Origin of the sequence: Vibrio sp. 10N.261.52.C2, assembly GCF_041471425.1 — a bacterium.
Lineage (GTDB): Bacteria > Pseudomonadota > Gammaproteobacteria > Enterobacterales > Vibrionaceae > Vibrio > Vibrio crassostreae_C.
The window spans coordinates 57,672-115,342 of sequence record NZ_JBFROH010000043.1 but is presented as its reverse complement, the minus strand read 5'-3'; the positions used below and the strand labels follow the sequence as shown (position 1 = coordinate 115,342).

Below are 57,671 nucleotides of genomic sequence, written 5' to 3'. Positions count from 1 at the left end.
GGGCGGTGGTTGCTTGGTAAATCTTTTGCTCTTGGTGCGGGTGTTGAAAATAGGTCTACGTCGACACCATGTGGTAGCAAGTGCGCTTTATGCTTTGGAAATTTATCCATCAATTTTTTGCTAGCCGCGAATATAAGCGTTGATTTTTCGATTAGCTCTGATTCGTGCTGTGCAACGGTGTCATGATCAACACCAGCCAGCGCGCTAAAATCATCACCGCAGTAATAGACCACAGATGACTCGCCTAAGTGTCCGCACAAATCAACAGCGGTCGGAAGAGAAGTCCATAGGATAGGCGCGTTAAGATTAAGCTCTGCAATAACCGGTTTTAGTTGGTGCAACATCATTTGCTGAGCCAACTTTCTAGAAAATTTAGAAGCAGGCGCAGGGATTGTCTTTAAGTTAACGATAGTAATGTTGTCGTGTCCCTCAGAGTCGAGCATGTTTTGAGTTACGGCCTTGGTTTTACCAAACAACTTGTTGAACGCTCGGCTAACATCTTTGGCGGACAGCTTCGGTTGTCTTAAGCCAATTGAGTTGACCCATAAGACTTTGTGCTGCTTAGCAAGGTGACGAACTAAATGTTGAGTCGATGAAGGTAGGCCACCAAAGTCTTCACCAAATACGATTAAATCACGCATGGTCACCTCCATGAGTCTCTAACGAATCGAACATATCGGATTCTGTCACTTCAACGGGTTTGATGTGACCGACAACTCGAGCTGGGTTGCCACCTGCGATTGCGAAGGCAGGAATATTCTTTGTTACTACGCTGCCTGCGGCTATTACGGCACCTTCGCCGATGGTTACGCCACCTTTGACCGTCACATTCGTGCCCAACCAAACATCGGGTTCAAGAATGATGTCACCGATTTGCTGAGGGTCGTCACCTTCACCTAGCGCTCGGCGTTTTGCATCAAGCGGGTGTCCAGAGTATCCAAATAGAAAAGCGCCGCCTGCGATTCGTACGTTGTCAGAGATAACGACTTTACCGCCAACAGCGATAGTCGACTGCCAACCAATGTCGACGTTGTTGCCAATCGACAATAGTGGGTGTTCCAAGCCTTCAAGTGACTGAGTACAACCAGAGAATGTCGTGTGGCCAGAGATACGGCAGTTATCGCCAATCGAAATTTGTACCGGACCGCTGACGAAAGGCAGTCCACCATACAAATACAGGCGTTTGCCACATTGAGCCACACGACCTTTGAAAGCCGGAGTCCAGTAGAAGAATCGCGTAAAGCCAGAAACCAGATTCACCACTAGCTTGTGCGCTTGATATAGACAGCGATTAAATAGTTTAGGGGTAGGTAGCTCTGCGCTTCTGATGTTTTTTAAAATGAAAAACACATTTCTAATTCGAGAATTAGGATGAAACTTAAGCCAATGTTTGAATTGATGTATAGATACTGACGTCATAATGAAAATCCTCTTTTTTGTTATATAGAAGTACTTTCATATATTGTGCCATCTAATAAATATAATATTTTCAATAAGTTAAAATGTGTCTTTTAGGTTTTCTCATTTTGACAGGCAGTTTGAGATACATTTGAGACGCAAACTGTGAGTGCTGCGAGGATATAAATCGGCCAGTTGAAGCCTTGAGTCAAAAATGTACCCGACACGATTGTTCCAATCAGACCTGCATAGATCGCATAGGCGACCGCATTGAGTTCGGGGGCGATTTCTGTGGCCGAGTTTTTTAACCTCGTTAGCGTAGAGCGAGAGGTTTTGATCAAAGCAACGATAAGGCAGACAAAAATGATCAGACCAATAAAGCCTGTTTCTGCCAACACACCAAACCAGGTACTGTGAACGGCGTGATTCAGTCCGTCCCAATGCGAACTGTAAAAGAAGTAGTTCGAGTAGAAGTTGTTCAACCCTACGCCGGTCAGTGGATTCTCAACTGCCATCTTTATTGCTGCTTCCCAAGCATAGATTCGACCCATTGCAGATTCATCGATACCTTGTTCAGCGGCACCACCAGAAGATCTGTCTGAGATACCAGCAACTAAATAGAGCACCACGGCCGCGACAGTTCCCACTGAGATTAAGAGAACTTTAGAGCGCACTAGCTTCCACGCAAAAATACCAATCACCGCAATACAACCCAGTAATCCGCCACGGCTTTGAGTGGCAATAATGGCGGCGAGCAGTAACAGACAAACTAAGGCACTGATTAAACGTTTGGATCGTGAGATGCCAGTCGTGGTGGCTTGGCTTATTGTAAAGGCGAGTGGGAACATCAGTACCAGTGCTAGGTCGTTCGGGTCACCTAACATAGAGCCAAAATCGCGGCCAATAGTCACGCGTGAGCCCTCGACAAGCCCAATACCATTTACTGAGTTGTACACGGCAATAGAGCTGACTAAAGCGCCAGCGTAGATAATCGTCATCGCGGTTTTTGCGAGATTTTCCGTGGTGTTTACTAGCCAAGTAATCGCAAGCGTCATCACTATAATTTTCCAATAAACGCCCTTGAATTCTGCTAGTGCTATTGGCCTGTTGGACGCGAAGATAATACCAATGAAAACCAATACCCAAAATATGGCGAGCCAATTTAAACAAGGGTGCCAGAAGATTTTAAGTTCTTTACTGATTAATGCATGCCATAGAAGAGCCGACAGAGCGCCTAATGAAAGCATCAGCGGTATTTTTAGCGAATAGAGCTGAGGTATAGCTTCGTGAATTCGGAAAAATGAAAAGACAACGAACAATAGAACTAACCAGAATGTTTTGTTTAACACGAATAACCCAGCCAATGGCACAAGAGCGAGCGCCACAATGACAGCAGGGTGAGGCACAAAGTACCAAACAACACCAAGCCCAACACACAAGGTGCTGATCGTGATGATGACTGGCAATCTATTGGCTTCAGGGTTGACCATTGTGACCTCTATTGGCAAATAAACTCTTTAGGACTCGGCTCGTAATCTTTTTAAGACGTAGTTACGCCTGATGTTAAAGATTGCAAAGTGAGTGCCAGTTATGCATTTTATTTAACTTACTGATTTAATGTTGGATTATTAAGTGAGGGCGTAGCCTTGAGGTGAGTTTTGTCATTTTGAGAATCAGTATAAAACTGACTAAAGTACTTAAATCATCAAGCCCAAATAACCAGTTATCGACTAAGGCTAGAATTAACGGTCGAGTTGATAGATTTCCAACAACTGCGGGACAACGGCTTGTGGAGAGTATTGGTTTTTCACGGTTTCTATCGCGTGACTCTTGAGAGAGTCACGCTGCTCGTTCGTCAATGACATCCACAAAGATAAAAACTGTTCTAGCTCAGCTTCTGAATTTGCAAGGTAGCCGTTAACTTGATGCTCGATGAGTTGAGGCAAGTTACCAACTGAGGTGGCGAGAACGGGAATGCCACGAATCATGGCTTCTAATGCCGCCATAGGTAAGCCTTCAAAGCGAGAAGGGATGATTAACAGATCGATTTGGCTCCAGACGTCGTCCATATTGGTCTGATACCCATGAAAGGTCACATTATCAGGCTGCGATTTAACTAAGATGTCCATTTCTGGCCCGTCACCAAAAAGCTCAAACCGAACATCAGGAAACTGTTTGGCTAATGCAACAAATCGATCAGGCGCTTTTTCATGGCTCAATCGCCCCACAAAACCAACATGGAATGGGCTTGATGAAGGGGAGCTTGTTAACCCGCTTGGCATTTTAACAAAGTTATTCAATTGATGGGTTTGACTCGGCACTTTCGCTTTAATCTTTTCACTGACCACGAGCGACTGATCAGAAAGAAAACTGCTGTAACGGTCGAGCCAATCATAAAGCCATACTTTGCCTGTTGGGGTTTCACCTGCGTGATAAGTGGTGATTTGCTTTGTGTTGTTGAAACGAGGCGGAAGCTTGATTAACTTGCTGACCAAACTGGCTTTGTAACCATGAGCATGGATAAGCCTTGGTTGATAATGTTGAACTGCACGTTTCAGCTGTGTCGCGCTATTGCCATTTGAATCTACAGAACATGAGGCTAAATCGGAGAGGTAACTAAAAGGGATGTTTAGCGCATTCAACTTTTCAACGATGATCGCTTCAGGATTAAACTTAGTCAAAAGAACGATACGAACAGCCTCTGAATACTGAGCGCTTTCCGATATCAGGCCTTGTGCTAATTCTAAAACATGCGTTTCTATACCTCCAAAAGTTTGGCTGTCGATCAACAGCCAAATCTCATGAAGGTTTATGTCGAGTACACCTTGGTTAGGCTTGATTGTACTCATCTTCCGATTCCCAAGCCTGTTTCTTACGATAAACAGTAGAAGGGCTAAGTTCTAACAGCACAGCAGCGTTTAACACATTCCCATCGCAATGATTGATGGCATGTTGAATGGCTTCACGTTCTATTTGCCACATTGGACGAATAGCACCTTCGCTTGTGGTAAATGCAGGCGTCATCGGCTCATTGTGAGCTTGAGCAACTGACGATTGTTCCAACTCTTCCGGAGTAATCGGTGGCAACTTAGCTTCTGGTGCTTCAACAACTGCAGGTTGAGGCGCAGTTACTCGAATTGGTGTCACTGATTTAGATGATGGAGCGGCATCTACTTTATTAATCGGAGGCGGTAACATGTCTTTAGTCACGCTCGTTTCATTGTTCAACACCACTATGTTACGGATGATGTTTTGCAATTGACGCACATTGCCTGGCCACGCATAACGTTTAAGTAGATTCTGCGTTTCTTTGTCTATTGATTTAAACTTCTTCTTATCTTGCTTCGCGTACAGCTTCAAGAAATGATTGCAAAGAGTGACAATGTCACTCCCTCGCTCGCGAAGCGGTGGCATCTCGATAGGCACAACGTGAACACGATAGTAAAGGTCTTCTCTAAAACGTCCTTCTTCTACTTCAACCAGTGGATCGCGGTTGGTCGCACAGATAATTCTGACATCCACTTTAATCTCGCGGTTGCCACCGAGTGGAGTAAACGTACCAGTTTGCAAAAATCTGAGGAGCTTCTTCTGCATCTCCAGTTCCATTTCACAAAGCTCATCGAGAAATAGGGTACCGCCATGCGCTTGCATTGCTGCACCTTTACGGTCGGTTGTCGCACCGGTAAACGCACCTTTAACGTGACCGAAGATTTCACTCTCCATTAGGTCTCGAGGGATAGCGCCGCAGTTAATTGCCACGAAGGGTTTACCATTACGCTGACTCTCTTGGTGAATCGCTTCCGCACACACTTCTTTACCTGTACCACTTTCGCCGTTAATAAACACGCTGGCAGTGGTTGGTGCTACCGAATCAATGATCTTGTAAACAGCCTGCATGGGTAGGCAAGAGCCAATGAAATTATGAAAACGATCACGATCGAATTTGCTTTGCATGTTATCGACGAGGTTTTCGAGTTTCGCTCTTTTTAGATGCAAGCTAACAGAGGTCTTGAGTCGATCGGCTTGAATGGGTTTCTCTAAGAAGTCTTCTGCACCGCGTTGGATAAGGTCTACCGCGATGTTTACTGAACCATGCGCTGTCGCGATGATGACAGCGGTCGGTATTTCGTTAGCAGTAATCCAATCTAAGACTTCTTCGCCTGGCATGTCAGGAAGCTTAAGGTCGAGAATCACAAGCTGTGGAGAGTGCCTTTCAATGAAGGTCTTAGCTTCCGCGCCGGTTTCGACGTGGAAAATATCATAGGGCTCGTCTTTTACGTACTGCTTGTAGAGTACGGCGAGTGAGGTGGAGTCTTCAACTAACAATACCTTAGGGCGCATTGTGTATTCCTTTTGAAACTTTATCCTAACCAATCAATAACATAGTGATATGCAACCATCAATACGAGTCTTGTGTATTTGTTATCTACCACATGCAATCTTTTAAGAAGCGGCCTGTATAACTTCTCGCATTGCTGTTCATGATGGAGCCCATCTTATGGCGACTATATTAATAACGACTGTTTTGAGTTTTTAATCTGATACCGATAATGAACATGCAAAGCTAGCTGAAGCCTGCCTCTTTCCTTTCAAGCAAGGCTTTTATTGAACGCTCTGCGAGCTCTAGTAATTCATCAACTTGTCGAAATGCCGCATCATGACTCTGTTCTAAACATAGCTTTTCTAAAGCTCGAGCTAATTCACCCAAAGGGCGATTACCTAACGAAAGCGCTGTGCTGCCGAGACTGTGGACCTCGAACTCAAGTGTTTGAGCGTCTTTCTGCGTGACTGCCTCTTTTATAGCGACCAAGCGTGTTTGTGATTCTTCGACATAATGGTCGATCAAGATAGGGATAATGTCCGCACTTGTATCGCGAATCATTTGCTCCAGAACGCTTTCATCGACAAGCTTGCTCACTTGTTGTGAGTTTAGATTTGTAGCTGCGTCTGACGCTAAAGTAGAATTCATCAAACTAAGTCCTTTTATTGAGCTTAATATCTGTTAATACTATTAAGTTTTAGTCATTTTCTAGAATAATTTCAACTGGTTGCCGTACAAATAGAGCATTTAATTGGCATCTCACTCATCTTGCTATTGGGTTTGTGACAAACCTAACGGACTGATTTTATTTTGTTTTCTCTTATGAAATATAAACTTAGGTGCCTATAAAGCCTAAGGTGCGGGTAGATCTCAGAAGAAAACGAGCCCGATACAAATAAAAAAGACCACTGCAGTGAAATAACAACAGTGGTCTTAGAGCGGTTTATGTAGTTTAGGCTAATCTAAATAGCAATAACTCAAATAACGATAACCCAAACAATGATAATTTAAACAGCCGTGCTTTAAATCACGAAAAGTAGGACTACGAAGCTTTATCAATTTTTGGCTTTGGGTCGGCTTCTACTTCTTCCTCGCTACTTTCTGAGAAGATATCAGCAACAGCGCTTCTCTCGAGTTCACCTTTTAGATTACCGTCTTCATCAACAACTGGAAGAGAGTAGTCACAAGACATAGTGTCCGGTAGCACTTCTTCAATCACCGCATCTGGTAAGATGGCAGGGACTTCTTCGTATATCTCATCACTAAAATCATGTACCGATGAATCTTCAACTGCGTCTTGTAGGCTCTCTTGTGTGACTAGGCCTTGATAGCCGTCATCCGTTACGTGATAAGCGTAATCGTTTTTCAGCATCTTCATCTGTGCCAGAGCACCTTCAATCGTTTCTGATGTGATTCGATACAGAGGAGGCTGCATAACGGTTTCAACGGTCAGTGCACGAGCACGGTTTACGTCTTTCACGAACGCTTCCACGTAATCATCGGCTGGATTTAGCAGAATCTCATGTGGTGTGCCTTGTTGTACTAACTCGCCGTCTTTCAAAATTGCGATTCTATCGCCTAGGCGGAGTGCTTCGTCCAGATCATGAGTGATGAAAACAATCGTCTTATGAAGCTTCTCTTGAAGTTCGATAAGCTGATCTTGCATTTCACTTCGAATCAAAGGGTCGAGTGCCGAAAAGGCTTCATCCATTAACAAGATTTCAGCGTTAGTACACAGAGCGCGAGAAAGGCCAACACGTTGTTGCTGACCACCTGAAAGTTGCGCAGGGTATTGCTTGCCGTAACCTTTCAAGCCCACGGTTTCTAACCATTCGTTGGCTTTTGCTAAACGGTCTTCTTTTTTGATGCCTTGTACTTCCAACCCGTACGCAACGTTTTCAACCACAGTGCGATGAGGCATTAAGCCAAAGCGTTGGAATACCATCGACATTTTATGACGACGGAACTCTTCTAGCTGTTTAGTGTTGAGGCTCATCACATCAATGCCTTCAACCATGATTTTACCTTGAGTCGGGTCAATCAAACGGTTGAAGTGGCGAATCAGCGTCGATTTACCCGAGCCAGAAAGCCCCATGATAACGAAGATTTCACCACGGTTAATCTCAAGGTTGATCTCTTTTAAACCAACGGTATGACCCGTATCCGCAAGAATCTGATCTTTGTGTTCGCCGTTTTGAACTCGGTTCATAACAGACATTGGTTTCGGTCCAAACACCTTGTACAGACCACTAATTTCAATCAATGGTTTAGTCATGCTTGAATCCTCCTAAATGCGCATTAGTTCTTCTTGCGTACGCCTGAGAAGCGCGGTCAAAAAGGATTGCGAGGGCAACGATGGCGAAACCATTCATCAAGCCTAATGTGAAGTACTGGTTAGTAATCGATTTGAGAACCGGTTGTCCTAGGCCTTTCACACCAATCATGGATGCGATAACAACCATAGACAGTGCCATCATGATGGTTTGGTTAATACCCGCCATGATCGTTGGCATTGCTAGAGGAAGTTGAACACCCCATAAGCGTTGCTTTTTGCTCGCACCGAAAGCGGTAGCGGCTTCAAGGACTTCTTTATCAACTAAGCGTATGCCTAGGTTAGTTAGACGAATTACAGGTGGAATCGCGTAGATAACCACGGCGATTAGCCCTGGAATCTTACCGATGCCCAGTAGCATTACCACTGGAATCAAATAAACGAACGCAGGCATGGTTTGCATGATATCGAGCATCGGCGTAACAATTGACTGAGCTCGATTTGAACGAGCCATCGCAATACCAATCGGAATGCCCAAGAATATTGAAACCAAGGTACATACAGTGATGATACTGAGCGTCCGCATGGTGTCTTCCCACATTCCAAAGTAACCAATGAGAAGTAGAGAAGCAACACAGCCTAGAGCCAGTTTCCAAGAACGGCTTGCTGCGTAGACAAGGCTGGTACACACAGCCAGGACTATAATCCAAGGTGTTGAGATAAGGAGTTTTTCAAACCAAACGAGGAATGAAAGAAGAGGGTCAAAGAGAGATTCAATCATTTCGCCGTATTCACGGGAAAATTCACGGTATGCGCCATCTAGCGTCTTTTTTATGGTTCGTAAATCACCGCGTTCCATCTCTGGAAAGCTTGATAACCAATTGCTGTCAGCCATTTTATATCCTTATAGTTCGGAGCCACTTGTCCATGCGATAAGAAAATCGCTAATGAAAAGGGCTCCGAATCATGAATAACATCAAGTATAGCGACGTTATTTCTGTTTTATTGTTGAAGCGTAATTACTTGTTATTAAATCAAGCTCTTACAGCTGACCTTCAACTTTCTTAGCCACTTCTTCAGAAACCCATGGGTGCCATACTTCTGGGAATTCACTTAAGAAATGCAGACTCGCTTCTTCGCCATCAGCTTGGTTGTCTTCCATCCAAGCAAGTAGCGAGTTCATTTTGTCGTTTGTGAAACCACGTTTAGTAAAGTAGTCGTACGCTTCAGGAGCACGTGACGCAAAACTTTCAGTGGTAATCGTGTGGACAGGTGAAGGCGGGTACATGGTTGCTTTTGGCGATTCACAATCTTCTTTGGTGGTACAGTTAAGGAACTCTTCCTCATTAACGCCACTGCCAAAGTCGACTTTAACCATGTCGTATTTACCTAGAACAGCGGTCGGTGCCCAGTAGTAACCAAACCAAGCTTCTTCACGTTCATAAGCTTTTGCGATAGAGCCAGATAAGCCGGCACTCGAGCCTGGATCAACAATCGTGAAACCGCTGTTTTCTAGCTCAAGAGCATTAAACAAGTTTCCGGCGCTGATCTGACAGTTCCAGCCTGCAGGGCAGCTGTAGAATGCAGATGTATCTGGGTCTTCAGGGTGTTTAAATAAGCTTGCGTTTTTGCGTACGCCTTCGATGGTTGCCATTTCAGGGTACTGTTTTACTAGGTAAGCTGGAACCCAAAAGCCTTCTTCGCCGCCGTTCACAAGTGCTTTACCTGCGTAGCGAAGACGTTTTTCTTCAACACCTTTATCTAATGCGTCTTTTAAGCTGTTGCTCCAAAGTTCAGGTGCAACATCAGGCTGGCCTTTTTCGATCATAGACGTGCCTGTTGGCATAGTGTCGCCAGGGATAAGTTCAGCATCACACCCATAACCATGTTCAAGGATGAATTGGTCGATATTGGCGATCAGTGTTGCAGAGTTCCAGTTCATATCTGCGATTGTTACGCTGCCACATTCTCCAGCGTTAGCATTACCGCTGGCTGCTGCTACTAACAAAAATACGGAGCTTAACTTGTATTCCATATTGAGTTTCCTTTCTCTTTAATAATACAACTAAGGTAACCAAGGTAAATTGATTATCTAAATTGCTCGATGGTGATCCTTTCCGTGTATTTGAACCATTTGAGCAGAAGGAGGGATGGGTGAAGTTTGAATAGATAAACGTGCGAAGTCAGTGAAGTGTGATTTGCCAATTCATCCACTGTGTTTCAACAGCCATCGGATAACTTTGTCAAACTATTACAAATTCGTCAAAAACCACCTCTATTTATAATCTTAGGGAATAATCGTACGAATTCCATCTTTGATTCGATTTATATGGCACTTTAACCGTCTGTGTCACATTACCGCTAAAGTTAGGCGTGGGGCTGTTGATTTTTGAAGGAATTTAAAGGGGGTAAGACCATGATTGATGTGTGTGAAATGCGTTGAATGGTTTTTAAAATCTTATTTTTAATAATAACTTCGCCAAAAATACCCAATTTGGTTTTGAGTTATTCAGAGCTTTTGGAGCTTGAAGTCTAATAGGATAGGTGGCTGTCATGGTTTAATGACAGCCAGAAAGTAGCAAAAGAAAGTTACATCGGAAGGTTCAAAAACTCATTTTGATACAGCTTGTTTGCCAAGCTATCGCGAAGCTTAGCGGGGATGAATTTCATTCGATTGATTTGTCTGACCATCTCTTGTGCAAAGCTAGGCTTTTGTTTCATGTTCATCACGCAGCCCATTAGGTTGATACTTTGTGCATCAAGCAGCTTTTTCGCTTGTTCTAGGTGGTGACTCGACGTTTCACCATAGGCGACAACCATCAATGTGCTGTCACAAGCACTCGCCACAGACTGAGCCGGAATGTTGCCTTTGTTTATGTTGAGAAGCGGTGAGGTATCAATGATGACTCTGTCGTATTTCTCTAACCATTTGTTGACCACGTTTTGTAACGTTGTCGGATCTTTATAAGCCAATTGCGTTGAAGCAACTTGTGGAGCAGGTACACCGATAAACGTACGCTGAGATTCAACATGTTCAATCAATTGACCTTGCTGATTATCTTCTAGCATATTCAAATCTTTGAAAGCAGGGTTGAATAAGTTGAGATCAACATAAAGTGTTGAATGACCCGCAAGAAGAAAACGCTCGGCTAATGCGGTTGCAATAGATGTTACGCCGTCACCTGAATGGCAGGCGGTGACGCATATTGATTTTTGGCCGTTAAGTTCAGAAGCTAAATACAGTTGCTCGACTTCGGCATGGGTCGCTGAAATTGTCATTATAAAGCTCCTATTAATACGATGGTGGTGGTGATACGCAGTATGTCATCAAGTCCGACGCGTGCTTTTTCAATAAAGCTTTCGCGACGGTCTGGGATGTAAATCGTGTCACCAGCGCGTAGCACCGGCAAGTTGTAAATGTTCGCCGTTTTGCTGAATTCAACAAGGTCAAAAGTACGAGCCTGACCTTGGCAGCAAGACATATTGACGATGGTAATTTTTTCTACATAAGCATTGTCGGTAGGTCCTGCTGCTTCTGCCAGAATATCTAGAATGGTCATGTTGTCGTTGAACACATAACGCCCCGGATTGTTAATCGCACCAAGCACACGAACGGTTTCTTCTTTCGGTGTATCTAACCAGTTTTTGCCTTTCTCTGGGATGTAAATCGTGTCGCCAGTGGTTACGTTTGGCAGTAACGATTCGTCACCGGTTTCGAAGTACAGTGATAAGTTAAGTTTGCTTACTTGCGAATAGGTTTTGTCACGATGCGTTACTCGAACGTTGTGGATGTCGGCATCCTTTGTTGGACCGTCAGCCGCAGACAAGATATCAAGGAAGTGCATGTCTTTGGTGAAGCGGTAACGACCGGGTGCATTCACTTGTCCAAAGATGTAGATCGAAGCATCAGAGCTTTGACGAACCCATTGTGATTTATTGTCTGAAGGATCTTGTGGCAAGTCGTGAACACGCACGATAGAGCCCGCTCGAATTTGTGGCATTTGGTCACGTGGCGCACCATTTCGAATAAAATCATCAAGGTTAAACACAACTAGCTTTCTACCAGTAACAACTTCGATTTTCGATGTGTCAGCGCGTAGCGTAGGGCCACCGACGTGTGCCAATAATCCCATGAAATTCATTTCATCTGACCATTCAATACGACCAGGTCGATTCACCTCACCAATCACGTTAACTGCTCTGTCTGGCGTGATTTTCAACCAAGACTTCTCGTTCATGTCGGTTTTCTCGGGAACGAAAATCGCGTCACCAGCTTTGATGCTAGGAGGGTTAGAGTTAGGTAAGCCTTCAGTGTAAGCCGCTAAATCGAATTTAAGCACTCTGCCATCTGCTTTGATAACACGGATTTGTCGTGACTCTGCAAATCGAGTTGGGCCGCCCGCATTCGCCAAGATATCCATAAAGGTCGCGTCTCTTTTGCCTTCAAAAGCACCAGGGGCTGCGACTTCGCCCATTACGTAAACCATGTTGGCGCCGGATTTGATCTCTTCTTCTTGCTTGGGAACGAAAATGGTCGCACCCGGGCGTAAAATTGGAAGCAGACTTTCGTCACCAGAATCTAAGTAACGTTTTAGGTTGAATAGCGTTGGGGTGTTGTTCGAAATCACTCGGATTTGCTCAACACTGGCATAACGAGTTACGCCGCCCGAACGCATAAGTACGTCGACAAGGTCGGTGTTCTCTTTGTAAGTGAACGAACCCGGCGCGTTCACCTCACCAAACACTTTGATGGAGTTACGAGAATCAGCACTGTCACCTGAGTTAGCAAGCTTTGCTGCGTCAAACTCTTGCTCGATGTTACCGACTAATGGAGAAGCTGGAACGAATAGTGAATCCAGTGATTGAAGAGTAGGTAATGCTGACTCGTCTCCTGAATCAAGGAATCGTTTGTAGTTAAACTCTTTCTTATCTGCGCCTCGCTTAAGAATCAGCTTATCCAGTTGCGCGCCCGGGCGTAAACCACCCGCAGCGTAAAGTGCCATTTGGATGCTAGAACCTAATGAGAGCGTGTATTCGCCAGGCTGTTCTACATAACCTTGCACGTAGATGATGATTTGCTGCTCTTTTACATACACTGAAGCGTTCGAAAGATCTTTGTAAGCGGTTGCCAGCGACTCTAGAATCACTTTGTTAAGCTGCTCACTGTCGTAACCTGCAACAAACACAGCGCCTACTTCAGGAAGGGTAATACGGCCACGCTTATCCACTTGGAAACCAGTGTTTAAGGTACTTTCACCGGGTACGTTAACTTGGATAAGGTCACCGACTTGAACCGCGTCTGAAAACTCATCGTTAGCATTGACGACATTCGCAAAGCATAACGATAGGGTGATGATAAAAGCGATCAATAATTTCATAATCCACCTCCAATTTTCTCGGCATTCTTAGGCGAGATAACTTCGATACTTACTCGGCGGTTAGTTAAACGTGTGCCGTCGGATTCACCTTCAAAAAGAGGGACGGTTTCGCCAACAGAGAGGGCTTTGATTCGTTGAGCGCCTAGGCCAAATATAGTCAGGTAGCGTTCGACTTGTTTCGCTCGTCCAAGTGCTAACTTATCGTTGTATTCTTCGGTACCTGTCGCATCTGCATGGCCGGTAACAACAAGGTCTAGGGATTTGTGTTCTTTAAGTAAAGTGGTCGCCTCGGCCAGTCTTCCCATATATTTAGGATTTACTTCAGTCGAGTTTTCCGCAAATTGGTTGTCAACATTAAGCAGGTCATACAACTGTTCAATAACCGACAGTTGCATTCTAAATTGATTTTCATTTTTTGGTGGCTCACAGCGGGCTTGTGAAGTTACGTAATCCAGTTGGACCTCAAGTTCATTTAGGCGTTTTCTTTGGATCACTAAGTCGTTGGCTGCATCCAGTAGTAGACCGCCTTGAAGTTCACGAGCAATACGATTTTGCTTTTCGATTGCTTGAACAACAGCAGCGGGGAAACACCAACGAGCACCTTCTTGGATCAAAGCATCAAGGTGCAATTTAGCGAGCTGCCAATCAAAGCGTAATCCATGTTCCGGACCAAGAGGCTCGTCTGGCATGACAGGAGAGAAGTCTGAGTTTTGATAGTTAATAGAATCGTAACTTTCAGCCAAACCCCCTGTGCCTTGTTCAGGATAGCTAGTACAGCCACCCAGAACGAGAGCGGACAGAGAAAGGGCTATGTAGTTTTTCAGTATTTTCATGCCAACGTCCTATGTTTCTAATTTTTCTTATTATTTTTTGTTACTTCTAGCTTAGTGGGTCTTCATGAATTTGCAGGATTTTTTGAATTTACTGGGATAGCGTGGCCAATACGCAGCAAGTTCATAATTTCAAGAGGTTGACCCGTCACATTTTCAAGTCGCATGTTGCGCTCGCGTTCAGTCAGACGTTTGAACATATAAACAATCGCGCCAACACCAGATGAATCTAAAAACTCAACCTGACTAAAATCAACTTCGATTTCAGGGTGACCATCGTTAGAAATCACATCATCGATGTCGGTTTGTGCATCACGACTGCCTGCTGCATCCAGATCACCGAAAATAGAAAGTGTCAGTGTCGTTGTGTTTAAATCAATCTTACGTAGTTCCATAGCGATATCTCCTTTTCAGTATGTATGGACAATTGCACTGAATGTGCCAACTTTTATGTTGTTATTTTTCAATGGCTTATATTTATCGTGAATTCCCATCTCAAATTGAGAGAAGGCATTTCTCAATTTGAGAACTAAAAACGGCGGATCATATGAGAGCCATAAGTCATTAATTTAATGAATAGATGCAAGGGTTAGATAAGGTTGATGAGTGGATCGCATCTTCTAGCAAAGATTGTCTAACTGCGTGTTAGAGCACTTACGATTAAAAGCATTTGTTGACCACTACAGTTATTAATACGGAGAAGATGATGAGATTAACCAAACTGGCTTTAGCCACTCTATGGGTGTGTTCGCTTTCATCTCATTCATCCTATTTACCTCCGGACTATTTGGTGCTTGCAAACTCCTACCAGCAAGGCATAGATGTTTCTGAATACTGGAAGAGTGAAAAACTTGATGGGATTCGGGCTCTATGGGATGGACAACATCTTTATACACGCAATGGTAATCGTATTTACTCACCGAAGTGGTTTACGGAAAACTTACCTAAGGTCCATCTCGAAGGAGAGTTGTGGGCAGGAAGGGGCAAGTTCCACCTTGTTCAATCTACCGTTCTCGACCATACGCCGAGTGACACAGCATGGCGCCAAATCGATTTCATGCTGTTTGATATGCCCGGCGCTGCGGGAGATTATCAAAAGCGCTATTACAACATTTTGCATTGGGTAAGGGTGATTGGAGAATCTCATGTCAGGTACATAGAACATGTACCAATTCACAGTGAAGAGGCTTTGTTTCATCAACTTGATAATGTCGATGAGCGTAATGGCGAAGGTTTGATGCTTAGAAAAATCACCAGTCGTTATCAAGCAGGCCGAAGTAATGACCTGTTAAAGCTCAAAAGGCATCACGATGCCGAAGCTATAGTTATTGGATACAAGAGTGGGACAGGGAAGTATAAAGGGATGATGGGTTCAATTTTGGTTCACACAGAAGAGGGTGTGGAATTTTATATCGGCAGCGGATTCAGTGACCAGATGAGACTCGCACCGCCAGAGATCGGCAGCCGTATTACCTTTCGCTACAATGGTTTTACTCAAAACGGAAAACCCAAGTTTGCGCGCTTTGTTCGAGAGAAGAGTGAATACTAAGCCAGATGCGATCTACCTGACCATTAAACGAAAAAGAGCCCTGAAAATCAGAGCTCTTTTTTTTATTCGAAATCAGATAGACCGACTTAGCGAGTACGAATCTAGCGAGAACTAAATTCTAACTGAACGTCATCGTCCTGCTTGTGCATCCAGTGTAGACGCATACCCAGCATAATCGCGGCTGACGTTAGACCGACGATGAAACCAATCCAGAAGCCGTGCGCACCCATAGGGTCAACAATCCAATCTTTCATTCCTAAGATGTAGCCGATAGGAAGGCCAAGCAACCAGTAAGCAACGAAGGTAATGTTGAAGATTGAACGCATGTCTTTGTAGCCACGCAGAGCACCTGCAGCGATAACTTGGATGGCATCAGTACATTGATAAACCGCCGCGAACAACAGCAACTGCATTGCAACGGTAATTACCGCAGTGTTCTCTGTGTAAAGTAATGCAACCTGTTCTCTGAACAGGACAGTTAACGCCGCTGTCATTAAGGCTGTCACTAAACCAACAATGATACCTACGTGTGTCGCGATCTTAGCGCCTTCGGTGTTGTTTTCGCCCAACTTATGCCCAACACGAATACTCACGGCTGCACCGATACTCATTGGAATCATGAAGACCAGCGAAGAGAAGTTGATCGCGACTTGGTGCGCGGCAACAATCAACGAGCCAAGTGGGGCAACCAACAAGGAAACAACCGCAAACAAGGTTACCTCGAAGAAGATAGCGGCTGCGACAGGGAAACCAAGTCTAAACAGGCGAATTTGAGCTTTAAGTTGCGGCTTATGGAACGTACCGAAGATGTTGATTTTCGATAACCGTTTTGAAGTTAAAACGTAAGCGAATAGCAGTGCAAACATCACCCAGTATACGATAGCCGTTGCAACGCCACAGCCAACACCACCCAATGCAGGAGCACCAAGTTTTCCGTATACGAACATCCAGTTAAGCGGGATGTTTAATAACAAGCCAATAAAACCAATCACCATTGCAGGCTTGGTTAAAGACATACCATCGGTAAAACTTCGCAATGTTTGGAACAACAAGAAAGCGGGTACAGCAAACATCACCGCATTCATATAGCCGATGGTCTTTTCCGCCATGAGTTGTTCAATGTCCATCCACTCCAATATCAATTGTGTTTGAAAAAGCACACCAATGATTGGAAGGGAGATGACGAGCGCTAAAAATGCGCCTTGTTGAATTTCGAATGGAATTTTTACTTGTCGACCAGAACCATTCAGTTGTGCAACGACAGGAACCAACGCCATCAATAGACCAACACCAAATAGGATTGATGGTAGCCAGATACTTGCTGCAATCGAAACCGCCGCCATATCGATAGCACTTACGCCACCGGCCATTACGGTATCAACAAAACCCATTCCAGTTTGTGCAACGGATGCGATCAATACTGGGGTCGCAAGTTTGATTAGATTCGAGGATTCTTCTTTGTAACGATGCACAAACAACTCCAAATAAGAGGGAAAATTAGAATAATAGTGTAGGAAAGGACATTCTGAAGGAATCAGAGACAATGATCTTAAGCTTCCACTGGACGAATCATAAAGAAATGTCACAATAACTGCTATGAAAAACTGTTATTAGGGCGTGTTGATCTTTCGAGCTGATTTTTGCAGCGAGTTGCTGGGCCTTTATACAAGGCAGGGGCTTTGATGTGTAGCTAGCCTACATGAGAAGCCGATAACGTAGTAAAAATGACCAGCAAACGCTGCCCGAAGGGTTCGAGCTGGGCGCCCCCGCAAAAAGCGTTTTACTCTTTGTTGAGGGAGATTTGCTTAGGATGCTAGGCTACTTCCCCCTCGCCGCGATTAAAACGTTTTTGACTAGGCGTCCCCATCCGAACAGAATTTAACCGCGAAAGGTCAACACGCCCTAGAATGCTAAATAGGAATCTTATGTTTACAGGTATCGTTCAAGGCATGGCAACACTGGTTGCTATCAACAAAAAAGAGTCGTTTCAAACTCATACCATTGAGCTAAGCGATGAAATGGTTGAAGGATTAGCCATTGGTGCTTCAGTAGCTCATAACGGTTGTTGCTTAACGGTAACGGAAATTTCAGGTAACCAGATTGCTTTTGATTTAATGCAAGCGACATTGCGATTGACGAACTTAGGCCAACTGAATGTCGGTGCCAAAGTGAATGTTGAGCGTGCAGCAAAGTTTGGTGACGAAATTGGCGGGCATAGCATGTCTGGCCACATTACTCTGATGGCTAACCTAGTCGATGTGATTAAAACAGAAAACAACCGTACACTTTGGTTCGAACTACCAGAAGAATCGATGAAGTACGTATTGAGTAAGGGTTACATTGGTGTTGATGGTTGTTCATTGACGATTGGTGAAGTGGAAGAGAACCGTTTCTCTGTTCACCTGATCCCAGAAACTCTGAATCGTACTCTGTTTGGCGGCCGTGAAGTAGGCGACCAAGTGAACATTGAGTTCGATCCACAAACGCAGGCAATTGTTGATACTGTCGAGCGTGTATTAGCGAACCAGAAATAGCAACTAAGCGCATTGAATCGGTGGCAATAAAATCACACCGATGACCAAATTAAAAAAGAGCACGTGAGGTGCCCTTTTTTGATCATGGTTTAAACGAGAAACTGATTGTCAGAATACTTGTTCATCATCGGCATCAATCGAAAGGTTGATTCTGTCTCTTACTTCGTCAACCTGCATATCCAAATGAATGGCATTGCAACACGCTGGACAATCATCATAGAAGTCTTGGCTACCATTAGATGCATCAAGCGTGATGTTAATACCGTGCCCACAATGCGGACAGGAGACATGTTTCTCTGTGTATTTATGCATGGCAAATTCTCCTCACTGTAACTGATACCAATCGTATTCGGTTATAAACAGCTGTAATTGGTATTAAACGGCCTGTATTTTCTGAATGCATGCTTCAGTGTGTGCTAAATATTCGCCGCCGAATTGATTGCAGTGGTTAAGAAGATGGTACAAGTTGTAAATGTCTTTCCGATCAGTATAGCCAACGTCGAGTGGATTGACGCTCTGGTAACCTTCATAAAACTCTTTAGGGAAACCTTCAAACAATTCAGTTAACGCCAAATCACACTCATGGTCCCCCCAGTAACAAGCAGGGTCGTAGCAAATTGGGCCAAACGCAGAGTTAGCAACATTGCCATTCCAAAGATCCCCATGAAGCAAAGAAGGGCGAGGGTTGTGGCCAGCAAGACGCATATTCACCACATCAACGATGTCATCGATATCACCAAACTCGATGCCTTTCTCTTTGAGCAGTTGCAGTTGGAAACCAATGCGTTGCTCAGAGAAAAAGCGACCCCATTTCTTATGCCAAGGGTTGGGTTGAAGTGTGCTGCCGATATAGTTGTCTTGGTCGCAACCAAACTCTTTTTGCTCGCCCCATTGATGAAGCCGCGCAAGCTGAACGCCGAAATCGAAGCTATTGTTGCCCGTCTCGAGCGGTTTGGTCGGCAAGTAATTCAGAATAATGAACGAGCACTCTTTGGTTTTGCCAATAAGCACCAACTCAGGAACGTAAACAGTGGAGGTTTCTCTTAACAAGCGTAAGTTCTCAGCTTCAATTTCAAACTTAGGTAAAAATTCTCGCTGATTCACTTTCACAAAGTAACGCTCATTACCATCGCTGATCATATAGCAATCGTTAATGTCGCCACCAGAAACCTTGGTACGTTCAGTAATCTGAAAGTTAAATAGAAGAGTATCTGAAAGTTGTTGAGAAATGGCCTGCCACATAGGAAATCCTCAAAGACTGAAAGTTAAAAAGATTGAAGGTTAGAAATACTGTTTGTTTAATAGCAATAGTTTAGGATAAATCTGAACAATTTATAGACGCACTCGTCAATGTTCTTAGCTCTTCTTCATCTTACGTAGAATCAATTGGCCGAATTGTGAACTCGAACTGATTCAAGCTCTTTGAAATACAAACATAAATTGAAAACCTGACGTGATGAAATAGTTTGGAACTGGTCTCACAATCGAAACGGTTTTGAACGCCACAAACTGGAAAAGAGGTTTGAGCTTGTTATTGTCTAGCGACTAAATCAAATGAGCTTTTAGAGTAAGTTGAAAGGGCTATTGTTAACTGGCGCAATACTTTGCTTCAAAGTTTGTCTTACACTTCTTTAGCGTGAATTTACTTATGTCGTAAGTAGGCAGGTATACCACATAAAGCTATATCGATTTAATTTTAAGCTGAAATACTAACTAGGATCATTTAAATGTGGTTTTGGGCAATAAAGTGATGACAAATAGCTTCATTTACATAGTATTAGGCAAGTACGTATTAATCTGCTCTAGAGCTTAAAACGGAGAATTATTGTGGTTGTAGAAACCGATGGCTATTTGGCTCTGATCGAGCACTTATCGTTTAATCTGGATGTCTTTACAAATAGTAATGGTGATACTGGAAACGAAAGTGTCGAAGACATTGTTACCGACATGATTTCAACAAACATCATGGCTATTTTCGAGCAAAACCCAGAGTTGCATTCGAGCGTTCGTTTTCAACTTTTGAAAGAAGCAGATGCCGTAGTAGCGGATCTTGGTGAAGTATTAGCGGGTGTGTGGGCTAAGAAAGCGACTAACGAACAAATTGTATTCCTCGATGAGTACATCGCGTTAGTGAAGAACCTGTTTGATACTGCTGTTGCTAAATACGATTAACGGTTTGTTTGCTCATTTATCGTCGTAATTAATCAGCATAATAACAACGGGCGTTTAAGTCGTATCTTTCTAGAGTTACCTCGCTCAGCGGTTTATCTTTCGAACCGCTATAAACGCCTAAAGTGCCAAAACTTGGATGCCCAGTAAGGGTTATCTAACCTAGAAATAATGACACCTTTCGATGTCGAGGCATGTAGAAATTGGTTGTTTCCTAAATAAACGCCTACATGTCGCACCGTCATCGAAGTCTTGAAAAACACCAAGTCACCGCTTGTTGCCTGCCCATACGCAATTTCTTTTCCCTTTTTACTCTGTTCTTTTGTGGTTCTTGGTAGAGCTTGTTGAGTCGCATTTTGCACGGCGATTTGAACAAAAGCAGAGCAATCTATACCTCGAAATGAGGTCCCACCGAAATGGTATGGCACGCCTTTCCACTGTTCATACACGCTCATATAAGCGTTTGTAGTCAATTGTTCTGACTTTGATAGGGGTTTCTGTGCGGTTTGACTAAGCTGAGAAGGCGAAGGTGACGAGCTACAAGCAGCCAATGTTGCTAAAGTTATTGTAACTACAGCCATTTTTCTGATTTTCATATGTAACTCTTCTGACAAAAAACTGAAATAAAAACGTCATCAAGGACTTCTAGTATACGACCTAACTTAAGGATATCTCTTTTCGTAGTCAAACTGGATTTCACATGCCCGACACAAATTTATCAATAAAACCCTCACGTTATACATTCTCGCTCATTCAAACCGTCACTGCTGTATTTATTTCCATTCTTTTACTTGTTACTTTTTTATCAATGGTTAGCATTCGGGGCGTTGAACGGGTCGGGGGACATTTTGATGCACTCTCGGAACAAGCATTACCCCTTGCTCTACATAATGCCGAATTAACGCAAAGCGTATTAGAACAAGTAAAACTTCTCACTTACAGCACCCAATCAACCGACTTAGATACACTGAATGCCACAAGGGGCTCAATTGACCAACTCGCGACAGAGAGCAATACCACGCTAGAGGAACTCCTTTTTATCTCCCAATCTTTTCCTGATGCAATCTCTTTAGAGCAACAACAAAACCTTGTCGATGACATGGCGCAACTGCAAACCATGACCAACACGGTACTGCTGGCGCAGATCGAAATTCAAAGTAAGCAAAATCTGATCGACAGTAAAATGGGCGAGTTCCGTTATGGCGTTGGGTCTATCGGACCAGAAATGAATAGAATCAGCTCATTCTTGGTTGAAGACAACCCAGAAGCGAGCGATGCAGCGAACCGATTTACATCCAGCGCGTCTGCTATGGCGAACACCTTCTTGATGCTGATGATGCAATCTGACATTGATAAAGCACAAGACGAATACCGTCAATTGAGAAACCGAATCGCAGGCCTTAACTTGGCTTACAGCGATTTTGCCGATTGGCACCCAGACATCGCTGAGTTCGCGAGCTTGACGGCGCCTTACGAGATGGTGAAAGAAGGCTTTACCGAAGAAGGCGTGATCAAACAGATCCTCTTGAAACTTGAACTTGTTCAGCAGCAAGAGCAGAACTTAACGCAAGTTATCACCCTCGCGAATACAGTCATAAGCACATTGAATCAGTTGTCTTCTACCGCTTCCCATCTGATTGATGAAAGCGAACTGGTTGTAAATCAAACCATCACCAATATTGATCGTGTGTTGTTTATCAGCGGGCTGGTTATTGCCGTAATCATTGTGATTTCATGGTTCGTGTTACGCCGTTGGATGAATAAAGGGCTAAAAAACATAACTCAACAGTTGAGTTCACTGGCAGATCATGACTTCTCTAAACAGAGTGAATTACTGGGGCCGCTAGAGCTGCAAGTTATTACTTCAAAACTCAATACGGTCGTTGATTCAACCGCGGACTCGGTTCGTTTAGTAACGCGTAACTGTGAGACGCTTTATCAAACGGCAGAAGTAAGCCACGACGCTGCAGAGCAAACCAATTCGAGCTTGAACGAGCAGAACGAATCACTTCAGAATATGATCACCACCATTACGGAGCTGGAAGCATCGATTGGTGAGATTGCTCGTATCTCTAACGCATCGAACGACGATGCTCAAATAGCAGAAGATGAGTCAGTGAATGGCAGCCAAGTGGTTGGCCTTAACCAACAACGATTACAAGCGCTTGAGCACTCTCTTAGCATGAGTGAAGAGTCGATGGCTGACTTGGATGGTCGAGTGAAACAGATTCGTGAAATGGTCGACATGATCAGTGGTATCGCTGAAAACACCAACTTATTGGCACTGAACGCTGCGATAGAAGCGGCGCGAGCAGGTGAACAAGGTCGAGGTTTTGCGGTAGTTGCAGACGAAGTGCGTAAATTGGCGAGCGGCACATCCCAGCAAACCACCAATATTCGTAGCATGATGAACGAACTAGTAGCGGCAGCAGATCGCTCACGTGCTTCTGTAACGGAATCGAGAAGCGAGATGGCCAATGCACTGCAAACCAGTGGTGATGTAAGACAAGCCTTCGAGAAAATAGAATTTGCAGTAAGCCAAATCAAAGGGCGTGTTGAGCAAATCATGGTGGCTACCGAAGAACAAGCTCGTGCAACTGTCGATGTTACCCATTCAATCACTCGAGTATCTGAGCAGGGCGAGAATACTAAGCTGCAACTTGAATCTATGATCGAGAGTTCAGAGCAAGTCGGAGAGATAGCAGGGCACCAACAAGCCATGCTTCATAAGTACGTATTGAAGTAAGTGTGTAAACGTCGTCCGGAAGTGGGAATTGCCGCTGAAAGGTGAGAAGCTACGCATATAAAAATGGTGCAATCTCTTATGAGTTTGCGCCATTTTTTATTATTTTCTTGAGGCGTTAGGTCTTGTCTTTGGAATGAGGGAAGGAAGCGAATGGTTGGCGTAACATTAAATCTAGCCGTTGCTCTTTACCATCTTGAATCTCGGGAACACCAATATGCACCTTGTCATGACCAAGCTTGGGTTGGGCGCGGTAAGTCTTAAACCAGATGTCCCACACTGATAAAAAGAAGCCAAAGTTTGAGTGCGTTTCCTTAACAATGACCGAGTGATGAACGCGGTGCATGTCTGGTGTCACAATCACTTTTCTCAATCGTTTATCGAACCATAGCGGAAGACGTGCATTGCTATGGTTAAACATCGCGCTCGCATTAAGAACAATTTCAAAGATCACGACAGCAATGACAGGCACACCAAGTGCGATCACCAAACTCACCTTGATGAGCATTGAAAGAATCATCTCAATAGGGTGAAAGCGCGTTCCGGTTGTGACATCGATATCTAGATCCGCATGGTGGACTCGATGTAGCTTCCACAACCAAGGAACACGGTGAAACACCAAGTGCTGTAGGTAAATGGCACAATCCAAGAGCAATACACAGATCAGAATGGTCAATTCTTTCGGAAGTGACAGGGTATTGAACAGACCCCATTGGTTTTCTTGTGCGATAACCGCCGCTTGAAATGCTGCGATAGGAATTATAGTGGCCAATAGAAAGCTGTTCAAAGCGACTAACGCAAAGTTGTTTCCCCAGCGAAACCATTTGCTTTGAGTCAGTGCTTTACGTGGAAAACGGTATTCCCAAAGCGCACACAGTCCGAAAACGACAATAAAACAAACAAGGCGAAGCAGTGATGGGTCTTGCATGGGAATTCCTTCTATCATTCTAGGGACACTGTAAGTACAATCGTGCCACTTTTCTAGATTTATCGTTATTGTCCATGAGAATCCACGCTTTTCACCGTTTATATCAACACCGTTTGTCTCTTTCTACCAAGCCGTTTAACGCGCGCGGGTGTAAAGTGGTTCGATGTCAGTTCTGTAAAATCAAACAAGACAGCTGTATCTGTGAACATCAACCAGACGTAAATACGAACGTCGCGACCATGTTGATCTTATCGGACAACGAAATACTCAAACCAAGTAATACCGGCCGTTTAATCCTTGATACCGTTAAAGACAGCTATGCCTACCTTTGGCACCGCACTGAACCGAATCAAGAGATGCTTGATGTGCTGAAAGACGATAAATATCAGCCAGTCGTGGTCTTTCCTGAAGATTATACCGATGACAAATCGCGTGTGGTTGCAGATCTTGCTGAAATGCGAGATTCGAACAAGACGTTGCTGCTGATCTTTATTGATGGTAGTTGGCGTGAAGCACGACGTATTTTCCGTCGTTCAGAGTATCTGCAAGACTTACCGGTGTTGTCGATCGAACCAGAATCGGTTTCGCAATACATGATGCGTAAGTCAGACAACGAACAACATCTCTCGACTGCAGAAGTAGCGAGCTTGGTTTTGAAACAGGCTGGTGAAGAGCAGGGCGCAAAGACTTTACAGCTGTGGTTTGAGACATTTCGTGAAAGCTACATGCTAAGTAAGACGCGTTATAAGTCCGATCCAACCAAACCAAGCCTGAACGCTTTCATAGAGCACACTAAAAATGAGACGTCACTCTAACCTTTAACCGCTTTGTGCTGACTTGTTGTTCAAACAGATTCGAACACGAGATAAGTTTGTTATCCATCACGGTTTGTAGGGGGGGTGTTATGGATAATGCGTCCTAGATGTTTAATTTGAAAAATTTATTTGCCCGAATTTAGGGAAAAATTGGAGAGATTTCATGTATTACGGCTTCGATGTTGGCGGCACAAAAATTGAATTTGGTGCGTTCAATGAAAAACTTGAGCGAGTAGCAACAGAACGCGTACCAACGCCTACTGAAGATTATCAACTGCTACTTGATACGATTGCCGGTTTGGTGAAGAAGTACGACAGTGAATTTTCTTGCGAAGGTAAAATTGGTCTTGGTCTTCCTGGTATGGAAGATGCTGACGACGGCACAATGCTGGTTGTTAACGTGCCAGCTTCAACGGGGAAACCACTACGTAAAGACCTAGAAGCACTTATTGGTCGTAGTGTGAAAATTGAAAATGATGCGAATTGCTTTGCGCTTTCAGAAGCGTGGGATGACGAGCTTAAAGACGAACCATCAGTAGCAGGCCTAATTCTAGGTACTGGTTTTGGTGGCGGGTTAGTTTACGAAGGCAAAGTGTTCTCTGGTCGTAACCACGTTGCTGGTGAACTGGGCCATATGCGTCTTCCTATTGATGCTTGGTTCCACCTTGGCGACAACGCACCGTTACTCGGTTGTGGTTGTGGCAAGAAAGGTTGTCTAGACAGCTACCTATCAGGTCGTGGCTTTGAATTGATTTACGAGCACTACTTCGGCGAGAAGAAGAAAGCAATCGAGATCATTCAAGCGTACAACGAAGGTGAAGCAAAAGCGGCTGAGCACGTTGATCGTTTCATGGAGCTATTGGCTATCTGTTTCGCGAACCTGTTTACCGGTCTTGATCCACACGTAGTTGCATTGGGTGGCGGTCTTTCAAACTTCGAACTTATCTACGAAGAGATGCCAAAGCGTATCCCTAAATACCTACTGTCTGTAGCGAAATGTCCAAAGATCATCAAAGCGAAGCACGGTGATTCAGGCGGCGTTCGTGGCGCTGCATTCCTTAACATTAAGTAATCGTGACTTAAGTTAAGCTAGCTAAGGTTAGATAGTTAAAAGCACAAATAAAAATGCCGCAACCTCGAAAGAGATTGCGGCATTTTTTATAGTTCAGTGTTTTCGTTTCTTTAGCTCTAAGAGCTTAGATCTTAATTACAAACGAAAAGCTAGAAACGACATATCAAGCAAAAGAGCCAGAGGGCTTACTTCTTCTTTTTACCAACACCAAGGTTGTCTTTTTGCTTCAACGTAAGCTTAGTAAAGCCAAGCTTGCGGAAGTAGTTGTCTTGGTAGTTGCGAACCGCTTTAGTATCAGAAATCAACTCAAGCTGTTGCTCAGTTTTTAGATACTCAGAGATATCGATGCCTTCAGCTGCAGCAACAGCTTCTTGGATCGTGCGGTGTTCTTGTTTTGAAAACAGTAACTCTTTGTCTTCGTCTTTGTAAGTGTACAGAATGGTACGAGCCATGGTGCTCTCCAATAGAATTATTACTTTGCGCGCACTCTACATAAAAAGCGTACGTGGCTCAAGGTTATGATAAAAAATCTTGAAATATTAGCGATATCAATAAAGCGAGCAGTAAGTCGCAAAAATATTTTATGGTACACTAATCACAATTTATATGTTTGATCGGCTTAAATCTAATTTATGATCAACACGCTTTACCCTCAGATTATGGGAATCATCACTCGAATTCAAAACTATCCTGGAATCAAAGGATTAGAAGAAGTTGATGCGCGAGTAAGAAAGATATGCCGTGACCATAATCAACCGTTCCCAGAGTCTATTGCGCTTTTTCTGAAGGCGTACAAAAGTGATCGCCAAGACAATCTACTTGATGCTGTCGAACATTATAAAACCTGCTTAAATGCAACCCAACCAGAAGAAGTTCAACTCACTGTTTTCGTCAACGGTCTATTGGCGTCGGTTTATAACGATTGTGGTGAATACCAATCGGCTTATGCGTGTTATGCAAAGACGTTAGAGAACTTACATCTTGTTGATGACAATATTCGAGCGCTCATCTATTGCAACCTGAGTGACATGCATTTGAGCTTAGGAAAGTTCGAAGAAGCAAAACAGTATGCACGTAAAGCGGTAACGTCATCTCAGAATGCTAACCGCCAGCTAGATTGTGCAGTGAGCCATCTTAACCTCGCTTATGGTTGTGCGTATACCGGAGAATTTGACCAAGCGATTCGAGCAATCGCTGAAGCGAAGAAGATAGCCGAGTCACTCTCAAGTAATAGAACGTTCGCACTGTGTCACGGATACCTAGCTCAAACTATGGTTCAGCAAGGTAGGGTTCAACAGGGCTGTTTTGCTCCAAGTGACGTGCTTGATGTGTTTTATCAAGCGGAACAATATTTCCTGAAAATCAACGACGACCATAATCGAATGAAAAACTTGGTGTGTTGGTTTCAATATTTGGTGGAAATAGGGGGCTTGAACAAGCCCAAGAAAGATGTCTTTTCCTTGAGCAGAACTTTGAGCTCAAAAACAGTTACCACTTCTATAGTATTTACGCGAAGACCAAGGCGAAAATCTTTCACCTTCAACAAGATTGTAATGGCCTTGCATCACTGCAAACGGAACATATCGAGCTTTCGGAAAAATACCTCAAGGCTTACGAACGCAAACAAAGCAACCGTATTCTACAAAGCGTGGACACTCTAAGAGACAAACAACAGCACGAAGTGTTTACCCAAATGCAAAAGTACATGGGCGCGATTACCGATATCGGTCAGTTCATTGCTACCGCTCCTGATCTGTATAGCGTGCTTCCTGAAATCCTCAGTAAGATAAACACGATTCTGCCGACGTTCGAATTTGGTATTGCGCTGTATGACGACGAGTCCGACATACTCGACTACCAATACTTTGTCGATACTCAAGGCTTGGTACAAAACCTCAAAGTCACTTGCCAAGATAACCAAACCGTCGGTACTTATGTAATTCGTAAACGAGCAACAGTGCATTTGAACAGCGTCACCGATGATGCGCTAGAGCCTTATGTTGACAAGGCCTCACGTAAAGATGACGACTTAGTGGTGGTTAAAGACAAACCAGACACCAACTCCATCATTCTGACGCCGATCATTCTCAATGAAAGAGTGATAGGGCTGTTGTCCATACAGCATCATTTACCCAACCAATACCAACAACACCATTGTCAGTTAATCGAGCATTTGGCGAGTTTCATTGCTGTCTCGCTTGAGAATCAAAAGCAAAGACAGCGCTTAGAGAGTGCCAATCAAACGCTTGAGGTATTGAGCACGACAGACCCATTAACGGGTTTATCGAATCGCTATCAACTCGACAAAATTACACCTGTGTTGATTCGTAATGCTTATACGCAAAAACGGTCACTTGCAGTATTGATGATTGATATTGATGAGTACAAAGCCTACAACGATTTTCATGGTCACTTACAAGGTGATGAAGCGCTTCGTATTCTTAGTCGTTTGCTGAGAAGTACATTCTCGGCCAAGAACGATTACTTGTTCCGATATGGCGGGGACGAGTTTATGGCAATCTGCTTTGGTCAAAGTAGCGAAGATATCGAAAAGAAAGTCGTTACTCTTAGAAATGCATTGTATGAGTTGGCGTTAGTCAGTCCTAAAGCGATCAGAGCCAAGCAACTTACCTTATCAATCGGCGGGGTAAACGTTGAGCTTGTTAGCGACAACGTGGATAGCAACTTCAAGATGATTTGTGACATCGCAGACAAGCAACTGTATCGAGTGAAAGAAGGTGGTCGTAACAATTATAATCTTATCGACTGCTATCTGAATAACTGCGACTTATCCAATTGTCCGTTAGATAAGCCCACGGTCGTTTAAACTAATCGGCATATCACTCTAGCTTTCTCTGTACGAACAAAAAAGAAGCCCGCTTATATCGAATATAAGCGGGCTTCTTTTGTATATTGAGAAGCTATGGTAAATCGAGGTCGTGCTAAATCAAACACGACCTTGCAGAGGAATGATCGTCACTGTCTCGCCAACTTTCACAGTATCAACTGCTGGAGAGATTTCGATTAAGCAGTTCGCTTCACTCATTGAACGCAGAATACCTGAACCTTGCTTGCCCGTTGTTTTCACTTCAAGCACGCCAGATTCATTCATCGAGAACACACCACGGCTAAATTCAGTACGGCCTTGGCGTGAGCGCAGTTGTTCAGTTGCTACAGCATTTGCTTTTACTGGTGTCCAGTTCGTTTGACCTTGAAGCTTGCGGATCGCAGGCTCAACAAAGTTAATGAACGACACCATCACAGCAACAGGGTTACCCGGTAAACCAAAGAACGGCTTGTTCTCAATCTTACCGTAAGCCAATGGGCGACCTGGACGCATGTTGATACGCCAGAAGTTGATTTCACCCAGTTTATCTAACGCAAGCTTGATGTAATCCGCATCACCAACAGACACACCACCAGAAGTCAAAACCATATCGGTTTCAAGCGACGCAGAATGCAGCACATCCATCATCTTCTGCTCATCATCTTCAATGATGCCGTAATCGACGATGTCACAGCCGAGCTTTTGAAGCATGCCGATAATAGTAAAACGATTTGAGTCATAGATAGAGTTTGGTTTTTGCTCGTGACCCGGCGCTTGAACTTCATCACCCGTAGAGAACACACCCACTTTCACTTTACGCAGAACAGGGCAGGTACCAAAACCTAACGACGCCATCATGCCCATTTCTGGCGCTTCAATGCGTGTGCCACGTGTAAAGACAGGTTGGCCGATTTCTAAATCTTCACCTGCCATACGGACATTTTGTCCAACCGAGATTTTAGCATCAGGGAAGCTAACTTTATCGCCATCTTGGACGGCTTGTTCACGCATCACGACAACATCAACGCCTTCTGGCATTGGTGCGCCGGTCATGATTTTAACGGCTTCACCTTGTTGCACGATTTGCTCGTAGCTGTGACCCGCCATGACTTCAGCAACGATGTTGTAACTGTCCAATTCTAGATCTTCACTACGAATTGCATAACCGTCCATTGCAGAGTTGGTATTCTGAGGAACGTTGATTGGCGAAATCACATCTTCAGCCAGCACGCGGCCGTAGCCTTGCAGTAATTCAACACTCTCTGTGAGATCGAGTGCGTCAATGCTATCAACAATCTTTTGTTGGCCTTGAGTAACGGTTAAACCTGCAGGAGAGAACGAATCACAACAAACAGCTGGCGCTGCGTCTTTTGAAGATGAGCATGACACGGCTCTGCCTGTTGTAGAGACAAGGTTAAAGGACTGCGCGTAATCGATGATGAAATCACGAATCGCTTCTAAGTCGCTGATCGCCATTTGTGGCAGCTCTGATTCAACTTGGCTGTCTGCCGCGATAGCAATAATGTTGTTATCGTTTGGATATAACCAAGGTTTGCCCACTTCATCTCGGTGCAGTTCAATTTTAGGGAAGGCGATGTTCTTACAGCCTTCAACCAAAATCAGATCAAGCGTGTTGGTATCAAATCGAGTCAGCAGGTAATAAAAATCTGCTTCGGCTTCTGGTGTTTCTGTCATCATCACGTGACGATTACGAGAAGCAATCAACATTTGGTTCGCGCCCGCTTTACGTAAGCGGTAACTGTCTTTACCCGGCTTATCGACATCAAAATCGTGGTGAGCATGTTTTAACACGCCAACTTTTAAACCCGCATCAGTCAAAAGAGGAAGCAGGGCTTCAAGTACGGTCGTTTTGCCTGTACCGCTATAAGCAGCAAAGCCCAATAAAGGAAGGTTAGGGCGTTGTTTAGAATCTTTCATTATTGAAGCGTTCCGAATTGGGTGAGTTCTTCTGGCGTGTTGAGATTAACAAAGCAGTTAGGAGAATCGCTGAAATCAACGTATTCGGTAACACACTCTTTGTATAGCAAGATGATTTTACGATCACCACGTTCCAAAAACGCTTCTAACTTTGGTAGAACACGCTTGTGGAATAGGGTGAATACAGGTTGCTTAAATTCGCCATCATGCGCGACAAGAATGTCGCTGTCTTCTTTAACTGCAGAACAAAAACGCTCAACAAGGTCGTCACTGATTTGTGGGCTGTCGCACGGGACAAAGCCAACCCAGTCGGTGTTCGCGTTTTTAAGGCCAGCATGAATGCCACCCAACGGACCCGGGTAGTCAGGGAAAGAATCGGAAACAACCGGAGCAAATGCTTTATAACTGTCTAAGTTACGATTGGCATTGATAGTGATGCTGACATCTTGTTGTGACAGCTTGTTTATAACGTATTGAATAAGCGGAGAACCGTTGAGCTCAACGAGTCCTTTATCTTTTCCGCCCATACGGCTGGCCTGTCCGCCAGCCAAAATAACCCAACTAGTTTGCGTTGGAAGCAACATAAATATTCTCTTGTGCTTTATCTTTCTGAATAACTTGCAGAAGCGGGGATTCGGTCAAAGTATTGTCTTTGATCCACCACTGCTTCTTACATAAATCGGTTAACGCGTTAGTTTGGTGACTGGTGATGACTAAACTCGCGCCTCTCTGAAGAAGATCTTCGGCCATAATCACCAATCTTTCAATAGATTCTTTGTCTAAAGAAGCACTTGGTTCATCCATAAGCAAGATTGACGGCTTAAGAATCCAGGCTCGTGCCATTGCAACGCGTTGACGCTCACCCCCAGACAACACAGAAATGTGTTCATCTGCCAAGGTTTCTAAACCTACCATTCTCAGCGCATTAATTATTTGAGCTCGCTTATCTTTTTGGCTCTCTTTGTTAAAGCGAATGCCATAAGCGACATTTTGGTACACCGAACCATCAAAAAGATAGGGGGTTTGATGCAGGTAGATAATGTCTTTGAACTTGAGCCTAGGGAATAAGATCTGCTGCCAGCTTTGTGTTGGAGACTGAATGCGGCCAGAGCTTGGCTGAATCAATCCAGACAATATTTTAAGTAGGGTCGTTTTACCCACACCATTATCTCCTTTGAGATAAATGGCATCGTTGGGGCCGATCGACAATTCGGGAATATGGAACAAAACACGCTCTTTGTAGCGCATTGAAATTTGCTGCGTTGTTATTTTTATACTCATGACAGCGTTCCTAAGTTCTTAAATAGCCTTTTCCTCTCACACTGGAAAGGAAAAAGTTGAGGGCCAATGCCAATGCTAATAACACCATACCGAGGGCAACACCTTGAGCGAATGCGCCTTTGTGGCTTTCCATAGCGATAGCTGTTGGGATGTTTCTTGTCATCCCCATAATGTTGCCACCGACCATCATTGAACAACCGACTTCAGTAACGATACGAGAGAAGGCTGCAATGGTTGCGGCCAATAGAGGAAAACGTGTTTCCCAAATCAAGGTACACGCCACACGTGTCGTTGATACACCAAGCGTACGCGCTGTTTCTACTGCTCGGCGATCACTGGCCTGCAGAGCACCGTGCATCATCGCGACTAGGATAGGGAAACAGATCAGCATCTGACCTAAAATCATCGCCTTCTGGGTAAACAGCAATTGCCAATCACCTAGCGGGCCAGAGCGAGAAAGCATCATGTACATCAACAAACCAATAACCACAGTAGGGATCGCTTGCAGGGTATTGATCACCGAAAGCAGAGCCCACTTTCCGGGGAACTCGGTATAAGCCAATAAGAAAGCCATAAGGATTGCAGGAACAATCACTAATGAGATGGCGGACAAAGACACACTGAAGGATACCGCGACGATCTGCCACAATTCGTGGTCAAAACTCACCAGTAGATTCATTGCATCAATCGTTGTTTGCCATAGGGTCATGAAGTATCTCGTGTGAATCGATAATAGGTTTTTATCGGTAATGACTGATGTTAATCATAGCTGACACAATATATTTGAGCCTGTATTGGCCAGCTATTGTTTTTAAGCGTGCTCATTAACTGAATTTAGTTAAGTGTAGTGTTTGTTGGTTTTGACGACATCTTCAACGCTACGCTTTACTTACTACAAACTATTCTGCGCTTGCAACAAACAGTTGTTTGCCATGCAGTTTAAAGTCGTTAATCAGTTTCTGACCTTTAGGGTTAACCAACCAATCACTGAATACTTTCGCTGCTTGGTAGTTAATGCTTGGGTAGCGCTCAGGGTTAACCAGAATCACTTGGTAAGGGTTGAAGAGGTTCTTGTCACCTTGGAAAAGGATTTTAAGATCCAATTTGTTTTGGTAAGCCAACCAAGTACCACGGTCTGTCATGGTGTAGCCTTGCATCTCTGACGCCATGTTCAGAGTAGGGCCCATGCCTTGACCAACACTGCGGTAACCACCAAAGTTTGGTTCAATTTTAGTTTGTGCCCAAATCCCCATCTCTTTCTTATGAGTACCAGAGTCGTCGCCACGAGACACAAACGTCACGTTATTAGTCGCGATCGCTTTGAACACATCTGCCACTGCTTTTTGAGATTCAATTTTTGCAGGGTCGCTTTGTGGGCCAACGATGACAAAGTCGTTATACATCAGCTTACGAGGTAAAACGCCGTAACCTTTTTCTACGAAATTCGCTTCAGCCTTTGGTGCGTGAGTCATCACCAAATCAACGTCACCATTTTCGCCCATGCGAAGAGATTTACCCGTACCAGCGGCAAGAACATCAACCTTGATACCAGAATCCTTTTCGAACTCAGGCAATAAGTAGTCCAGCAGACCAGAGTGATAAGTACTTGTGGTTGTCGCCAACTTAATATGAGTGGTGTCTTCCGCGCTGCTAGCCGTGTAACTGACGATCGATAGAGCTGCAATAGTTAGGGGAATTGCTTTCATTATTATTATGTCCATTCTGTTATAAATGAATGACATGCCTTCAGTTTTAAAGGGCTCAAAGAAGGGCATGTGCATAAGACGCTAATTGTTGTAATTAGAAATCTACACCTTACAAGCAATCTTAATGCCAACAAATAATGCATCAGATTTCATTAAATTGCTGTTATTTCGGACAAAATTGCGTCATTTACCCCGTTAAAATGAATCAAAACATGAGCTAGGACAAAATGTCGCACATTGTCCCTGTTGGAGAAAAGGTTAATTGGTACACTCTGTCCCAACTTTCCTCACCGGCTAATCATTATGTCTTTACCTAGTTCATCTGCTTCCAATCTCAACCCGAACACATTGACTCAATATCAGGCATTTTCTGTCTTGGTTGTTGATGATGAGTTGGGTATGCAGGCTATCTTAAAGAAAGCACTAGGTAAGTTCTTTGGCAAGGTGTCGAGTGCAGGGTCGGTTGAAGAGGCTGAAACGCTGCGTTCGAGTGAACATTTTGATCTGATTGTCCTTGATATCAACTTACCAGGTCGCTCTGGTATTGAGTGGGAAGAGGCGTTTAACGACAACGACAAACGCGCCGATGTGATTTTCATGACGGGTTATGCCGATCTAGAGATGACCATATCTGCACTTAAGCTTGGTGCTTCAGATTTTATTCTTAAGCCCTTCAACCTAGAACAGATGATACAAGCCGTTCTGCGTTGTATGGACAAGCGGCTTGACCAAAGAATGCAGTACGCGTTGAAGCGTGATGTTAGCCGTCATATCAAGACCGAATTGATCGGCAATTCAGACAAAACCAAACAGCTTAAACTGCTTATCAGTCAATTTGCACCATCTCGAGCTTCCGTTTTGATAGAAGGCGAGTCGGGTACAGGTAAAGAGTTGGTTGCGCGTGGTGTACATGAAGCCAGTAAACGTACTGGACCATTTGTGCCAATTAACTGTGGCGCGATTGCTCCAGAGCTTCTAGAAAGTGAACTGTTTGGACACACCTCTGGCGCATTTACCGGTGCGAAGAAAAACCGTGAAGGCCTTTTCCGAGTCGCAAGTGGTGGCACCTTGTTCCTTGATGAAATCGGTGAAATGCCGCTGCCAATGCAAGCAGCGCTACTACGTGTGTTAGAACAAAGAACCATTCGTCCTGTTGGTAGTGAGAAAGAGATCTCTGTGGATGTACGCGTTGTAGCGGCGACCAACCGAAACCTTCAGGAAGAGGTCGATAAAGGGCACTTCCGTCGCGATCTATTCTACCGACTTAATGTACTTAAGATTGATGTGGTGCCATTGAGAGAGCGCCCGTCAGACCTGATTGAACTTGTTCCATACTTTACTCGTCTTTTATCGAGCGAGCTTGGCATGCCAGTTCCAAATTGGGCACATGAAGATATCTTGGCGTTGAACGAATACGAATGGCCGGGAAATATTCGTGAACTTAAAAACTTAGTCGAACGATGCATTCTTTTAGACAAGCCACCAGCACACTATTGGCGCGAGATTAATGGTGATCCTGTTCCCGCTAGCATTTCAGTGACGGTGTCACATGGTGCGGAAATGCCAAACTTGAATAATGCAGACGCTGCCGAGGGTTATCCAAACACTTGGACACTCAAAGAAGTAGAAAAATCTCATATAGAACAGCTGGTTAGTTTTCATGATGGCAATAAATCGGCAGCTGCAAGAGATCTTGGCGTCGCACGTAAAACGCTAGAGCGTAAGTACAAAGATTGGAACACAGAAGGCTCTGAATATGCCGATTAGACGTCGTTGGTGGTCAAAGTGGGCGTTCCGATTCAAAACCATGGTTCGCTACCGATTATTATTCCTAACATCAGCTCCGATCATTCTGACCTTGTGCGCGCTTGTGGCTATCACACTGTATTGGTCAATACATTACACGTGGCAGGGCGCTCTGATTGATGTCGATGAGCGTTTGGATGTTGCCGATAACAGTATTCACCTGATCCAAAATCAGCAAGCATACAACGTTCGTGCGTTCGCCGAGTCTTATAACTTTCGAACCAAACTCGCGAGTGATCTTTCACACGAAGAGCTAACTCGCTGGGTGTCTGAGAACAAATCTCGCTATGAGCTCGATTTTCTGCGCTGGCGCAGTGTCGAGAGCATGGAAAAGAAACTCGAATATCTAAACTTAACTCACAAGCCTTCATTTTTCAGTGTCTTAAGCCGTAATGAACTCAATTATCTCGATCGTGACCTCGCTAAAAAAGCGGAAGTTCCGATGCTCAACGGGCAAGAGGTCGAGACTCGCGGATTGGTAAGCCGAACCGTTGTATCCATCAAAGATGAACATGATCATGTGATTGGTTTTCTGGATGGTGGGATCTTACTGAATAACAGCACTCAACTTGTTGACCAAATCAGTAACCTTATCTATCCACAACGAGAAGGGTTTAATCGTCATATTGGTACGGTCACGGTCTTCCTTGATGATCTTCGCGTCAGCACCAACGTGCCTTTGAGCAGTGAAGACAGTGTAGGGCGCGCGATTGGTACACGTGTTTCTCACGAGGTTCACTCGAAAGTCTTGAATGAAGGTAAAGAGTGGCTAGATCGAGCGTATGTTTACGATGCTTGGTATATCACAGCTTACCAACCAATCCATGACCAGTTTAACAATGTGATTGGCATGCTTTACACCGGTTATTTGATTTGGCCGCTGATAGAAACCTACTTGACCAACCTTGGCGAAATCAGCATTACCATTGTGTTGCTGCTGTTGGCATCCGGCTTGATCGTTCACCGTGGTGCGCGTGATCTTTTTAACCCAATTGAACGCATTCATAAGGTCGTCAAGCTAGTACAGATGGGGCAAGACAAGCGCATTGGTACGCTAGGTTTGGATGATCAACACGAACTGACACTGCTCGCTAAACAATTCGACAAGATGTTGGATCTACTGCACGAGCGCAATCAAGAGATTCAACAAGCGGCGTCTGAACTAGAGTGCAAAGTGCATTCTCGTACCGCGAGTTTGAAAGAGAAAACTGAAGAACTCGAACTGCATATCAAGCTTCTCAATCAAGCCAGAGATAAGCTGGTGGTCAATGAAAAGCTAGCCGCGTTAGGTGAATTAACAGCAGGCATTGCTCATGAGATCAATAACCCAACCGCCGTGATTCTTGGCAACGTTGAACTGATGAAGTTTGAACTGGGCGATGAAGTGAGCCGTGTAGACGAGGAAGTCCACGCGATCATGGAGCAGATTGACCGAATTCGAAATATCACACGAAGCCTGCTTCAATACAGCCGTCACGGTGGCGTACAAGACGAAATTACGTGGCAACATATCAATCCAATTGTCGATGAAAGTATTACGCTCGTAAAAACAGGTGCGAAGAAGAAAGGCATTGTGTACGTATCACAGCTGAACGCTAAAACCTCAGTCGAAGTCAATCGAAACCAATTGCTACAGATTCTGGTTAACCTACAAATGAACGCGATTCATGCAATGGACGGTCAGGGCACGTTAACCATTTCGAGTGAAGACTGGGTTGAAAATGGCGTGTCTCACGGCGCTATCGTTCATGTTCAAGATGAAGGCTGCGGTATTAAGGAAGAACAACTGAAACGTATTTTCTCGCCTTTCTATACCACCAAACGTGATGGCACAGGCTTAGGGTTGTCAGTGTCTCAGAGTATCTTGAGCCAAACTGGCGGCGAGATCCGAGTTGAATCGGAGGTAGGTAAGGGAAGTTGCTTTAGTATCTATCTTCAACAGAAAGCGACGCCTCAATTGCTAGTATCAAACCTATAAGTTCTAAGAACCAATTCACTGATATCATCATCTGATAATATTTCTAACGCGCCTGGGCTATTGCACGAACGTTTTAGCCCAAGCACGAAAATTCTGCACTACTAATCTATCGCAAACCAAATCTCAACTCGCTGCAAATGAGGTACTCCAAGCCTCACAATCGCTCGCAGAAGACAGTCAGAAAATGGCGAACACTACAGAACACCTTACTGAGCAATTGAAATACTTTAAGGTTTAGCATCAATAGGACTATTAGCTTAAAGATAAAAAGCTCATAAAAAACACCTCCGCACTTGCGATAAGTTCGGAGGTGTTTTTATTTATGGCTAGTCATTTGCTATAAGCAACAAACGTCTAAAGCATCAAGCCTAATGCGCCGCTACTGAAATTTTCGGTGGGTTGATGTTGTGCTTCTTAAACTCTTTCATCACACGCAAAGTAATGTCGGTTTCAAACAGCTTCTCATACGCAGTATCCACAACGTAAGCCTTACAAGTTAGCTGTATTGCTAGGTAGTTATCGGTAATCGTCTGTTTAACCAAAACCGTTACAGGTTTCGGCAAGTGGATATAACGACTTGAAGACGCCGCTTCTTGAATCAGATCGCGGGCTAGGGTGATGTCTTCATCCATACCAACGTAAAACGGAATCACCACCTGCATGTCCAACGCACCGTAGTTACCACTGGTGGTCACTTCATTTAAGAACTTGTTGTTCGGAATGGTAATGATGTCATCGTTCAGGGTTCTCATTCGCACTGAACGCAAACCAATGGTAATGATATCACCGTAGTTGCCTTCGAACGTGACGCGGTCACCAACTTGAAAGGGCCTATCAATCATTACCGTGATGCCCGCGATGAATGAAGCTGCCAAATCTTTAAGCGCAAAGCCGACTGACACGGCGAGGGTACCACCAATCAAAGCCAGTATTTGGTCGTTGATTCTAAAGCTCATCATGAACACGATAAGACCTGTGCTCACATAGATAAAGAACTGAGTAAACGACTGCAGTTTCTGTAGCAGCATTCGGTATTGCACGAATTGGCTACCAAAACTGGTCACCATCGAGTTGATAAACTTAAGCAGTAACCACATCGCCGCAATAACGATCATGGAGAAGAACACGCCGCTCCATCGCACTAGACTCGCTATCTTTGAGATGTTTTCGACATTGGCTAACTCTTCCGTCGCAAAGATCGGGAAACTGACAGCACTTGCCAAGCCAACAAATAGTAGGATAAATAACTTCTTCATTTTACTTCACCAGTAGATGTTGACGGTCGAGAACGTTAGTAATGTGGCGGAACCAGTGCTCGGAAATTCGAGCCTTTTCTTCATGCCAACCAATATAACCACGGCTTTCAAAGTAACGCAGAATGCCGGTTATCTCAGCCGTGCTTAGCTGCGTACAATCAGACAAGACTTCCGGAGACGCGATTTCCAACTGCACGATAGAACGAAGCACAGCCAGCATAGGTTTTGGCATGTTTTCTAGTTCTTGTGCTTCTGGAACATGGAACAAGCGCACCACGGCTTGATCGGTATCTTTGTTTCGATTCAATGAGAGTCGGAAGAAGCGCAACGCAACGGTAGGGTTACCATCAGAGTAATGCCACAAGATTCGGTAGAAGCCTTGGCGTGCGCGATCTTCCTCGCTCATGTCATCTTGGTCCCACTGTTTAGGTACCACCAAACCATCAAACGATAACGGCTTCTCAAGCTCCGTATTAATACGGCTATTTAGAAGCTCACCGACTTGTTTCTCTGTCCAACGCGGAAGGAAACACACCAAGTCAAACAGCAAACGTTCGCCACGCGCTCGATCGACAAACCGCCAGCTTGATTTGGCGATCGATATCACGACACGGTGGTTCTTTTTAGAACGACGCAGTAGATTGGTTAAACGTATCAGATCAGACAATCCGCCAACCATTGGCTTAACTAGACGTTGTGCATTATCGATCGCAATCAAGTACGTGGTCTTGCTTTTACGAAGGTGAGCCAAGATCTGAATCTCAGTCGCTTTCTCTTCCAAGCCGATGCTCACCGCTAGATGCGCTAACAGCTCTTGATAACCAGCGTAAGGGCAACTTACGTAGACAGGTTCAGCGTTAGAGACTTTGTGCAGCAGGGTATAAAGCAGCGTTGTTGCGCCCACACCACGTTCACCTGAAACAATACAGATAGCAGGGCTGTCTGACATCAAGTAGCGAGACAGTTGCTTAACCTCATCACCGGCGTAATCAATCAGCGTGCTGTCGATATTACCCGGAAGAATGTATTCATAGGTTTGATCGCCTTTGATTCGAACCAAGTTTTGCTGATTCTTGTCAAGGTCAGACTGCTTAGCCACTTCAATTCTAAACAGGTACGCCAAAGCTTGGCTAAACAGTGTGTAATTAGACAGTAAGGCCATGATGCGGTGTTGGAAGTTGTAAACACTCAACCATACGATGCCAATGGCCGTCGCCAATATATTAAGTAAGAAGGTATCCTTGCGGTTTACTGCCCAGTTCACCCATACCGGACGATCAGAGATGTGTTGCAGCGTATCGAAGACTTTCGCACGCCATAATCTAAGCACTGAAATGGTAACCAGTACAAACCAGAAAAATAGGGCGCTGTAGATCCAGCTATAGATAGTGCCTTTGCCTAGCGTGATACTCGATATTTGCAAAGTCACACCCGCAACAATGAAGCTCCAAACATAACGGCGAATGGTCGATAGGCGCAGCGCAATCACTTCTTGATTAGATGTGCGGCCCAAACGATACGCAAATTCCAAAATAAAGCTGATAGCAATCGAACCACCTAGAATCCACCAAGTGAAGATCTCAAGGAAAATCAGGTGTTGCAGGCTAGGGATGCTGGAGAGCACTCTTAGAGAAAGCGTAATCGCAATTAACCAAGCAATCGCACGATCAGCGCGGCTGATGTACCAGATCACACGTACTAAAAATGGAGGGTTCGTTTTCGCTTCAAGAAAATTAATTCTTAACAACTCAATCAAACGAGTGCTATTGGCAAGCCACCACGCTAAACCAAAATAGATAAACAACACTTTTAACGATGCACCAATCACAGGCACTGGCGAAATAAAGATGTCTTTAACGAGCGCTTTAAAGCTACGAATTTGGAAGTAAACAAGATACTCAATGTTGAGCTTGGTTAATTCCCACTCTTGCTTAAATTGAGTTACGCCGTAGGGGCCAAAACCCGTTAGGCGCTCTTTATTAGCGGAATTCGTCTGCTCTAACAGGTGTTGCTTGCTCACATTCAAGCTATTCAACGTGACGTAGCTGGTTTGAACGGCAAACCATTGTTCGGCGTCGTTGTTTGCTCTGTAGGCTTTTATCTGTTGCTCGAAGGTTTTGATTTCCTGCTTTTGAACTTGTAGCACTTCAGCGAGCAATATATTGACTTGGCGTCTGTCCGACGGCTCCATAAAGAGGGGGTCGGGTAACGAATCAATTCGATCATCGAGATCAACAGCAGAATCGGATACCTGCGGCTGAGATTGTAAGTCATATTCCAAGTTGGCATGACTAGGCCAAGAGAGAATGGCCAAAGTGAGGATTAAGAAGCGCGATAGTGAACGCATAAAAGTCTCTTAGAATTATGAGGTTAGGATTACTATAGTTAGATAATCTGACTTTGTGAAATCCAACCCCGTGTCGGGGGCGAGTACTTTATTCCTGTTTCGAGCGATTTTGTCATGAAATTGTCAGGGATTAGGCTAGTATTTGAGCATCTTTATTATGTCTTCTGTTGCGTTGATCGGGTTGGCTTTTACTGTGACCAATCAGCATACGATATATTCAATGGTTGGCATGATTTGGGACGTTATATACCGCCCATTATGGTGCGCTGTTCGATATTTTGTTTTTCCTTAAAATCGACGGTTTTACGGCGATAAATAGAAAACCAAAAATGTGAGTCAGTTCAAACTATGATTTGGCTAGGTTATCACTCACTTAATGGCCAGTAATTGCAATCAATACTTGCAGTTAAAGCCCTGAACAAGTAACGTTGCGGCGTTTTTCACATTAAAAAGGTAATGGCATTGATCTCCACAGCAAATATCACCCAACAATTCGGCGCTAAGCCACTTTTCGAAAATATTTCAGTTAAGTTCGGCGAAGGCAACCGCTACGGTTTAATCGGCGCGAATGGCTGTGGTAAATCGACGTTCATGAAGATCCTATCTGGTGAACTTGAGCCAAGTGCTGGTAACGTAAGCTACGATCCAAACGAGCGCGTTGCTAAGCTAAACCAAGACCAGTTTGCTTACGAAGAATTCACGGTAATCGACACGGTTATCATGGGTCACAAAGAGCTTTGGGCTATTAAGCAAGAGCGTGACCGCATTTACTCTTTGCCAGAAATGAGCGAAGAAGACGGCATGAAAGTGGCTGACCTTGAAGTTCAGTTCGCTGAAATGGACGGTTACATGGCAGAAGCTAAAGCTGGTGAGCTTCTTCTAGCGGTAGGTATTGAAGAATCAATGCACTTCGGTCTGATGAGCGAAGTAGCACCGGGTTGGAAACTTCGTGTTCTATTGTCTCAAGTGCTGTTTGCAGACCCGCATATCATGCTTCTTGACGAACCAACGAACAACCTGGACATGGACACCATCAAGTGGTTGGAAGACACGCTAAACCAACGTAACTGCACAATGATCATCATTTCGCACGACCGTCACTTCCTAAACTCTGTTTGTACACACATGGCTGACCTTGATTACGGCGAACTTCGTCTATTCCCAGGTAACTACGATGAGTACATGACGGCTGCGACTCAAGCTCGTGAGCGTCTACTGTCTGACAACGCTAAGAAGAAAGCGCAAATTGCTGAACTTCAAACGTTCGTATCTCGTTTCTCTGCTAACGCATCGAAAGCGAAGCAAGCAACGTCTCGTGCTAAGCAGATCGATAAGATCCAACTAGACGAAGTTAAAGCGTCTAGCCGTCAAAACCCATTCATCCGTTTCGAACAGTCTAAAGAGCTATTCCGTAACGCACTTGTGGTTGAAAACCTATCTCAAGGTTTTGAAGAAGACCTATACAACAAGTTCGACGGTATTTTCGAAGTAGGTGAGCGTGTTGCTATCATCGGTGAGAACGGTGTGGGTAAAACAACACTACTTAACACACTAGCTGGCGCTCTTGAGCCTCGCACTGGTGAGTACAAGTGGTCTGAAAACTCAAACATCGGTTACTACGCTCAAGATCACGCACATGACTTCGAACAAGACATGAACCTGTTTGATTGGATGAGCCAATGGCGTCAAGAAGGCGAAGACGAGCAAGTTGTTCGTGGCTTCCTAGGTCGTATGCTATTTGGTCAAGACGACATTAAGAAATCTGTAAAGGTTATCTCTGGTGGTGAGCAAGGTCGTATGCTTCTTGGTAAGATCATGATGCATAAACCAAACATCCTGCTAATGGATGAGCCAACAAACCACATGGATATGGAATCTATCGAAGCGCTTAACTTGGCTCTTGAGAACTACAAAGGCACATTGTTCTTCGTATCTCACGACCGTGTATTCGTAGACTCGCTTGCAACTCGTATCCTTGAAATCAAAGATGGCAAGATCAACGATTTCCGCGGTACTTACGCTGAGTTCTTGAAAGCACGCGGCTAAGCTTTAAGTTAGCCTTAGTTTTCAACTCTATGCGTTGGAAATTAAGCTATAAATTGAAAATTAAAAACGCCGTCCTACTAAAAAGCATGACGGCGTTTTTGTATCTAGCTAAGTTTCTATGTATTTATCCTTGATGGGTCACTAACTATTTACATCAGAACTTTACAATTAGAAGCGGTTAGTGAATCACCAATCAAACCTACGCTTTTTTCCGACTGCTGATTATTCACCTTTCACATCAAAGTCAATCTTGTCTGCACCCGTGAACACTTGGAAGCGTAAACCTTTAGCGCGAGCAATCGTAGTGATGCCGAACTTCTGCGCTAAATCTAAGCCCATTTGTGTAACGCCAGAGCGTGACAGTAGAACAGGGATTCCCATCTGCGCAACCTTAATCACCATCTCAGACGTTAAACGGCCTGTGGTGTAGAAGATCTTATCTTCACCTGTCTCTTTGTTAAGCCACATCTCACCAGCCAATGTATCAACGGCATTGTGTCGGCCAACATCTTCAACAAACGATAGAACCTTGTCGTCTTTGCAAACAGCACAGCCATGAACCGCACCCGCTTTCTTGTAGGTGTCGTTATAATGAGTCAGCGCTTCTAGAGCCGTATAGATTTCAGATTGCTTAATCTTGGTTTGAGGCACTTGGTAATCTTCCAATTGCTTCATCACGTTGCCATACATGGTACCTTGGCCACAGCCAGAGGTAACTGTCTTCTTCTTAAGCGCTTGCTCAAGTTGGCTCGTATCTTCTTTGGTGATAACCGCTGCTGAGCTGGTTTCCCAGTCGATGATGATTGATTCAACGGCTTCTGGATCAGAAAGGAAGCTTTGGTTTTTCAAATAACCCAAGACTAATGCTTCCGGGCGTGAACCCAATGTCATTAGAGTTACGATCTCTTTCCAGTTCAACATAACGGTAAGAGGGCGCTCGCACGCAATTTGTTTCGTTAGCTTTTCGCCATATTCATCAAACACTTCAACTTCGATGGTCTGAAGTGGGTTTTCACTGGTTTTTATTATGTTTGGTTTTACCACAGTCATTTCCTACTTAATGAGATAGCGATTTTATGAGATAAGAAGCCAACAAGAGCAATAAGGCTCTCATTCATTAATGCGCTAGTTTGTTGATTCGCTATGGCCTAGATTTCGATTATCGTTCTCGAACATGCCATAGATCTGTGAATACATAGCTCTGTGAAGAACATTAGCGAATTAGCTAAAGCAAATCTTATTCCAAAATAACGGGGATTGATGGAAACATGAAGCATTAGATTAAAATAGCGCAAAATATGAGAGTTCACCGGGTGGAGTTGTCTGAAATAACCAGTATCGACTAACGTTATAGTGACAACTTGATAACGAACGCTATAGATACGCTCTCGCAGTTAATCCGTATTGGCGTGTTTATTGCTTTATGGGGTGTATATGAATGCACACAGTACAAAATGTCCTAAGTGCATTCAGACCAAAGAAAATCAATTGGGTGAAGTATGTCTGAGATAAAAGAATTCAAAGAACAATATGAAAAAACAGAAGCAGCTTGGCCAATCGGTGTCCAAAGAATAGAGAAAGAGATCAAAACTGGCATTTGGGTAACAACTCAATGGGAACTCATCGGTTTTGAATTATCACCTGAACATGAAACCCCAGACGTATGTTTGCTTCAGTTGCACAAAGACGAACGTACCGACTACCGCTTCAATCTAAGCTCTCAGCAACCTAAGCTTTTCTTAGTGATGGATAATGTCGATTCAGGCGTTAAGCCCGTCATTCAGTTACTTACAGCATCACAAACCGTTGCAGGGCAATACATGGACGGTGACAACCAAGTCCTTTCATACGACATTCCGTTACCTGTACAAGCTTGGATGGAAGCGTTCATCGGTCGTCATGGTGAGTTATTAGAAGCAAGACGTAAGAAACGTAAAGGCGCGGGTCGATCAAATGGCAACTAACTTTTTTAGCCGTTGGTCTCAACGAAAGCTTGATGAATCAACCGACCAACCTTTAGAAGCGCAACAAACGCTTGAGGAAACTGAGCTTACTTCCGCAAAGACTTCGTCTGCTGCTTCATCTATAGACGCAGAAACATCGGAGTCATTAGAACGTGGAACTTTGGAAAAAGAGTCTCCAGAACACGCTGTCGATTCTCAAACTATTGACTCTCAGGAGATAGCATCAGAAACGACTGAAGACTTGTCTGTTGCTCAATTATTGGTGTCAGAAGCTTCAGAAAGCGTAAAAAAAGCGGCATTGCGTAAATTATTCCTCTCAGAAGAATTCAACGTTCGTGATGGTTTAGATGATTACGACGACGATTACAGTAATTTGAAGTCTCTTTCTGAAGGGGTTGCGGAAACCTTGCGTGATTGGGTTAAAGACAAAACGGAAGAAGAAACTGCGCCAGAAGAAGAGCAAATCATTGATAATAAAGACGAAGGTGAAGTTTTAGAAAATTCTGAAATCGATCTTGAGGTATCTGATAATAAACTTGAAACGTCAGAAAGTGCCGAAATAACCGAACAAGAAAAAGAACTGTATAAAAACACAGTATCGAATAATAACGCTACAATATCAGACGAAGCAGACCTGAAAGAGGTGGGACAAAATATACCACACAAAGAATAGGTACATTTTGACTAAACACTCAATGAACCGCTTGCGACAAAATGTCCCAAGCGGTTTTTTTATACGCACAATAAACGTTATATAGGATTAAATCACTGAAATATAAGGCATATTAAATTGGCATGGCATTTGCAAAATAACGTTCATTATCAACTTTTTTGTAGATAGACGAGTTCACGGTCTGACGAACGACACACTGGCTAAAGGGTTAGTTGTTAACGGATTACTCAGCAAGTTCTCTCTCGCTTACTACAATAAAGGTTGAACAGATTATCCATGTCCAAAGATGGAACTGAGCAATGCTTAAACAATTATTAGAACAAGCAAATTCAAATAACGCTAAAGCAAGACTGTATGCATTTGAAAATACAGTTGAGTTAACAAATCTGATTCCACCTACTGTTAGCTACGAAAGCGGCGGTAATACACTTGTTATTGGTCCAACTGCGATCATTGAAAGTGCTGCGGCTCAATTACCTCAGTTAACAAGCCTAACACTGCTTTCGACAGATGGTGTGAAGGCAACGAATACTGAGTCAGAGCTTTACTACGCGAACGCGGTTCAAGTTTCTGGTTTCCTTGGTACGTTCGAAGTTCTTATCGAGAGCAAAGGCCTAACCAATAACCTTGCAAAAGTAGCAATCAATCATGACTGTTTTGATGTGGTTTTGGACTTATGTCTGAATAGCTGCATGACTGAAGAAGTGCCTGTTCCTGGTTATTACCCAGTAGGTCGTGGTTATCCAAAACTGGCTGAAGCGTTAGAAGAAATTCCTACGTTAATGGGCACGTTTGATAAGCCTAAGTTCTTCCGTTTGGACACAGACCTATGCGCGCACAGTTCTCGTGGCGTAAAAGGCTGTGAGCGTTGTGTAGATGCTTGTCCTGCTGGCGCACTATCAAGTGAAGGCTCTGATAAGACGGGTCACAAGATTGAGATTAACCCTTACCTATGTCAAGGCGTTGGTACTTGTGCAACTAGTTGTCCTACAGAAGCGATTACCTATGCGCTGCCAAACCCTGATGACACTCAAAAGTTTATTGAACGTACGCTAGCTAATTATGAGCAAGCGGGCGGTCTGGATCCAATCGTACTTATCTGTAGCTCTCGTCATGAGACTTACAATGTAATGGCGCTAAAAGCACTGCCAGATAACGTGATTCCAATTGTCGTAGAAGAACTGCCATCTATTGGTATCGATACTTGGTTTGCAGCTTTAGTTAATGGCGCAACTCAGGTTCTGTTTGCCGCATCTCGCTTTATGCCAGAAACGATCATTCGTGTTCTAAATAACGAAGTAGGGATTGCTCAAGAACTACTAGATCAAATCGGTATTCCAAAAGAAACCATCGATATTCTGTACTTAGAATCTCTACGTGAATGTCCTCCAACACTTTGTGTGGATTCATTCGACCTTGCACTTGGCGATCTTCAAGGCAACAAGCGCCAACGTCTATTTACAGCACTTGATGCGATGTCTTCAGCTCGTATTCCTGTTGAAAATATTGTTGAGCTTCCGTCAAACGCACCTTACGGCAACGTTTCGTGTGATAGCAAAGATTGTACGTTATGTATGAGCTGTGTGGCTGTGTGTCCGACACGTGCACTTCATACCGACGGGGCTTCTCCATCACTTAAATTTGTAGAACAAGACTGTATTCAATGTGGCTTGTGTGAAAAGGCATGTCCTGAAAATGTTCTGACTCTTACGCCTCGTATGAACTGGGTAAAAGAAGAACGTCAAAAAGCAGTTGTGATTCATGAAGAGAAAGCTGCGGAATGTGTACGTTGCCATAAACCATTCGCACCTCAGTCTATGATTGACATGTTACAGAACAAGTTACGCGGTCACTCTCACTTTTCAGATGAAGCAGCGATTAATCGTATTGCTATGTGTGAAGACTGCCGTGTGGTGGATATGTTCGATTCAATGGCTCAAGACCCATTGAAACAATTGAAATACTAGGAGTTAGCCTTGGAAACGAATTTGGATCAGGCACAAGAACAGACACTAAGAACTGAGATCTATTTGGTTCTATCCGCACTGTTTCGCAGCGCACCTTCTGAAGAGGTGATCGACTTTCTAAAAACACTCGATATTGAAGCGTCTGAAAGCGCAATGCAAAAGGCTTGGATTGCCATTCAACAAGCGGCAACAGAATCAAACCGTGAAGCTCTTGAAGACGAATATCAAGATTTGTTCATCGGTATTGGGCGTGGAGAAGTCGTTCCATTTGGTTCTTGGCATCGCACTGGCGCCATGATGGAAAAACCATTGGCAGAGATTCGTCATGACTTAGAGCTTTTAGGCATTGAGCGTGACGATCAAGTGAAAGAGCCGGAAGATCATATCGCAGCACTGTGTGAAGTGATGGCGATGCTAACGGCTGAAGAAGAAGCACTGCAACAGGCGGTATTCAATAAGCACCTTGGCCCTTGGTTTAACTCTTTCACGCGTCAGCTTGAAGGGGCAGAAAGCGCGAACTTCTACAAATCGGCCGCTCAACTGTGTGAAGCATTCTTAACGTTAGAACAAGTGCGTTTTAGCGTGAATACAAAAAGCAGTAAGCACAAATTAAAGATTGATGTGAAAAACGTCACTGATTACGAGTAATCGAGCAGTACGCGATTATATCGATAGAGGGGCATTAAGCCTCCAAAAAAAGATCTACCGTAAGGTAAGGAAGCAATGATGAAAGATAATAAAGATATAAATACAAGCCGTAGGGATCTACTCAAAGGCTTGACGACTGCAGCCGTTGCTGGTGCCGTTGTCGCTGGTACAACTAAAGTGGCAACCGCTTCAGAAACTGTTGAAATTTCGAAAGAAGACGTGAAGAAGACAGGGTATCGTGAGACGCAACACATTCGCGATTACTACGACACACTTTAGGAGATAACGGATGAAACTTGTCAAACGCTCCGATAGTGTGAGCAAAGAAACCAATCAGCTAGGTGTGTCTCGACGTGCCTTCATGAAAAACACTTCATTAGCTGCTGGTGGCGCAGTGGTAGGCGCAAGTCTATTTGCACCAGGTATGATGAAGAAAGCACAGGCTAAATCAGTCGATCCAGAAGCGAAAACAGAAGTGAAACGTACTATCTGTTCTCACTGTTCTGTGGGTTGTGGTATCTACGCTGAAGTTCAAAATGGCGTATGGACAGGTCAAGAGCCTGCATTCGATCACCCATTCAACGCTGGTGGACACTGTGCGAAAGGTGCAGCACTTCGTGAGCACGGCCACGGTGAACGTCGTCTTAAGTACCCAATGAAATTGGAAGGCGGTAAGTGGAAGAAGCTTTCTTGGGAACAAGCGATTGAAGAGATCGGTAACAAAGCGCTAGAACTTCGTAAAGAGTCTGGCCCTGATTCAGTTTACTTCCTAGGTAGTGCGAAACACAGTAACGAGCAAGCTTATGCATTCCGTAAGATGGCTTCGCTTTGGGGCACCAACAACGTTGACCACCAAGCACGTATTTGTCACTCAACCACAGTAGCCGGTGTTGCGAACACTTGGGGTTACGGTGCAATGACAAACTCGTTCAATGACATGCACAACTGTAAATCGATGCTGTTCATTGGTTCAAACCCAGCGGAAGCTCACCCAGTAGCGATGCAACACATCTTGATCGCGAAAGAGAAGAACAACTGTAAGATCGTTGTTGCGGATCCTCGTCGTACGCGTACTGCTGCGAAATCAGATCACTACGTTTCTCTTCGTCCAGGTTCTGACGTTGCGTTTATCTGGGGTGTGTTATGGCACGTCTTTGCAAACCAATGGGAAGACAAAGAGTTCATTAAACAACGTGTATTCGGCATGGACGAGATCCGTGAAGAAGTCGCGAAGTGGAACCCAGCAGAAGTTGAACGCGTAACTGGTGTTAGTGAAAAAGACGTATACCACACCGCGAAACTACTTTCTGAAAACCGTCCGGGTTGTATCGTTTGGTGTATGGGTGGTACTCAGCACACGACTGGTAACAACAACACACGCGCTTACTGTGTACTTGAGCTTGCGCTAGGTAACATCGGTAAATCAGGCGGCGGTGCAAACATCTTCCGTGGTCACGATAACGTACAGGGCGCAACTGACCTTGGCGTACTGTCAGACACACTTCCAGGCTACTACGGCTTGTCTGAAGGTTCTTGGCGTCACTGGTCAAAAGTTTGGGATATCGACTTTGACTGGGTGAAAGGCCGTTTCGACGACAACGCATACGGCGGTCAAAAACCAATGAACAGTGCAGGTATTCCTGTATCTCGTTGGGTTGATGGCGTACTTGAAGACAAAGACAAGATTCGCCAACGCGAAAACATCCGTGCCATGTTCTATTGGGGTCACGCGGTGAACTCTCAGACTCGTGGTCCAGAGATGAAAAAAGCGATGCAGAAGCTGGATATGATGGTTATTGTTGACCCATACCCAACGGTTGCAGCGGTAATGAATGATCGTACCGACGGCGTTTACCTGCTACCAGCAACGACTCAGTTTGAAACCTACGGCAGTGTAACGGCGTCAAACCGTTCTCTACAGTGGCGTGACAAGGTTGTTGATCCTCTATTCGAATCTAAACCTGACCACGAAATCATGTACCTGCTTTCTAAGAAGCTTGGTTTCTCTGATCAGCTGTTCAAAAACATCCGTGTTGAGAACAACCAACCACTGATTGAAGATATTACACGTGAATTCAACAAAGGTATGTGGACAATCGGCTACACAGGCCAAAGCCCTGAGCGTTTGAAAGAACACCAACAGAATTGGCACACATTCCACAAAACGTCTCTAGAAGCAGAAGGCGGTCCAGCAAATGGCGAGACTTACGGTCTACCTTGGCCATGTTGGGGCACACCAGAGATGAAACATCCGGGTACACACATCCTTTACGATACGTCTAAGACGGTTGCTGAAGGTGGTGGTAACTTCCGTACTCGTTTTGGTGTTGAGTTTGAAGGTCAAAGCCTACTGGCAGAAGACAGCTACTCGAAAGGCTGTGAGATCAAAGACGGCTACCCAGAGTTCAGTGACAAACTACTGAAACAACTGGGTTGGTGGGATGATCTAACTGCAGAAGAGAAAGCGGCTGCTGAAGGCAAAAACTGGAAGACTGACGTTTCAGGTGGTATCCAACGTGTGGCAATTAAACACGGCTGTATCCCATTTGGTAATGCGAAAGCACGTGCGATTGTTTGGACATTCCCAGACCGTGTACCACTGCACCGTGAGCCACTTTACACGCCACGTCGAGACCTAGTTGCTGATTACCCAACGTGGGACGACAAAGAAGCTATCTTCCGTGTTCCTACGCTTTACAAGTCGATTCAAGAGCAAGACAAATCTGGCGAATACCCGATTATCCTGACCTCTGGTCGTTTGGTTGAGTACGAAGGTGGTGGTGAAGAAACCCGTTCTAACCCTTGGCTAGCAGAACTACAGCAAGAGATGTTTGTTGAAGTGAACCCGAAAGATGCAAACGACATCGGCTTTAAAGACGGTGACGATGTTTGGGTTGAGGGCGCAGAGAAGGGCCGTATTAAGGTGAAAGCGATGGTTACACGTCGTGTAAAACCGGGTCTGGCATTCATCCCATTCCACTTCGGTGGTAAGTTCCAAGGCGAAGATTTGCGTTCTAAATACCCAGAAGGCACTGATCCTTACGTTATTGGTGAAGCTGCTAACACAGCAACCACATACGGTTACGACCCTGTCACGTTGATGCAGGAAACGAAAGTAACCCTTTGTAATATTCGTAAAGCGTAAGGAGTCTTAAAATGGCTAGAATGAAATTTCTTTGTGACACCAAGCGTTGTATCGAATGTAACGGTTGTGTCACTGCATGTAAGAATGAAAATGATGATGCTCTGGAATGGGGTATTCAACGTCGTCGCGTTGTGACACTGAACGATGGCGAACCAGGTGAAAACTCTATCTCAGTAGCGTGTATGCACTGTACTGATGCCCCTTGTATGGCAGTTTGCCCGGCAGACTGTTTTGAACATACGGAAGACGGCATCGTACTTCACAATAAAGATCTGTGTATCGGTTGTGGTTACTGCTTGTTTGCTTGTCCGTTTGGCGCACCTCAATTTCCTAAACAGGAAGCCTTTGGTGAGCGCGGTAAAATGGACAAGTGTACCTTCTGTGCTGGCGGCCCAGAAACAGAGCCAGGTTCTGTTGAAGAGCGTCAAAAATACGGTGCGAACCGTATTGCTGAAGGCAAACTGCCAATGTGTGCTTCGCTTTGTTCAACTAAGGCACTGCTAGCGGGTGACGCAGAGAAAGTTTCTGATGTTTTCCGTCAGCGTGTTGTTGAGCGTGGTGCGAAGGGTGCAGGCTGGACAGACGGCAATGACCTTTCTTACGATGCGATGAAGAGCTAGTTAGGAGAGACATATGCTTACAATGTTTAAGCGTCTCTTCCTTGTTGTGCTGCCAATGTTGGCAGCACTAACAATGCTGTCTCCTTTGAGTCATGCATCTGAGACGAACTCATCACAAACTCAATCGAGCTCTGCTGAAAGAGAAATCACACAACTTGCTGGCGCTGATTTTTGGCGACAAGTAAGAAACGGTGAAGAAGGTTACACCACATCTCAATCGGCTGAGCACGGTGTGTTGATCAGTACCCCAGGTCAAACGTGGTACATATTGAAAGAGAAGTGGATGTCACCAGCCGGTGCTGTCGCTATCTTTGGCAGTATTGCTTTCGTTACTCTAATGTACGTTGTGATTGGCCCATTAATGCTGAGTGCGCCAAGAACAGGCCGTAAGATCAAACGTTGGTCTCGACTAGACCGTGCCTTGCACTGGAGTATGGCGTTTACCTTCTTAACACTGGCGTTCAGTGGTTTGATGTTGGTTTACGGTAAACACTTCTTGAAGCCGTACATTCCAACGGATCTGTGGGGCTTCATCGTTCTACTAGCTAAGCAATACCACAACTACATCGGCCCAATTTTCTATGTGCTGTTGATGGCTGTTCTTATCAAGTGGTGGCGCAAGTCTATCTTCAAGATGGTCGATATCCAGTGGTTCATGAAACTAGGTGGTATGGTCGGGAAACATAAAGGTTCTCATCCATCTGCAGAGTTTTCCAACGCGGGTGAGAAAGCGCTGTTCTGGCTATTGATTGTAATGGGTAGTGTGGCTGCGATCAGTGGCTTGGTTTTAGACTTCCCAATCTTCGGTCAAACGCGTCGTGATATGGAGCTTTCAAACCTAGTCCACATGTTGGCTGCTTTGATCCTTATCTGTGGTTTCGTGTTCCACATCTACATCGGCTTGTTCGGTATGGAAGGCGCACTAGAAGGCATGGTAACAGGCGAAGTTGATGAAACTTGGGCAAAAGAGCACCATGACCTTTGGTACAAAGAAGTGATGGAACAAGAGAAAAACGGCGTTGAACAAAGCGCTAACGCAGCAACAGAGAAAAGTGAAGGGGTGAATAAGAATGAACAAACCTCATAAAGGTATTTGGGTTGCTTACATCCTCAGCTGTTTTACACCATTTACTTGTCTTCTCTCTGGTGTAATTGCCATCATCTACGCGGGCTATCGTTTAGATAAAGGTGAAGACGGCGAAGTAGTGGATACCCATTACTACGGCTTGATTCGCTCGTTCTTCTTGAACTTGACGTTCTTTGTTGTACTTATCGTGACAGTAGCGACCTCTAATGGCGTGTTGATCGGTGTGAACGATTACTGGTATCAAAATCATATTATCGATGACATCGCTTACTACATACCGTATGTAGGCATGTTGTTCGGTGGTGTTGCGATTGTGGTTTGGTTTATCCGTATGTATCAAGGCATGCAGCGTTTAAGTCAAAACCTACCGCAAAACCCGTCGACAGGACCAAACCTGTAACGCTGAGACGTTAATGACATATCTAAAGAAAGCCCAGTGATTCATTGAACTGGGCTTTTTGTTTTTAAGTCCCCGGAACCGTAAATAGTTGTCAGCCGCTATCTGCATCATAACCTACTTATTGACCGCTTCAATATGGTGCAACTCCCTTATTTGGTGCAATTGTCGTTGCGATTTTTTTTGGTGTAAAGGACCATAAAAGTGCACCTAAATATTTAGAGATTAATAATCAACAACTTAAAGAAAGAAGCTGTTGCACGAAAATTACCCTTCACACTTGGAACACATCTTGCGTTCACTGTTGAGTCTTTAATTAATTACAACATTGAATCGCACGATATCAGTGCAAATCAGATAAAGCGAAGGAGAATGCTTTAATGAGTGAAACGGTGACTCAAGTTCATAGTGCAGTACAAACCCTTACCCAAAGTTCAGATACTTTATTCCTATTACTCGGCGCAATCATGGTCTTCCTGATGCATGCTGGCTTTGCGTTTCTCGAAGTCGGTACCGTGCGAAAGAAGAACCAAGTCAACGCGCTGGTTAAGATCCTTTCCGACTTTGGTGTCTCCGCCATTGCTTACTTCTTTATCGGTTACTGGGTTGCTTACGGTGCACACTTTTTTGCAGACGCAGAAACACTTTCGCAAGGCAACGGATATGAACTGGTTAAGTTCTTCTTCCTAATGACATTCGCAGCGGCAATTCCTGCGATTGTTTCTGGTGGTATCGCAGAGCGTGCTCGTTTCTATCCAATTTTGATTGCGACACTGTTTACGGTTGGTTTCATCTATCCATTTTTTGAAGGCATCATTTGGAACGGCAACTTTGGATTCCAAGATTGGCTAGAAGGTCAGTTTGGTTACGTGTTCCATGACTTCGCAGGCTCGGTAGTGGTTCACGGCGTAGGTGGTTGGATTGCTTTGGTCGCAGTTTACTTCTTAGGGATGCGTAAAGGTCGAATCCGTGCAGGCAAACACACCAACTTCGCACCATCGAATATCCCATTCTTAGCACTAGGCTCTTGGATCTTATGTGTGGGTTGGTTTGGCTTTAACGTGATGTCAGCTCAAGCGATCAATGGCATCAGCGGTCTCGTGGCAATGAACTCTCTCATGGCCATGGTTGGCGGTATTCTTGCGGCTCTAATTGCAGGTAAAAATGACCCGGGCTTCATCCACAATGGTCCTTTGGCTGGTCTCGTCGCTATCTGTGCGGGCTCAGATTTGATGCACCCACTTGGCGCTTTGGTGACGGGCGGTGTGGCAGGTGCGCTGTTTGTTTACCTATTTACTTATATGCAAAACAAAACACAGATCGATGATGTACTGGGTGTATGGCCTCTACACGGCGTATGTGGTGCCTGGGGTGGCGTTGCTGCTGGTATCTTCGGCCAACAAGCTTTCTGGGGTCTAGGCGGCGTGAGCTTTGCTTCTCAGTTGATTGGTACAGTCGCAGGTGTTGCTGTTGCTTTCGTCGGCGCGTTAATCGTATACGGTGTGTTGAGCAAACTAACAGGCCTACGCTTAAGTGAAGAAGATGAATTCAACGGTGCGGATCTTTCTATCCATAAGATCTCTTCTATCAACGAAGACTAACGTTGTTCACTTGGTGGGGTAAAGCACATCAAGTAGACAACTGTTGAACAGAACTAAGCGGCTTCGGTCGCTTTTTTGTTTCTATGGATAGCAAAACAGAGAATTTGAGTAACAACAACCACAACTATCAAGCGAGTTATGTCACAAATAGCCAATGAATTCAGTTGCCTAAGACTATGGTCTAATCCCCAAAACTATTGTTGGAATTTGAACAGTGCTAAGCTGTTACAAAGTGACATATCTAAAAGGACGTTATATGCATTTCCCATATCGAAATATCGTAATTCTTACTGGCGCTGGCATCTCTGCAGAGTCGGGGATACAAACATTCCGAGCACAAGACGGGCTATGGGAAAACCACAAAATCGAAGATGTAGCGACGCCTGAAGGGTTCGCAAAAGATCCTGACTTGGTACAAGCCTTCTATAACAAGCGTCGTCACGGCCTGCAAAGTGAGAGCATTCAGCCAAATTCAGCCCACAAGGCGCTAGGAGAGCTCGAAGACAAGCTTGATGGCAAAGTTACCATCATTACTCAAAACATCGACAATTTGCACGAGAGAGGCGGTAGCAACAACATTATTCACATGCATGGTGAACTTTTAAAAGCGCGTTGCAGTGAATCCAATCAAGTTGTAGAGCACAAAGGCGATATTGAAACGGGTGAACTTTGTCATTGCTGCCAAATCCCTGCACAAATGCGTCCACATATTGTTTGGTTTGGCGAAATGCCACTAAGAATGGGCGACATTTATTCCGCACTGGAAGAAGCGGATCTGTTTATCTCTATCGGAACTTCAGGTGTTGTTTATCCAGCGGCAGGCTTTGTTCACGATGCGAAAATGCATGGTGCACATACTATCGAGATAAACCTCGAACCAAGTGCGGTTGAAAGTGAATTTGAAGAGAAGCGCTACGGCAAGGCGAGTATCGAGGTGCCTAAACTGGTTGGCGAGTTATTATGTACAGAGAAAGGTTCTTTAACGGCCTAAGCCTTGTCTTTAATAACACACATCAGTATCTGAATCTGAAAAAATAAAGCGGCTTACGCCGCTTTATTTACTTAACTTCTTAACTAACAATAACTTAGTTGTTTACTTTAAGTTTTTGGAAGTACTCGTCATAAATAACGCTCGCTTCACCAACTTCATCTTGCCACACACCGTTATCCATCACTGATTGTGGTGGGAAAACGTTCTTGTCTTCAGCAAATTCTTTAGGAAGAAGAGGGTAAGCGGTTTTAACTGGTGTCGGGTAACCGATCTCTAGAGCAATTTTCGCAGCGTTCTCTGGGCGAAGAAGGAAGTCGATCATCTTATGAGCCGCTTCAGTGTTCTTAGCGCCTGCTGGAATTGCTAGGCTGTCCATCCAGAAGATAGCGCCTTTTTCTGGCCAGATAATGTCAATCGTTGCGCCTTCTTGGCGTGCCATGTAAGCAGAACCATTCCAAAGCATACCAAGAGACACTTCACCTGCTAGGTAAGGGTTCGCTGGGAAATCTGAGTTAAATACCAATACGTTTGGCATTAGCTTACGAAGTTCTTCGTAGGCTTCTTTGATTTCTTCAGGGTTAGTCGTGTTTGGAGAGTAGCCCAGTTTAGATAGAGCGATATGGAAAACCTCACGAGAGTCATCCATCATCATCAGTTGACCTTCCCACTGCGTATCCCACAGATCGCCCCAGTTTTTAACTGAAGACTTGTCTAGCATGTCTGAGTTGATACCAATACCCGTCGCACCCCAGATGTATGGGATTGAGTAGTTGTTATTTGGGTCAAATGGCTTATCTAAGTAATTTGGATCCAAATCTGCAAAGTGGCTTAGCTTGGTTTTATCAAGCTCTTGAAGCATGCCTTCTTTACGCATCTTAGAAACGAAGTAAGTAGAAGGAACCACTAAGTCGTAACCCGTACCTTGAGTTTTTAACTTAGCGTACATGCTTTCGTTAGACTCATAAGTTGAGTAGTAGACTTTAATGCCCGTCTCTTCTGTGAAGTCTTCTAGTACTTCATTTGGAATATATTCAGACCAGTTGTAAAAATACAGTTCTTGGTCAGCTGCGAAAGAGGGTGTAGAAAGTAAAGTAGCAGCACACAATGCGCCGGTATACAGTGTTTTTTTCATTACTGTTCCGTTCATTTGTTTGATTTGGAGCTGGGTAGTGAACCCAAGGTAAAGGATTTCGAAAAATCGCGCTATATTATAGCAGCGATATAATAAAATAGGCAGCCTAAGCTGCCTATTCATTGATATTCTTATTTTTAACTTATTGATTATCTACGTTGACCTGTTAAGTAAACTGGTTACTTAGCCACAGTTAGATAATAAGCTAAATTACTGACCTGCTTTAAGTTTCATGAAGTAATCTTCGTACTT

The 57,671-nt window shown here is 44.3% G+C and carries 51 protein-coding genes (2 of these 51 cut by a window edge); 22 read left to right on the top strand and 29 right to left on the bottom strand.

The window, feature by feature from the left end:
- From AB4307_RS16700 to AB4307_RS16640, 13 genes are all read right to left on the bottom strand, one after another.
- Positions 1-641, bottom strand: the 5' portion of a protein-coding gene (locus AB4307_RS16700) for a glycosyltransferase (RefSeq protein ID WP_017059584.1). It extends 478 nt beyond the left edge of the window; the window shows 641 of its 1,119 coding nt (coding positions 1-641); the start codon lies at positions 639-641; the stop codon falls past the left edge of the window.
- A complete protein-coding gene (locus tag AB4307_RS16695; protein ID WP_372132612.1) occupies positions 634-1,419 on the bottom strand; it encodes an acyltransferase in 786 nt (261 codons plus the stop codon). Before AB4307_RS16695 ends, AB4307_RS16700 begins: the two co-directional genes overlap by 8 nt.
- A gap of 92 nt (positions 1,420-1,511) precedes the next feature.
- A complete protein-coding gene (locus AB4307_RS16690) occupies positions 1,512-2,888 on the bottom strand; it encodes an O-antigen ligase family protein (RefSeq protein WP_372058641.1) in 1,377 nt (458 codons plus the stop codon).
- A 252-nt stretch (positions 2,889-3,140) separates the two neighbouring features.
- A complete protein-coding gene (locus AB4307_RS16685) occupies positions 3,141-4,247 on the bottom strand; it encodes a glycosyltransferase family 4 protein (RefSeq protein WP_372132609.1) in 1,107 nt (368 codons plus the stop codon).
- Positions 4,228-5,739: a sigma-54-dependent transcriptional regulator gene (locus tag AB4307_RS16680; RefSeq protein WP_136978470.1), complete on the bottom strand. Its 1,512-nt coding sequence runs from the start codon at positions 5,737-5,739 to the stop codon at positions 4,228-4,230. Before AB4307_RS16680 ends, AB4307_RS16685 begins: the two co-directional genes overlap by 20 nt.
- A 223-nt stretch (positions 5,740-5,962) precedes the next feature.
- The gene (locus AB4307_RS16675) at positions 5,963-6,367 is read right to left on the bottom strand and encodes an Hpt domain-containing protein (protein ID WP_372132606.1); all 405 of its coding nucleotides are present in this window, start codon (positions 6,365-6,367) and stop codon (positions 5,963-5,965) included.
- A gap of 394 nt (positions 6,368-6,761) precedes the next feature.
- Positions 6,762-7,994, bottom strand: coding sequence for a quaternary amine ABC transporter ATP-binding protein (locus tag AB4307_RS16670; protein WP_017059590.1), 1,233 nt, complete (start codon positions 7,992-7,994; stop codon positions 6,762-6,764).
- Complete coding sequence (locus AB4307_RS16665; RefSeq protein WP_017059591.1) at positions 7,987-8,886, bottom strand: ABC transporter permease; 900 nt, start codon at positions 8,884-8,886, stop codon at positions 7,987-7,989. Before AB4307_RS16665 ends, AB4307_RS16670 begins: the two co-directional genes overlap by 8 nt.
- 147 nt (positions 8,887-9,033) lie before the next feature.
- Positions 9,034-10,026 carry an ABC transporter substrate-binding protein gene (locus AB4307_RS16660; RefSeq protein WP_372132604.1) on the bottom strand — a complete coding sequence of 331 codons (993 nt, stop codon included), beginning with the start codon at positions 10,024-10,026 and terminating at the stop codon, positions 9,034-9,036.
- A 554-nt stretch (positions 10,027-10,580) separates the two neighbouring features.
- Positions 10,581-11,270 carry a P-loop NTPase family protein gene (locus tag AB4307_RS16655; protein WP_017059593.1) on the bottom strand — a complete coding sequence of 230 codons (690 nt, stop codon included), beginning with the start codon at positions 11,268-11,270 and terminating at the stop codon, positions 10,581-10,583.
- A complete protein-coding gene (locus AB4307_RS16650; protein WP_372132601.1) occupies positions 11,270-13,369 on the bottom strand; it encodes an SLBB domain-containing protein in 2,100 nt (699 codons plus the stop codon). Before AB4307_RS16650 ends, AB4307_RS16655 begins: the two co-directional genes overlap by 1 nt.
- Positions 13,366-14,202, bottom strand: coding sequence for an OmpA family protein (locus AB4307_RS16645; protein ID WP_372132598.1), 837 nt, complete (start codon positions 14,200-14,202; stop codon positions 13,366-13,368). Before AB4307_RS16645 ends, AB4307_RS16650 begins: the two co-directional genes overlap by 4 nt.
- A gap of 62 nt (positions 14,203-14,264) precedes the next feature.
- Positions 14,265-14,594 carry an STAS domain-containing protein gene (locus AB4307_RS16640; RefSeq protein WP_050621341.1) on the bottom strand — a complete coding sequence of 110 codons (330 nt, stop codon included), beginning with the start codon at positions 14,592-14,594 and terminating at the stop codon, positions 14,265-14,267.
- Positions 14,595-14,869: 275 nt separating this feature from the next.
- Here AB4307_RS16640 and AB4307_RS16635 point away from each other — a divergent pair, with 275 nt between their 5' ends.
- On the top strand, positions 14,870-15,748 hold the full coding sequence (locus tag AB4307_RS16635; RefSeq protein ID WP_524540948.1) for a DNA ligase: 879 nt from the start codon (positions 14,870-14,872) through the stop codon (positions 15,746-15,748).
- Between the two features lie 101 nt (positions 15,749-15,849).
- Here AB4307_RS16635 and AB4307_RS16630 read toward each other — a convergent pair whose 3' ends face one another.
- Positions 15,850-17,220, bottom strand: coding sequence for an MATE family efflux transporter (locus AB4307_RS16630; protein WP_372055917.1), 1,371 nt, complete (start codon positions 17,218-17,220; stop codon positions 15,850-15,852).
- A gap of 453 nt (positions 17,221-17,673) precedes the next feature.
- On the opposite strand from AB4307_RS16630, the gene AB4307_RS16625 reads away from it, so the two are divergent.
- Positions 17,674-18,282, top strand: coding sequence for a riboflavin synthase subunit alpha (locus AB4307_RS16625; RefSeq protein ID WP_372073922.1), 609 nt, complete (start codon positions 17,674-17,676; stop codon positions 18,280-18,282).
- Positions 18,283-18,390: 108 nt separating this feature from the next.
- Here the strand turns inward: AB4307_RS16625 and AB4307_RS16620 are convergent, their stop codons facing one another.
- Together AB4307_RS16620 and AB4307_RS16615 are read right to left on the bottom strand one after the other, a co-directional pair.
- Complete coding sequence (locus AB4307_RS16620) at positions 18,391-18,594, bottom strand: CPXCG motif-containing cysteine-rich protein (RefSeq protein WP_017059600.1); 204 nt, start codon at positions 18,592-18,594, stop codon at positions 18,391-18,393.
- 63 nt (positions 18,595-18,657) lie between these two features.
- On the bottom strand, positions 18,658-19,524 hold the full coding sequence (locus AB4307_RS16615; protein ID WP_017059601.1) for a fructosamine kinase family protein: 867 nt from the start codon (positions 19,522-19,524) through the stop codon (positions 18,658-18,660).
- A 585-nt stretch (positions 19,525-20,109) separates the two neighbouring features.
- Between AB4307_RS16615 and AB4307_RS16610 the strand changes: the two genes are divergently transcribed.
- Entirely contained in the window at positions 20,110-20,454 is a 345-nt protein-coding gene (locus AB4307_RS16610) for a DUF3802 family protein (protein ID WP_010440912.1), read from the top strand.
- A gap of 107 nt (positions 20,455-20,561) precedes the next feature.
- Here AB4307_RS16610 and AB4307_RS16605 read toward each other — a convergent pair whose 3' ends face one another.
- Positions 20,562-21,047 (bottom strand): C40 family peptidase, encoded by a 486-nt coding sequence (locus AB4307_RS16605; RefSeq protein WP_372132595.1) that lies wholly within the window; start codon positions 21,045-21,047, stop codon positions 20,562-20,564.
- A 104-nt stretch (positions 21,048-21,151) separates the two neighbouring features.
- Between AB4307_RS16605 and AB4307_RS16600 the strand changes: the two genes are divergently transcribed.
- A complete protein-coding gene (locus AB4307_RS16600) occupies positions 21,152-23,197 on the top strand; it encodes a methyl-accepting chemotaxis protein (protein ID WP_372132592.1) in 2,046 nt (681 codons plus the stop codon).
- A gap of 115 nt (positions 23,198-23,312) precedes the next feature.
- On the opposite strand, the gene AB4307_RS16595 is transcribed toward AB4307_RS16600, so the two are convergent.
- Positions 23,313-24,122, bottom strand: a complete 810-nt coding sequence (locus tag AB4307_RS16595) for a sterol desaturase family protein (RefSeq protein ID WP_017070845.1) — start codon at positions 24,120-24,122, stop codon at positions 23,313-23,315.
- A gap of 68 nt (positions 24,123-24,190) precedes the next feature.
- On the opposite strand from AB4307_RS16595, the gene AB4307_RS16590 reads away from it, so the two are divergent.
- On the top strand, positions 24,191-24,937 hold the full coding sequence (locus AB4307_RS16590) for a tRNA-uridine aminocarboxypropyltransferase (RefSeq protein ID WP_080582212.1): 747 nt from the start codon (positions 24,191-24,193) through the stop codon (positions 24,935-24,937).
- Positions 24,938-25,100: 163 nt separating this feature from the next.
- Complete coding sequence (nagK, locus tag AB4307_RS16585; protein ID WP_017068179.1) at positions 25,101-26,009, top strand: N-acetylglucosamine kinase; 909 nt, start codon at positions 25,101-25,103, stop codon at positions 26,007-26,009.
- Between the two features lie 185 nt (positions 26,010-26,194).
- Here nagK and AB4307_RS16580 read toward each other — a convergent pair whose 3' ends face one another.
- Positions 26,195-26,461, bottom strand: a complete 267-nt coding sequence (locus tag AB4307_RS16580; RefSeq protein WP_017063882.1) for a DUF2960 family protein — start codon at positions 26,459-26,461, stop codon at positions 26,195-26,197.
- Positions 26,462-26,641: 180 nt separating this feature from the next.
- On the opposite strand from AB4307_RS16580, the gene AB4307_RS16575 reads away from it, so the two are divergent.
- Complete coding sequence (locus AB4307_RS16575) at positions 26,642-27,670, top strand: tetratricopeptide repeat protein (RefSeq protein WP_372132589.1); 1,029 nt, start codon at positions 26,642-26,644, stop codon at positions 27,668-27,670.
- 32 nt (positions 27,671-27,702) lie between these two features.
- The gene (locus tag AB4307_RS16570) at positions 27,703-28,836 is read left to right on the top strand and encodes a sensor domain-containing diguanylate cyclase (RefSeq protein WP_372132586.1); all 1,134 of its coding nucleotides are present in this window, start codon (positions 27,703-27,705) and stop codon (positions 28,834-28,836) included.
- A 120-nt stretch (positions 28,837-28,956) separates the two neighbouring features.
- On the opposite strand, the gene AB4307_RS16565 is transcribed toward AB4307_RS16570, so the two are convergent.
- From AB4307_RS16565 to AB4307_RS16545, 5 genes are all read right to left on the bottom strand, one after another.
- Positions 28,957-30,774, bottom strand: a complete 1,818-nt coding sequence (locus tag AB4307_RS16565; protein ID WP_372132583.1) for a bifunctional molybdopterin-guanine dinucleotide biosynthesis adaptor protein MobB/molybdopterin molybdotransferase MoeA — start codon at positions 30,772-30,774, stop codon at positions 28,957-28,959.
- Positions 30,774-31,358, bottom strand: coding sequence for a molybdenum cofactor guanylyltransferase MobA (gene mobA / locus AB4307_RS16560; protein WP_050634342.1), 585 nt, complete (start codon positions 31,356-31,358; stop codon positions 30,774-30,776). Before mobA ends, AB4307_RS16565 begins: the two co-directional genes overlap by 1 nt.
- Entirely contained in the window at positions 31,336-32,055 is a 720-nt protein-coding gene (locus AB4307_RS16555; protein ID WP_017059609.1) for an energy-coupling factor ABC transporter ATP-binding protein, read from the bottom strand. The genes mobA and AB4307_RS16555 overlap by 23 nt, the downstream gene beginning before the upstream one ends.
- A 10-nt stretch (positions 32,056-32,065) precedes the next feature.
- On the bottom strand, positions 32,066-32,764 hold the full coding sequence (locus AB4307_RS16550; RefSeq protein WP_009846742.1) for an ABC transporter permease: 699 nt from the start codon (positions 32,762-32,764) through the stop codon (positions 32,066-32,068).
- A gap of 190 nt (positions 32,765-32,954) precedes the next feature.
- The gene (locus AB4307_RS16545) at positions 32,955-33,761 is read right to left on the bottom strand and encodes an ABC transporter substrate-binding protein (protein ID WP_017059611.1); all 807 of its coding nucleotides are present in this window, start codon (positions 33,759-33,761) and stop codon (positions 32,955-32,957) included.
- 303 nt (positions 33,762-34,064) lie between these two features.
- On the opposite strand from AB4307_RS16545, the gene AB4307_RS16540 reads away from it, so the two are divergent.
- Together AB4307_RS16540 and AB4307_RS16535 are read left to right on the top strand one after the other, a co-directional pair.
- The gene (locus tag AB4307_RS16540) at positions 34,065-35,528 is read left to right on the top strand and encodes a sigma-54-dependent transcriptional regulator (RefSeq protein WP_029235435.1); all 1,464 of its coding nucleotides are present in this window, start codon (positions 34,065-34,067) and stop codon (positions 35,526-35,528) included.
- Positions 35,518-37,545, top strand: a complete 2,028-nt coding sequence (locus AB4307_RS16535) for a sensor histidine kinase (protein WP_017059613.1) — start codon at positions 35,518-35,520, stop codon at positions 37,543-37,545. Before AB4307_RS16540 ends, AB4307_RS16535 begins: the two co-directional genes overlap by 11 nt.
- Before the next feature lie 368 nt (positions 37,546-37,913).
- Here the strand turns inward: AB4307_RS16535 and AB4307_RS16530 are convergent, their stop codons facing one another.
- Both AB4307_RS16530 and AB4307_RS16525 read right to left on the bottom strand, forming a co-directional pair.
- Positions 37,914-38,801 carry a mechanosensitive ion channel family protein gene (locus AB4307_RS16530; protein WP_017059614.1) on the bottom strand — a complete coding sequence of 296 codons (888 nt, stop codon included), beginning with the start codon at positions 38,799-38,801 and terminating at the stop codon, positions 37,914-37,916.
- Between the two features lies 1 nt (position 38,802).
- Complete coding sequence (locus AB4307_RS16525) at positions 38,803-41,148, bottom strand: ATP-binding protein (RefSeq protein WP_372132580.1); 2,346 nt, start codon at positions 41,146-41,148, stop codon at positions 38,803-38,805.
- A gap of 462 nt (positions 41,149-41,610) precedes the next feature.
- Between AB4307_RS16525 and AB4307_RS16520 the strand changes: the two genes are divergently transcribed.
- Positions 41,611-43,194 carry an ABC-F family ATPase gene (locus AB4307_RS16520; RefSeq protein ID WP_050650342.1) on the top strand — a complete coding sequence of 528 codons (1,584 nt, stop codon included), beginning with the start codon at positions 41,611-41,613 and terminating at the stop codon, positions 43,192-43,194.
- 222 nt (positions 43,195-43,416) lie between these two features.
- Here the strand turns inward: AB4307_RS16520 and AB4307_RS16515 are convergent, their stop codons facing one another.
- Complete coding sequence (locus tag AB4307_RS16515; RefSeq protein ID WP_017068189.1) at positions 43,417-44,238, bottom strand: formate dehydrogenase accessory sulfurtransferase FdhD; 822 nt, start codon at positions 44,236-44,238, stop codon at positions 43,417-43,419.
- A gap of 455 nt (positions 44,239-44,693) precedes the next feature.
- On the opposite strand from AB4307_RS16515, the gene AB4307_RS16510 reads away from it, so the two are divergent.
- From AB4307_RS16510 to cobB, 11 genes are all read left to right on the top strand, one after another.
- Entirely contained in the window at positions 44,694-45,158 is a 465-nt protein-coding gene (locus AB4307_RS16510; RefSeq protein ID WP_017068190.1) for a DUF3305 domain-containing protein, read from the top strand.
- Positions 45,148-45,831, top strand: coding sequence for a DUF3306 domain-containing protein (locus AB4307_RS16505; RefSeq protein ID WP_372132577.1), 684 nt, complete (start codon positions 45,148-45,150; stop codon positions 45,829-45,831). Before AB4307_RS16510 ends, AB4307_RS16505 begins: the two co-directional genes overlap by 11 nt.
- A gap of 299 nt (positions 45,832-46,130) precedes the next feature.
- A complete protein-coding gene (locus tag AB4307_RS16500) occupies positions 46,131-47,798 on the top strand; it encodes a 4Fe-4S dicluster domain-containing protein (protein WP_372132574.1) in 1,668 nt (555 codons plus the stop codon).
- A gap of 9 nt (positions 47,799-47,807) precedes the next feature.
- On the top strand, positions 47,808-48,446 hold the full coding sequence (locus AB4307_RS16495) for a TorD/DmsD family molecular chaperone (protein ID WP_017059621.1): 639 nt from the start codon (positions 47,808-47,810) through the stop codon (positions 48,444-48,446).
- Between the two features lie 78 nt (positions 48,447-48,524).
- Positions 48,525-48,725: a twin-arginine translocation signal domain-containing protein gene (locus tag AB4307_RS16490; RefSeq protein ID WP_008217926.1), complete on the top strand. Its 201-nt coding sequence runs from the start codon at positions 48,525-48,527 to the stop codon at positions 48,723-48,725.
- A 10-nt stretch (positions 48,726-48,735) separates the two neighbouring features.
- Entirely contained in the window at positions 48,736-51,591 is a 2,856-nt protein-coding gene (locus AB4307_RS16485) for a formate dehydrogenase subunit alpha (RefSeq protein WP_017063869.1), read from the top strand.
- Between the two features lie 11 nt (positions 51,592-51,602).
- Positions 51,603-52,211 (top strand): formate dehydrogenase FDH3 subunit beta, encoded by a 609-nt coding sequence (gene fdh3B, locus AB4307_RS16480; protein WP_004733723.1) that lies wholly within the window; start codon positions 51,603-51,605, stop codon positions 52,209-52,211.
- A gap of 13 nt (positions 52,212-52,224) precedes the next feature.
- Positions 52,225-53,298: a formate dehydrogenase subunit gamma gene (locus tag AB4307_RS16475; protein ID WP_017103163.1), complete on the top strand. Its 1,074-nt coding sequence runs from the start codon at positions 52,225-52,227 to the stop codon at positions 53,296-53,298.
- Positions 53,282-53,698: a hypothetical protein gene (locus AB4307_RS16470; protein ID WP_102506500.1), complete on the top strand. Its 417-nt coding sequence runs from the start codon at positions 53,282-53,284 to the stop codon at positions 53,696-53,698. The genes AB4307_RS16475 and AB4307_RS16470 overlap by 17 nt, the downstream gene beginning before the upstream one ends.
- Positions 53,699-54,075: 377 nt before the next feature.
- A complete protein-coding gene (locus tag AB4307_RS16465) occupies positions 54,076-55,296 on the top strand; it encodes an ammonium transporter (RefSeq protein WP_017059625.1) in 1,221 nt (406 codons plus the stop codon).
- A gap of 256 nt (positions 55,297-55,552) precedes the next feature.
- Complete coding sequence (cobB, locus tag AB4307_RS16460; RefSeq protein ID WP_017063867.1) at positions 55,553-56,287, top strand: Sir2 family NAD+-dependent deacetylase; 735 nt, start codon at positions 55,553-55,555, stop codon at positions 56,285-56,287.
- Positions 56,288-56,381: 94 nt separating this feature from the next.
- Here the strand turns inward: cobB and AB4307_RS16455 are convergent, their stop codons facing one another.
- Both AB4307_RS16455 and AB4307_RS16450 read right to left on the bottom strand, forming a co-directional pair.
- Positions 56,382-57,419, bottom strand: coding sequence for an extracellular solute-binding protein (locus tag AB4307_RS16455; RefSeq protein WP_017059627.1), 1,038 nt, complete (start codon positions 57,417-57,419; stop codon positions 56,382-56,384).
- A 210-nt stretch (positions 57,420-57,629) separates the two neighbouring features.
- Positions 57,630-57,671, bottom strand: partial view of an extracellular solute-binding protein gene (locus AB4307_RS16450; protein ID WP_265974036.1) — the end only. The gene runs 993 nt beyond the window's last position; only the last 42 of its 1,035 coding nucleotides appear in the window; its start codon lies off the right edge, out of view; it ends in the stop codon at positions 57,630-57,632.

Coding starts and splice junctions, on each gene's coding strand:
- AB4307_RS16695 (WP_372132612.1), bottom strand. CDS start 1,419: ATGACGTCAGTATCTATACATCAATTCAAACATTGGCTTAAGTTTCAT.
- AB4307_RS16690 (WP_372058641.1), bottom strand. CDS start 2,888: ATGGTCAACCCTGAAGCCAATAGATTGCCAGTCATCATCACGATCAGC.
- AB4307_RS16685 (WP_372132609.1), bottom strand. CDS start 4,247: ATGAGTACAATCAAGCCTAACCAAGGTGTACTCGACATAAACCTTCAT.
- AB4307_RS16680 (WP_136978470.1), bottom strand. CDS start 5,739: ATGCGCCCTAAGGTATTGTTAGTTGAAGACTCCACCTCACTCGCCGTA.
- AB4307_RS16675 (WP_372132606.1), bottom strand. CDS start 6,367: ATGAATTCTACTTTAGCGTCAGACGCAGCTACAAATCTAAACTCACAA.
- AB4307_RS16670 (WP_017059590.1), bottom strand. CDS start 7,994: ATGACTAAACCATTGATTGAAATTAGTGGTCTGTACAAGGTGTTTGGA.
- AB4307_RS16665 (WP_017059591.1), bottom strand. CDS start 8,886: ATGGCTGACAGCAATTGGTTATCAAGCTTTCCAGAGATGGAACGCGGT.
- AB4307_RS16660 (WP_372132604.1), bottom strand. CDS start 10,026: ATGGAATACAAGTTAAGCTCCGTATTTTTGTTAGTAGCAGCAGCCAGC.
- AB4307_RS16655 (WP_017059593.1), bottom strand. CDS start 11,270: ATGACAATTTCAGCGACCCATGCCGAAGTCGAGCAACTGTATTTAGCT.
- AB4307_RS16650 (WP_372132601.1), bottom strand. CDS start 13,369: ATGAAATTATTGATCGCTTTTATCATCACCCTATCGTTATGCTTTGCG.
- AB4307_RS16645 (WP_372132598.1), bottom strand. CDS start 14,202: ATGAAAATACTGAAAAACTACATAGCCCTTTCTCTGTCCGCTCTCGTT.
- AB4307_RS16640 (WP_050621341.1), bottom strand. CDS start 14,594: ATGGAACTACGTAAGATTGATTTAAACACAACGACACTGACACTTTCT.
- AB4307_RS16625 (WP_372073922.1), top strand. CDS start 17,674: ATGTTTACAGGTATCGTTCAAGGCATGGCAACACTGGTTGCTATCAAC.
- AB4307_RS16620 (WP_017059600.1), bottom strand. CDS start 18,594: ATGCATAAATACACAGAGAAACATGTCTCCTGTCCGCATTGTGGGCAC.
- AB4307_RS16615 (WP_017059601.1), bottom strand. CDS start 19,524: ATGTGGCAGGCCATTTCTCAACAACTTTCAGATACTCTTCTATTTAAC.
- AB4307_RS16605 (WP_372132595.1), bottom strand. CDS start 21,047: ATGAAAATCAGAAAAATGGCTGTAGTTACAATAACTTTAGCAACATTG.
- AB4307_RS16600 (WP_372132592.1), top strand. CDS start 21,152: ATGCCCGACACAAATTTATCAATAAAACCCTCACGTTATACATTCTCG.
- AB4307_RS16595 (WP_017070845.1), bottom strand. CDS start 24,122: ATGCAAGACCCATCACTGCTTCGCCTTGTTTGTTTTATTGTCGTTTTC.
- nagK (WP_017068179.1), top strand. CDS start 25,101: ATGTATTACGGCTTCGATGTTGGCGGCACAAAAATTGAATTTGGTGCG.
- AB4307_RS16580 (WP_017063882.1), bottom strand. CDS start 26,461: ATGGCTCGTACCATTCTGTACACTTACAAAGACGAAGACAAAGAGTTA.
- AB4307_RS16575 (WP_372132589.1), top strand. CDS start 26,642: ATGATCAACACGCTTTACCCTCAGATTATGGGAATCATCACTCGAATT.
- AB4307_RS16570 (WP_372132586.1), top strand. CDS start 27,703: ATGCAAAAGTACATGGGCGCGATTACCGATATCGGTCAGTTCATTGCT.
- AB4307_RS16565 (WP_372132583.1), bottom strand. CDS start 30,774: ATGAAAGATTCTAAACAACGCCCTAACCTTCCTTTATTGGGCTTTGCT.
- mobA (WP_050634342.1), bottom strand. CDS start 31,358: ATGTTGCTTCCAACGCAAACTAGTTGGGTTATTTTGGCTGGCGGACAG.
- AB4307_RS16555 (WP_017059609.1), bottom strand. CDS start 32,055: ATGAGTATAAAAATAACAACGCAGCAAATTTCAATGCGCTACAAAGAG.
- AB4307_RS16550 (WP_009846742.1), bottom strand. CDS start 32,764: ATGACCCTATGGCAAACAACGATTGATGCAATGAATCTACTGGTGAGT.
- AB4307_RS16545 (WP_017059611.1), bottom strand. CDS start 33,761: ATGAAAGCAATTCCCCTAACTATTGCAGCTCTATCGATCGTCAGTTAC.
- AB4307_RS16540 (WP_029235435.1), top strand. CDS start 34,065: ATGTCTTTACCTAGTTCATCTGCTTCCAATCTCAACCCGAACACATTG.
- AB4307_RS16535 (WP_017059613.1), top strand. CDS start 35,518: ATGCCGATTAGACGTCGTTGGTGGTCAAAGTGGGCGTTCCGATTCAAA.
- AB4307_RS16530 (WP_017059614.1), bottom strand. CDS start 38,801: ATGAAGAAGTTATTTATCCTACTATTTGTTGGCTTGGCAAGTGCTGTC.
- AB4307_RS16525 (WP_372132580.1), bottom strand. CDS start 41,148: ATGCGTTCACTATCGCGCTTCTTAATCCTCACTTTGGCCATTCTCTCT.
- AB4307_RS16510 (WP_017068190.1), top strand. CDS start 44,694: ATGTCTGAGATAAAAGAATTCAAAGAACAATATGAAAAAACAGAAGCA.
- AB4307_RS16505 (WP_372132577.1), top strand. CDS start 45,148: ATGGCAACTAACTTTTTTAGCCGTTGGTCTCAACGAAAGCTTGATGAA.
- AB4307_RS16500 (WP_372132574.1), top strand. CDS start 46,131: ATGCTTAAACAATTATTAGAACAAGCAAATTCAAATAACGCTAAAGCA.
- AB4307_RS16490 (WP_008217926.1), top strand. CDS start 48,525: ATGAAAGATAATAAAGATATAAATACAAGCCGTAGGGATCTACTCAAA.
- AB4307_RS16485 (WP_017063869.1), top strand. CDS start 48,736: ATGAAACTTGTCAAACGCTCCGATAGTGTGAGCAAAGAAACCAATCAG.
- fdh3B (WP_004733723.1), top strand. CDS start 51,603: ATGGCTAGAATGAAATTTCTTTGTGACACCAAGCGTTGTATCGAATGT.
- AB4307_RS16475 (WP_017103163.1), top strand. CDS start 52,225: ATGCTTACAATGTTTAAGCGTCTCTTCCTTGTTGTGCTGCCAATGTTG.
- AB4307_RS16470 (WP_102506500.1), top strand. CDS start 53,282: ATGAACAAACCTCATAAAGGTATTTGGGTTGCTTACATCCTCAGCTGT.
- AB4307_RS16465 (WP_017059625.1), top strand. CDS start 54,076: ATGAGTGAAACGGTGACTCAAGTTCATAGTGCAGTACAAACCCTTACC.
- cobB (WP_017063867.1), top strand. CDS start 55,553: ATGCATTTCCCATATCGAAATATCGTAATTCTTACTGGCGCTGGCATC.
- AB4307_RS16455 (WP_017059627.1), bottom strand. CDS start 57,419: ATGAAAAAAACACTGTATACCGGCGCATTGTGTGCTGCTACTTTACTT.